The sequence below is a fragment of the Flavobacterium ajazii genome (assembly GCF_010614725.1).
GTDB classification, from domain to species: Bacteria; Bacteroidota; Bacteroidia; order Flavobacteriales; family Flavobacteriaceae; genus Flavobacterium; species Flavobacterium ajazii.
In genome coordinates, this window is the sequence record NZ_JAAEHL010000004.1 from 57,672 (window position 1) to 115,342 (window position 57,671).

A 57,671-nucleotide genomic window follows, 5' to 3' on the forward strand; every position below is an offset into this window, starting at 1 on the left:
TATGTGTTGAGAAATGTGTTTCTCTTTTATATCCTTTTTGAAAAGAAATAAATCTATGTTTCTATGTGTTTAATTTTGTTGAATTATAAATCAATTTAGTTTTTATGATTTACTGAAAATCTCTTTCAGTTTAGACTGAAGTTCAGCTTCTCTAAGGTTTTTAGCCACAATTTTTCCGTCTGGGCCAATCAGATAGTTTGTCGGTACTAATTTTACGCCGTACAAAACAGCAGCTTCGTTTTTCCAGCCTTTAAGATCTGAAACGTGCGTCCAGGTTAAACCGTCTTTTTCGATTGCTTTTTCCCAAAGATTCTTTTTATCATCTAATGAAACCCCCAAAACATCAAATCCTTTGTCGTGGTATGTTTTGTATGCCAAGACTACATTTGGGTTTTCTTTTCGGCATGGTCCACACCAACTTGCCCAAAAATCAACCAATACATATTTTCCTTTATAATCAGATAATTTTACCACTTTTCCGTTCACATCAGTTTGAGAAAATTGTGGCGCTGCAACTCCTACAGCTGTTTTATTATTGAGCTCGATTCCTTCTTTTATTTTTTTACCAAAATACGAGCCTTGCACCTCAGGAGTCAAAACCGCAAAATATTCAGTTACCTGTTCCGGAGTTCCGTAAGTTACCAGACGATCATCCAAAACCAAAGCTCCTGCAAGCTGATCTTTGTGTGATTTGATAAATTTAAAAGTCAGGTCGTCTGCCAGCACTTGCAAATCAGCGAAACGTTTGTCAATATCTTTTTGCTGTTCCGGTGATAATTTAACTTTTCCGTTTTGCGATAATGAATCCGAAAGCTTGTAAATAGGACCTGCAATATTCTGTACTTTTTTAAATTCGTTTTTATAGAATGAACCATAAATTGAATCCTGAATTGCTCCTGATAATTTTGCCATATAAACAGAATCTTTATGAGCAGTAAATTCAATAGTTTCATTAGCAAGTATAAAAACTTTACCGTATTCCTGTCCTTTTAGTTTAATACTGTATCGCAAAGGCTCTTCCACTTTTCCTGCAAAGCTAAATTTGCCGTCAACGATTTTTGCAGAATCTTTAACAACGGTTTGGTCACCATCAAGAAATTCTAAATAAATCATTCCGTCCTTTTGTCCCGGAATGTTTCCGTTAATCGTAAAACCTTCCTGTTTCGAGCAGGAGGTAATTGCGGCCGCAAGCGTTAAAGCTGCCAAACCCGATTTTAAGATTGTATTTTTCATGCTGCTATTTTTTTATTTAAAATTTCGATGTTTAAACACATAGAAACATAGATTTGAAGCTTTTAAAAAAGTCATTTCACTAATTTAAAAGACATATAGAATGCTCTAATGTGAGAGAAATAAATTTCTCTTTTTATTCTGACTTTCACATATAAAACTATGTTTCTATGTGGTTAAAAATTAGCTTTAAATTATTATGATTTCAATAATTCTTTTAATTTTTCTTCTAATGCGGCACCTCTCAAATTATCGCTGATAATAACACCTTTACTGTCTACTAAATAAGTTGCCGGAATTGCTTTTACATTAAACGATTTACTTACTTTATCATCGTCGTGCAAGTTTGGCCATTGCATATTTTCCTGTCCTAATGCTTTTTGCCATGCTTTTTCGTCTTTATCAATAGAAATGCTTAAAATTTCAAAACCTTTTGCTGCATATTCTGCATAAGCTGTTTTTAAATTTGGAATTTCTTTACGGCATGGTCCACACCATGAAGCCCAGAAATCAATCAGAATATATTTTTTCCCTTTTACAATGTCTTTTACATTGTATGGTTTTCCGTCTTTGTCTTTTAAATTGAAAGCGGCAACACTTGTCCCAATTAATGATTTTGGATTCAGATCTTTATCTGCAACTTGTCCGTAATAACTTTTTTTAGCAACGTCTGAAAACTGCTCATAAATTGGTTTTTGTTCCGGTGTAAAATAACTGTACTGAGTCATCATAAAAAATGGCCCCCACCAGGAATCTTTATGTTTTGTAATTACATCATTTGTTGTTTTTTCTACTTTAGTAAAAAATGCTTTTTCATCAGCCTCAAATTTTTTCCAAACCGGAAGATTTTGAAGAGAATCTGCTGTTTTTGTGTTTTTATCTTTTCTTGCAGCGCCTATTAATTTGCTCAATTCGTTTGACTCTTTGGTATGATAAGCAGTATAATCTTTCTCAAGTTCATCTCTGAAAGCAGTTTCCTTTTTATAATAATCATGTGATTTAGAACCTGTAACAGAGACGTCTTTAAAGCTTATATATTCTCCCTCCTGAGTTGAAACACTTCCCTGAGCGCTCACGCTTATTTTCGCATTTTCAGTCATTACGGCAATACTTCCTTTGTTTTTACCAAAAATGAGGTAGAAAAAACGTGGCTCATTTAATTTTCCTGTAAACGTAAATTTTCCGTCTTTAAGAATGGTCTTAGCAATTGGAGATTCTGATGAATGTGTTGCGCCCGGAACTAATTCTACTGCTGTTCCGTCTGCAAGACCTGTTATAGTCCCATCAATAGTATAAGACGTTGCGGCAGGGGCTGCTGTTTTTTTCTTTTGTGCCTGAGTATTGTTTGAAAAAACAAACAGACAGATACATAATCCTAATATTTTATATTTAATTGTATTCATTTTTGATTGATATTTTTAGAATAAAGCTCCCCTTTCGGAGATTCCTAATCAGGAAGCTTTGTTAAGTTAATTATTTAGGAACGTTTTGTGTTAATGTTCCATTCCCCGGATTACTGGTAGCTCCAAGTGGGAAAGGCATTGTCCACATATGTGATGTTGAAGACAAATTATAAGTAGTTCCTTCAGAAACTTTAGACAAACTAAACGGATAAGTTCCCTCTGCATTCAAACGACGCGCATCGGCAAATGGAATTAGCGTTAAGATAAGTTCGTTACGCTTTGTTTTGAAAATTGCATTTAAAGCGGTTGTCTTGTCTGCTGTCGAAATATCAGTATAATCAGCAGGAAGAATACGGGTTTTACGAACGGTGTTTAAAACAGTTAATGCATCTGTAATTTTATTATCACGAGCCAAACACTCTGCTTTGATTAAATATACTTCGACAGTTGTAATTCCTCCGAAATTATACATTCCAGACAATGTTGAATAGTAATAAGTATCGGCACCTACTGTTCTTAATTTCCAACGTGATTTAAAACGTACATCCCCCGTTTCAAAACGAGCAGCTCTGTCTACCGGAATACTTAATTCTCTTCCTAAAGAATAAGAAGAACCGTGTCTGAAAGTATAATTTTCGACATAATTATACCCCATCGGTGATGCTACCGTTGTATACGAATTAGGTGTGTCAATTAATGTTTTATTTGTATTATAAAAGGTAACCCAGTCGTACAATTTATTGTTTTCTGCCAAAGCTAAATCAGCATATTTTAAAGCTTCTGTATAATTATTCATTTGTAAATACACACGAGCCGAAAAAGCATAACCAGCTCCTAAATTTGGATGTAAAGCCGTTACGGAAACTTTTGGTAAATACGGAATAGCTTCGTTTACATCTTTTAAAATGAAATCATACATTTCCTGAATCGTTACCTGCTTGCTTGGAGCATTAATACTAGCACTGGTAATCAAGGGAACAGATAATTTAGATGCATTGGCTGTAGTATACGTATCTGCATAAAAATTGGTCAAATTAAAATAAGACATAGCACGCAACATTTTTGCCTGTGCCCAAAGAATTCTTTGATCCGCTTCAGTCGCTTCTGTGGTTGTTAAAGCATTTTCAATAATCAAATTAAAGGTTGAAATTCCAGCATAAGTTCTGTAATAGGTAGTTTCATCCGCCTGATTTAATTCTATACGATTGGCATTTTCATCCCAAAAATAATTAGCATTCGTCAATCTGTAGTAGGCCAGATTCGCAGCTGTTTGAAACCTATCGTTCATCAAGTTTAATGCTTGTTCAACATTCACCTGCTGGTTAGTATATTCATCTCTGATGAAAGCCTCATAATCTGCCAAAGTTGTAGGTGTTTTAGAACCTTTTGGCACATCATCTAAATAATCGTCACAAGAAGCAAAAGTGATTCCTAATGCTAAAACGCAAAGTATATTTTTATATAGATTTTTCATTGTATCTTCTTTTAAAATTAGAAATTAACATTTACACCCATTACAAAACTCGGCGATTGGAAACCGCCCAACATGTATTTAGCGTCTCTGCTTTTTGCCCAGGTGTATACGTTTTCAGCATTCAAATTAAAACGCACATTGTCTAAGTTTACTTTTCTGACTAACTCTTTTGGCATTTGATATCCCAGCGAAACATTACTTAATCTTACATTTGAAGCATCCAAAATATTAATGTCTGCATAACGATAAATATCACGTGAAGCACTGTTAAAATCAGATTCATACTCATAAACCACACGAGGAATATTAGTGAATGCCTCGTCCCCAGGTTGTTGCCAAGCATTTACAATGTCTTTATTTATCACAGTGATGTCTGCCACATAGCCTCCCATTGCACTATTATAATTATTATTTAACATTGGTAAAAAGGTATTTCTAACTTTATGGCCTAACTCATAAATGAATAAGGCAGATAAAGAGAAGTTTTTGTACGCAACTGAAGTATGGAAAGATCCTGTATGTGTAGGCACAGTAGAACCATAATCCTTAATAGCATCTAAATCTGCAGGATTATAAATTACAGTATTTCCAGAAGCATCATAAACCTGTGGTAAACCTGTACTGCTTAATCCCGCCCATTTGTATCCATAAATTGAGGTATAATTTTTACCAATTCTAGGATAAGCTGATGGGTAATCCAACTGTAAATAATATACTGGAGCTTTTACATTTACATAAGTTACTTCATTTTTATTATTCGCATACAAAACGGATGCGTCCCAATTAAATGAAGGTGTTTTTATAATAGATCCTCTTAAACTTACTTCAAAACCTTTGTTGGTCATTTCCCCATTGTTGATTTTGTAGGTAGAATACCCCCAACCTTCTGTTGGAATTCCGGTAGTACTCGCTAATAAATCTTCTCCTTTTTTGTTGTATACATCAAGAGTTCCGCCCAATCTGCTTTTGAATAATTCAAAATCTAAACCAATGTTGGTTGTAGTGGTTTTTTCCCATGATAACTCAGGATTTGGTCTTGAATTTACTCCACCATACATACCTCCAACATTGGTATTCGCATAATAATAAGCTGTTAGATATGGTGCCGAATCTTTGGCTACGTTACCACCAATACCATATGAACCACGAAGTTTTAAGGCATCAACCCAGGAAACTTTAAAAAACGATTCTTTATCAATATTCCATCCTGCACCCGCAGACCAAGTTGGTTTGTTTTGGTATTTATTATCGGTTCCCCAAAGGTTTGAACGATCCCAACGCAAACTTCCTGTAAATGAGTATTTCGCATCATAAACATATCCAGCTGTACTATAAAATGATACATAGCGGTTTTGAAATTCCTTTTCGGCAGAAAAATCATTTTGAGTCATATAACCACTAAATACACTTCCGTAAACTCCCAGCAGACTAGCTTGGTTTACCGGTGTAAAAGACAATGTTTGCTCATCCCAACCATAACGGGTATCGTCTCTGTATTCGGCTTTATTATGACGGATTTCCATACCTGCAATAGCAGATACATCATGTTTATCATTAAAAGTCTGTCCAAAATTTAACTGCTGACGGAAATTGTAAGCATTCGTAAATTGATTGGTTTCTTTTAAAATATCACCATAAGGCAAGTTATAGACTGCTTTATTGCTAGCAATCGTTACCATTCCGTTTACTTGGCTTCTAACGCTGAACGATTCTTTTTCTCTTAAATAATTGGTACGATCTACACCATATTCATATTGAAACATTGCGTTATAGGTAAACGCTTTGCTAAACTTTACATTGAATTTGGCAAACGTTCTGTTCATGAAACTTTTAGTCTCGCTTACATTTCGTCCCAACTCTTCCATTGGTGTGATGTCCATATTATACAAACCATAGTTTTGTATAGATTGCAAAGTAAAATTATTATAACGAGAAGCTGCTGTAGAGGTAAAATAAGAACCATCATTATTAACCAACTGGTTATAAGGCTGAATCTTAAATCCTGGACTTAGTGCATTGTAATTTTGCAGATCTCCTTTACCGAAGTTGATATATGTTCCCAAATCTACAGACAGCCAACTGTTAATTTGTGTTGAGTTTTTTAAGTTAATACCAACTGTTTCGTTTTCAGAATAAATATCTTCTAATTTATTGTTCTTATAAGTTAAGGATGCATTAAAACTATTGCTTTCAGATGCTTTGCCTAAACTCAGGTTGTGCTGTGTAAAGAATTGATCACGTTTAGCATATCTTGCGACATCATCATAATATTTATATCCCAGAGATGCCAATTGGTTCAATTGATTGTTTGCATCTGTCTGCGAAATAGCTCCAGTATAGCCTCTCAAAATAGTATTCATTCCAAGACTTGTAAAAGCAGCATTGTTTAATAATGATTGTGCATAAGTGCCTGCATTTATCCCTTGTAAATTAGGATTTCCGGCAGCCCAGCCTCTTTCTAAAGCTATGATGTCTGCAGAATTCGTTAAATTATCAGTATAATTTCTGTAAGGTGTAATCGTTAAGTTACTTGAAAAAGAAATATTTGTTCTTCCGGCTTTAGCTTTTTTCGTGGTAATTACTACGACTCCATTGGCAGCACGTGCACCATAAATAGATGAAGCTGCTGCATCTTTTAGAACCGTAATGGTTTCAATATCTTCTAAATTCAGATTAGGTAAATTTTCTTCCAATGCAAAATACTGGTTGTATTTTGTGCCTTCTACCGGAAAACCGTCAATTACGTACAAAGGAGTTGTCAAACCGTTCATAGAAGTTGTACCACGAATTTTTCCGTCCTGATACCCTACAATACGTCCTTCTAAAATTGAATTTAAACTGCTTAAACGCTGCTCCTGAAAATCCTTTGCTTTTAAATTTGAATAAGCACCTGTTGCTTTTTCTGCTGTAATATTTTGATATCCTGTAGTCAAAACTACTCCTTCTAATTCCTGAACATCTTCTTTCAATACAACATTGATAACACTTCTTCCTTCAACTTTTATTTCCTGTCTTACATATCCTAAATAAGCAAAAGCTAATGTAGTTTGACTGTTTGTCGCTATAATTTGATATTCTCCGTTAAAATCAGTCATAACACCTCTTCCTGAACCATTATCAGAAACCGCTGCTCCAGCCAAAGGCATTCCTTTTGAATCAGTTACTCTACCTTTTACGATAAAATCCACTTCAGCTTTTGGTTTTTCGACCGGTGCTTTTTTAGGAGTTAAAACAATATGTGAACCGCTCACTTTAAAATCGGTACCTGAATCTTTAAAAATGGTATTCAGGATTGTTTCAATAGATGCATTGGTTAGGTTAACATCTATTTTACGATTTAAATCAACCGATCTTACATTGTACACAAATCTGTAATCACTTGTATATTCAAGCTTTTCAATTGCTTTTCCAACGGTCATGTTGCTCGCACTGAAAGAAAGTCTGGCCTTTTGAGAATAGGTCACACCCGCCTGCATAACAGATAAAGTGGTTAATAATAATAATGTAGTCAATTTCATCTTCAAATCAAATTTCAAAAAAGGCTTGTCGAACCTGATTTTGTTCAATAGTTTTTTCATACTTTTAAAATGTTTTTTAATGTTGGTTGGTTAATTAACTGACCGCATTCCTATACCGGGAAATGTTGGCGCATTTTCCGGTTTTTTACGGCCTCTACTTTTGGACTTTTGTTACATAGGCTTCTTTAGATTTTAAATTTTTGTTTTCAGATTTTAAATTTTATGTTATTGTCATTAATTTTTGAAATTATCACTATTAGCAATTTTTAGCGTTCCCTTTTGATATTGATTTTTGACATTGACATTGTTATTTAATCGTGATCTTATCTCTGTCAATAGTATAATCAATCGCATAACTGTCGCTAAAATATTTCAGTACAACTTCAATCGGCTCATTATCAAAACGGGCATTAAAAATTTCTTTTCCGAGCATTTTATTTCTGTTAATGAAAGTCACATTGTATCGACGTTCCAGTTTTTTGATAATATCCTCAAATGAAGCATTTTTAAACACTAAACCTCCTTTTACCCAGGCCGTGTAATAATCTGTATTGACCTCTTCTGTCGTAATTGTTGATTTCCTTTTTATGTTCGACCCTTTGAAACATGGTTTTAAATACACCTGATTTTCATTTGTTTTCAAACCTTTGTAAAGCGAAACCTTACCTTCAACCAGCACGATATCAGTACTTGCATTATCCATATACGCATCTGCATTAAACCTGGTTCCCAAAACCTCAACGTTTACTTCATTTGTATTTACCGTAAACGGATGCGCCTTGTCTTTGGCAACTTCAAAATAAGCTTCTCCTGTCAAATGAACCCTTCTTCCCTCTTTTTTTAAGAACTGTACCGGATACGTTAACTGAGTTCCGGCATTCAGATGCACAAGGGTTCCGTCTGATAACTGTATTTCGAATTTTTTACCGTATGGAATTTTAATCGTATTGTAAACTAATTTTCCTTCAGCATACGCTTTATTGTACACCAATCTGTTTTTTTCCTGTCTTCCGATGATGTTTCCGTCTTTATCGGTTATATTTCGGGTATCGGCTGTGTCAATTTCCTCTTCCGAATTATTATCTAATTGTAAAACAATTTCATCCTGTCTCGGAATAATAACATTTTGTTTCTCTTTCGAGATATTCGAATTTTTATAAAAATAAAATCCGCCCAATGCGACAACCAGAATCGCTGCATATTTATAATAAGAAGAAAATCTTCTTTTATAAAAAACACTGTTTTCTTTCTGAATTCTTTCTGATAACTGCTTTCTTACTTCAGCAGAATCGAATGTATTCATAGTGGTATCAATTGCGTAATTTGTTTTTACAAATTCCCTGAATTCAATTTGGTTTTCTTCATCCTTTAACCATTCCGTCAGTTGTTCAATTTCATCCTGACTGGCCTGATTTGTGATAAATTTCACCATTAATCGTTCTGACTTTTTTACTGTCATTTTATCCTTTTTTAATATTATTACGAAGCAAAAAAGCAAAACCCTAACAATTTTATAAAGTTTTTTTGATTTTGCTGATTTTTTTATTTTTTACAAGTGTTTTCTTTCAATAAATTCTACTAATTTAATAGAATTAAATACACAAATACCATATCTTTGCATTTTTATGCCTTTTTTATTTGTAATAAAATTCAAATAGAAAACCCAAATAAGAAGCTTTTTTCAGGAAATATCCTTTCTGATTTAAGCCTTAAAATTTTAAATTTATATATTTGTTACTATGAAAACCGATGATTATAACGATAACAATATCCTTATTGAATCTCTTAGAAACGGAGATGAAAAAGCGTATACGTATCTCATCGACTCTTACCATCATAAACTTTGCGTTTATGCCAACAGTCTTGCAAAAAATATCTACAGTGCCGAAGACATCGTTCAGAATGTCTTTATAAAAGTTTGGGAGCAAAGAGAGCGTTTAAAATCAGATCATTCCATTAAAAGTTTTCTCTACAAGTCTGTCTATAATGAATTTATTGATTTATACAGAAAAAACCAATCCTTGTTTTCTTTAGAAAAGACCTATTATGATGCCTTAAACTCAGTTGTTCTTGAAGATGATTCTGAATCTTTTCAACGCATATTAAAGGTAGTAAATAAAGAGATAGAAAGTTTACCCCCTAAATGCAAAGAAGTTTTCATTTTAAGCAAAAAAGAAGGCCTCACCAATATTGAAATTGCGGAACATCTTGATGTCTCTATCAAAACTGTTGAAGCACAGATTACCAAAGCGTTTTCAATTTTGCGCTCTTCACTTGAAGAAAAGGTGAAAAGTGTTTTGTTTATGTTCTTCGGAAAAAAGAAAAAACTTGGTCTAAACTAAATCGAATATCTTTTATTCTAAAGCAATTATTCTCTTTACATTTCTCTTATTTCAAAAAAACTCTTTGCATCATTTTCTCAAAGATATTTTTCTTAAAGTAAATCGCATTCAATTTTATAATTTCCTGCTTATCTTTAATCTTTGGAAATAATAAATTGTCATTTAAAAAACGAAATATGAGCACTCCCAATGTCATTAGAAAAGTAGCTATTGTAGGTTATAACCGAATCCCTTTTGCAAGAGCCAATACAGCTTATGCCGAAGTTGGAAATCAGGAAATGATGACCGCAGCCTTAAACGGGCTTATTGAAAAATACAATTTAAAAGGACAGATATTAGGCGAAGTAGTTGGCGGAGCGGTTATCAAACATACTTATGACAGCAATCTGATTCGGGAATGCGTCATGAAAACTACTCTCGATCCTGCTACACCTGCCTGCGATTTGCAGCAAGCCTGCGATACCGGAATAGAAAGCGCCATTTATATTGCCAATAAAATTGCTCTGGGACAAATAGAATCCGGTATTGCCGGAGGTGTTGATTCCATCAGTGATATGCCGATTGCAGTGAGTGAAAAACTTCGAAAAATTTTACTGAACGCCAGAAAAGCAAAATCATTAGGTGAAAAAATCAAAATATTTTTAAAACTCCGTCCCAAAGATTTAACGCCGCTGGTTCCCCGAAATGAAGAATCACAAACCGGCCTTTCGATGGGCGGGCATACAGAAATAACGGCAAAACATTATAAAATATCGAGAGAAGATCAGGATAATCTTGCCCTTAAAAGTCATTTGAATATGGCAAAAGCCTATGATGAAGGTTTTTTTGATGATATGATTACTCCGTTCAACGGACTTGAGAAAGACAATAACCTGAGAAAAGACAGCACTATTGAAAAATTAGCCAAATTAAATCCTGCTTTTGATAAAGTAAACGGAACATTAACGGCAGGAAACTCAACTCCTCTTACGGACGGAGCTTCGTGCATTCTTTTAGCCAGTGAAGAATGGGCAAAAGAACGCGGACTTCCAATTCTGGCCTATATTACTTTTGCTGAAGTCGCAGCAATTGAATATGTCAAAAATCAGCAAAACCTTTTATTAGCCCCATTATTTGCTGCCAGCAGAATGCTCGAAAAAGCCGGATTAAATCTACAGGATTTTGACTATTATGAAATTCATGAAGCTTTTGCTGCACAAGTTTTAGCCACCCTGAAAATTTGGGAAAGCCCAGAACTAAGTGCAGAAATAGGTGTGAAAAAAGCATTAGGAACTATAGACCGTGAAAAACTAAATGTAAAAGGAAGCAGTCTCGCAGCAGCGCATCCGTTTGCAGCAACCGGAGGCCGAATCATTGGTGTAATGGCGAAATTACTAAACGAAAAAGGATCCGGAAGAGGATTTATCTCAATTTGTGCCGCAGGTGGTCAGGGAATTACAATGATTATTGAAAAATAACTTTAATAACAAAATCCCGGAAAAAACCGGGATTTTTTATGCAAATCTTAAAACGAAAATTCCTCAACAGCAGCTAAAGCCTTTGGCAAAGCACTTTCAGCAAAATCAGGAATGGATGTTCCTTCTACACGAAAAGTCGTAACATCTGTCATACCTAAAAAACCTAATACAGCACGCAGGTAAGGCTCGGCAAAATCATAGCTTTTATAAGGTCCTTCAGAAAATATAGCTCCGGATGCAATAGACAAATACACTTTTTTATTGGCTACTAATCCTTTTGGCGAGCCATCAGCATAACTAAAAGTCACTCCTGCTCTGGAAACCTGATCTACCCAGCCTTTTAATGCTGCCGGAATCCCAAAATTGTAAAGAGGCACGCCAATAACAATAATATCTGCGTCCAACAATTTTTTTACCGCGCGATTCGAACTTTTAATCGCTTCTTTTTGTTCAGGTGTATGCGTCTCCTCGGGTGTAAAAAATGCGCCAATCTGCAATCCATCCAGATAAGGCAACGGTGTTTTAGAAAGATCAAGTGTATCAACTTCGATTTCCGGGTAGGCGATTGTCAGTTTTTCAATAACTGCGTTAGATAATTTATTACTAAAGGAAGCATCTCCTTTGATGCTTGTTACGATATTCAAAATTCTTTTGCTCATATTTTTATAACTTTTGTTTTACAACACAAACTTATTTACATTTACTATCTCTTTTATAGTACTATCCTCAATGATAGCGCTATCGTTGAGGATAGTAACTCAAACAATATCAAAATGACAAGCGAAAACACAAATACATGCGAAGATAACACCTGCTCAAAAGAATCCTGTTTAAGCGCCTTATTACCGGTAAGAGATGCACTGGAAGTACTTAGCGGAAGATGGAAACTCCCTATTTTAATTGCTTTGTCAGATCGTCCAAAACGATTCAAAGAAATTTCAAGGGATATGGACGGAATCACAGATAAGATGTTGTCTAAAGAACTTAAAGACCTAGAGATAAACAAATTGATAATTAGAACCGTTTATGATACTTTTCCACCAACGGTTGAATACAGAAGAACTGAACACAGCAGATCTTTAGGAAATGTAATAATGGCACTGAAAGACTGGGGAAATCTGCACCGCAAAGAAATCATTGGCAAATAATTTTTTCAAAATAAGCTTTCAAAAAGATAAAATGATTTTGTTTTCTTTTACAAATTAAGATTTCTATATTTGCAACTTAGTTGCATTACATCAGCTGAGATTTCCAAAATCAAGAATGAATAAAAAGAAATTTATCATAATTAATCTTTTAATGTCTTTAACAGTATTGTTCGCAATGCTTTTTCAGACAGTTCACTCTTATGAGCATATTTATAAGCAAATTCACGAGAAACATTGCGACCATAAATACGCTCCGGGTCAAAAGCAAATTACACACAGCCATAATGTAGAGAATAATTGTCCTATCTGTCATTTTGCATTTAGCACTTTTATTTCAGAGTCATTTCATACTTTTTCATTTCATAAATTAAATGTTGTTACTTCGGCTGTTTTCTTTTACAGCAAAGCAACCTCAATGTTTTTCAAAGGCAGTCTCTTTGCTTTAAGAGCACCTCCTTCCCTATTTTAGTTTACCGGATTCTTACTATTTAAATGTTGAAAATCATTCTTTTTGTTTTAGACAAGAGGAAATATATGTTATTTCAATTTATTTGATGAAATCTATTTTGGCGAATAGATTCCATCAGCAAATTGGATCAATCTCTTTATTTTCAAGTTTAAATAAAAATTCCCTCAGTAAACTCTATCTCTCACATTTAATAAAATAGCTCTGGGCGTCCCTATGGAACGACCTGAAACAGCTATATCTATTTTAAAAAATAATAATTTCCAACTCTATACATTATGCTCACAGCAGTAAACCTGACTAAAAAATACGGTGACCAAATTGCTTTAACCTCTTTGAATTTAACCATCAACAAAGGAGAAATTTTTGCACTTTTAGGACAAAACGGTGCCGGAAAAACGACTACCATAAACTTGTTTCTCGGCTTTATAAAACCAACAGAGGGCGAAATTAAAATCAATGATATTTCGGTAGTTACCAATGCAGATAAAACAAAAAAAGATATAGCCTACATTCCTGAAACAGTAATGTTATATCCAAACCTTACCGGACTGGAAAACCTGAAATTCTTTTCGTCTCTGGCCGGATTTAAATATTCAACCGGAGAACTGACTTATTTTTTAACCAAAGCCGGCTTGCAAATTACCGCTCACGACCAAAATTTGGGCGTTTACTCAAAAGGAATGCGCCAAAAAGTAGGTATTGCTATCGCTATTGCAAAAAAAGCAAAAGTGTTACTATTAGATGAACCTACAAGCGGTTTAGACCCAAAAGCTTCTAACGAGTTCTCTCAAATCCTGAAAGAACTTTCTGCAGACGGGACAGCTATTCTAATGGCTACACATGATATTTTCAGAGCAAGAGAAGTCGCAACACATATCGGAATCATGAAACAGGGAAATCTTGTTACGATTATCGAAGCCGAAAAAATATCAGCAAACGAACTTGAAAATCTGTATTTACAAACTGTTTAAAAAAGGAAAAAATTCCATCTACATAAAAATGAAACATCTATTTATAGTACTGTTTTTTGTCTTTAGTTCTGCTTACTTAAAAGCTCAGAGTAATACAAAAACAAACGACAGTATCGCTAAAGATTCCATTAAAACGGAAGCTAAATTAAACGAACTCCAAGCCGTAGAAATCATAGGAAGATCTACCAAAAAATACAATAGTGATTATTCTTTCGGAGCAACAAAAACGGCAACACTTAACAAAGACATTCCACAATCCATATCAACGGTTACCAAGGAATTAATAGCAGACAAGGCCGCAATTTATCTGGCCGATGCCGTAAAAATGACAAGCGGTGTAATTCCGGCGAGTTATTACAATCAGTATACCATCAGAGGAATTAGTCAAAACGAAGAAGGACAAATCATCAACGGAATGCGTACCCGCCAATATTATTTCCTCCAGCCACTTACCAGCAATATTGAACGTGTTGAGGTAATTAAAGGCCCGTCGAGTGCTACTTTTTCATCTGTTGATCCGGGAGGAAGCATCAATCTGGTGACAAAAAAACCATTGGCAACTGACCGAAAAGAAGTAAGCCTGAGTGCCGGAAGTTTTAGCACATTCAGAGGAACTCTTGATTTTACCGGTCCTTTAAACGAATCAAAAACATTATTATATCGTGTAAATGCGGCCTATCAGGAAGCAAAATCGTTTCGTGATTTAGTGGGCAATAAATCGTATTTGCTCTCTCCGTCCTTCAGTTATGTTCCGAATGAAAAAACGGCTGTCAATACCGAGTTGATCTTAAGCGACATGACCGGAATTCTGGATCGCGGGCAGCCTATTTTTGGAGCAGTTGCCGGAGTTACAAGTCTGAATAAAACGCCCATAAGCCTGAATTTAGGTGCACCAAGTGATTTTTTTAAATCGAAAGAAATGATTTTCACTACAAATTTCTCTCACAAATTCACTTCAAAAATTGGTTTTAATGCCTCTTACATGAAACAATCCTGGAGAGAAGATTTACAGGAACACAGAACCACAAACGGATTTGCCGTAGACATGAACAACCAGCCAGTCACAAGCCTTGCGATGATGCAGTTTGTACAGCGTCAGCAATATTGGAATGTGGACAATTTAACCGCTTTCTTAAATTTCGATTTTAAAACCGGAAAACTGAATCATAAATTATTAACAGGTTACGATTTAAGCAGCTGGAACAAAACCAAAGGCGGCGGACAAAACGCAGCCAGAGGTTATCTTCTTAAAGACGGAACTGTTGCCAGTACTTTTGTACCAGCAAATGCATCCAATTATCAAACCATTACTGTAGACGGTGTTGTTTTGCCAAAGCCAAATGTGAATTATTTTAATTTAAATAATCCAACTTATACCGTAAGAAGTCCTGATGATTATACGTTGAATGTGAGAACAGCATTGCCTTCAGCTTTAACCACTACGAATGCTATTTATATTCAGGATCAGATTCAATGGAACAAGTTTACGTTTCTTTTGGGATTACGAAATGAATGGTTTGAAGACATCACCAATTATGAAACCAATAACGAATTAACTGTTAAGAAATCGGCTTTATTGCCTCGCGTTGGTGTTACGTATGCCATCAATACTGCTATTAATGTTTACACGACTTATCTCGAAGGTTATCAGCCACAATCAAACACCGTTACTTTGATGCCGCAAACCGGAAGTCTGCCTGCCGGAAGTTTGTTTGATCCTCTCGAAAGCAATTTGAAAGAAGCGGGGTTAAAAGCTACTTTTTTTAATAATTCAATGAGTTTTAACGCAGCGGTTTACGAAATTAACCAGCGCAACATCCTAATGAATGCAAACGATCCTGTGAATCCTGATTTACTGGTAACAAGAGGTTCTGAGCGCAGTCGTGGTTTCGAATGTGATCTGGCTGGATACATTACACCCGACTGGCAAATCAATGCTTCGTACAGTTATATCGATGCCAAAATTACAAATGACCGCAATGCTTCCTTAATTGGTGCCAGAAAACAAAACACGCCAAAAAACAGCGCCAACTTATGGACACGTTACAATTTCAAATCCGATTCTGCTTTGGATAATTTCGGAGTTGGTTTGGGAATGCAGTATCAAAGCAGCAAAATTCCGTGGTTTACAAGAGATTTTACACTTCCTGATTTTACCATTTTTGATGCCGCTATATACTACAAACCTGAAAAAAGTAATATTCAGGTTGCTGTAAATGCAGGAAACATTTTCAACAGAACTTACTGGTTAGGCGCTCAGAATTATTTGAGATTATTTCCCGGAGCTCCAAGAAATGCAACGCTTACCGTAACGTATAAATTTTAATCTGCAGTTATGTCATTACACATAGAAAATTTAATAGCCAGACATTTTAGAAAATCTGTTTTTAAAAATCAGGCTGTTTATATCATCACTCTTTTTATTGGTGTTTTATTGCTGTACGCTGCTTTTTCGGGCTGGGAGAATTACAGTAATCAAAATAAAACCAGCGAAAAATACCAGCACGAATCCAGAGAAGACTGGTTGAAAAACCCGGATAAAAATCCGCACAGAATGGCGCATTACGGAAATTTTGCCTTTCGAAAAAGCACTTCGTTAAGCGTTTTTGAATTTGGAATGGAACCTTTTTTCGGAAATGCAATTTTTCTGGAAGCTCACAAACAAAATACAGCCAATTTTTCTGAGGCAGGATTTTCTAACAGCATGCTTCGTTTTGGAGAAATCAGTATTGCCATGGTTTTACAAATACTATTGCCGTTATTGATTTTCTTCCTTGGATTTAATTCGGTGGCATACGAAAGAGAAAATGGAACCCTAAAACTGCTTTTTAGTCAGGGAATCAGCTGGAAACAGCTTTTACTGGGTAAAACTCTCGGAATTGCCTCTGTTGTTATGATGCTTTTTGTTCCCGCAATTCTCGTTTTGATTTTCATCTGGTTATTACTTCAAAACTTTAGCATTTCATTGGATGAAACCCTTAAAATGATCTTATTCATTGGGTTCCATTTTATATATCTATTATTCTTTTGTGCCATTGCCGTTTTGATTTCTGCTTCATGCAAAACTTCAAAAAAAGCGTTGATTTCGCTGATTGGGATTTGGTTGGTTTTCACAATTATTTTACCGAGAACAACGCAGGCAATTGGCGCATATATCTATGAAGCTCCTTCAAAAATTCAGTTTAATAGTGATATTGAAAAAGATATTCTGAAACAAGGAGACAGCCATAATCCGAATGATCCGCATTACAAAGCGATAAAAGATTCTCTGTTGCGGACTTATAAAGTCGATTCGGTTCAAAAATTGCCTTTCAATTATTCAGGTTTTATTATGACCGAAGGTGAAAAAATAAGTTCGAATATTTACAACAAACATCTTGAAAGCCTGCTCGAAATTTATAAAAAGCAGAATAGTTTTTCTAAAACAGTTTCGTTTATAAACCCGTATATCGCGATGAAAAATTTATCGATGGGATTATCCAATACAGATTACGATTCGTATATCGATTTTCAGAAACAGGCCGAAGCATATCGTTACAACATGGCGCAAAAAATGAATGCTTTACAAATTAAATACATCAGCAACAAAAAGCCCGAACCAAACGACAAACCACTCACAATTGGCAAAGACCACTGGGCTGAAGTACCCGAATTTCATTATGAACCAAAAGGAATTTTGGCTGTTTTGAAAAGTGAAATCATTTCAATTATCTCTATTATTCTATGGATTAGCCTGCTGTTTCTTTTTATAAAAATAGCCGCTAAAAACCTAAAAGCCATTTAATATGTTAGCATTAGTATTTAAAAATTTCATACGATCGAAAGGAACAAAAATCGGATTACTTTTTTTGCTCATAATCGGTTTCATAAGTCTTTTGATTGGGCATCAGTTTCAGGAAAAGCAAAGCCAAAATATAAAAGAAGCTGCAATCTATCAAAAAGAACATATTGCGAGAAATGCTGCTTATCATTCTGACGAAATGGGACTGCTGCTCTATTACATCAAATTCTCTCTGGTCAATAAAACGTTTCCGATAAACAGTCTGGCAATTGGACAGCGCGATATAAATCCGTCGATACAAAGTGTAACGATTCGTGGTCTGGAAGGTCAGAAATACGATTCGGAATTAAATAATCCAAACAATTTGATGTTAGGAAACATCGATTTTAGTTTTGTACTGATTTATCTTTTTCCGCTTCTTATTATTGCTTTTACGTATAATGTGATCTCCGAAGAAAAAGAATCCGGAACCTGGAAAATCGTGGCAACGCAAAGTGATAATACATTTTTGTACATTCTGAAATTGTTTTACATCAGAATTTTAAGTTTGATTGCATTATTGACTATTGTCCTTTTTGCTGCAATTCTCTTTTTACAAATTCCGTTAGACAAATCACTTTTTACATTTTACACAATCAGTATTTTGTACATCCTTTTTTGGTTTTCAGTTTGTTTCTTTATCGTTTCCCTGCAAAAGAATTCCAATTTTAATGCTGTGATTTTATTAACCATCTGGCTGTTTATGATCATTATTCTTCCGGCAGCGATCAATACCTATATCATCAATAAATATCCGATTCCGGAAGCTTTAGAATTGACATTGAAACAGCGAAATGCCTATCACGAAAAATGGGACATGGATAAAAAAATGACAATGGATAAATTCTATCAACATTATCCGCAATTCAAAAATTATTCTTTACCCGATGAAGAATTCAGCTGGCTCTGGTATTATGCCATGCAGCAAATGGGCGACGACGAATCGGCAGTTCAGTCTAAAGAACTGGAAAAAAAATTAAAGCAGCGAAATCAGGCCAGTCAAAACATTGCACAATTTATTCCGACACTGCACACTCAGGTCCAGTTAAACGAAATTGCCAAATCAGACTTAGGAAACCAGCTTTTATTCATGAAAAAAACGAACCAGTTTCATGAAAAACTACGTTTGTATTTCTACCCTAAAATCTTTGATAATGCCGATGTAAAAAAAGAAAACTGGTCGAAATTTAAGGTTGAAACTTTTGAAGATTCTTCCAAAGCCAATTTAACAACAACATTTTTACCGTTGGTATTATTCAATTTACTGTTGATTGGTTTGGGATGGAGGAATTTCAGGAAAGAAAAACAAATCATTTAGATTTTCTTTACTAAAAACCATAAAAAAAGACTGCTTTATATAAGGCAGTCTTTTGCTTTTTAAGATCTAAATCAATTACGCTCTAAACAAAGCGTATTTATTGTAATCGTATAAAACTTTGTCATAAGGCACTAATAAAGTTTCTATTTTTTCTGAAGAAGCTTCAAAAGTGATTCCGTTATGTTTTCTGAACAAATAAATCTCTTTCAGACAATTAGACAGACTCTGATGAATTTCTGATGTAAACAATGGCAATTGTTTATCGCCTACTAATAAATCTATCTGGTAGTTTGAACTGCTTTTTGAAAGATTGTTACCAATTATTCTGATGGTGAATTTCGTATTGTTTCCGTGTTGTTTACCCTGATAATGTATTACCATGACGTTATTATTAAAGATTAAAATTTATTTTAGCTGATTTGAACTCCATTTTGAATTCAATAATTAAAGTTATAAAAAAAAAGCAAAAACGTAAAATTACCAATATTAAATTATCATTTTTTTAGCATAAAAAAGCCGTAACGAATTACGGCTTTTTCACAATTAACTAAATATGTTTTTAATCAACTTTTTCACGAGTAAAATTCATTCATAAGCACGATTAATTTAAGATTACATCAGGAACATTGATGTGCTGCAAAATTAGATGATTTAAAGCTTTGGCACAAGCAATGTCGATAAAGTGTTAATAAGTAAAAACGGCCTTTTTAATAGTTAAAACAAAAACATCATTTACGCTGAATTTTTAATTAAATTTGATTAACTAATTATAAAAACCTCAAAATCATGAAAATTAACTTTATCACCTTTTTAGCTGCAGCAGTTGTTACACTTGTAATCGGATTTATTTGGTACAATCCAAAGGTTTTTGGTAAAATCTGGATGAAAGAAAACAATTTTACCGAAGACGATCTCAAAAAAGGCAATATGCTCAAAATATTTGGATTTACTTATATTTTTTCTGTACTGATTTCTATGGCTTTAATGTCTTTTACAATTCATCAGTCAGGTGCTGTAGGAATGATAGGAGGGCCGCAATTTATCGAAAGTGCAAAACCGTCTTTTCATGCTTTTATGGCTGATTACGGAACTGCTTTCCGTACTTTTAAACACGGTTCACTTCATGGTTTTATGGCTGGTTTATTTTTTGCTTTTCCTGTGATTGGGATCAATGGTTTATTCGAAAGAAAATCATGGAAATACATCTTTGTTCATGCCGGATACTGGATCGTTACACTTACTATTATTGGCGGAATCGTTTGCGCATACGCCTAATAAATCATAACCTTAAAAATCCGTTTGAAATTCAAATTCAAACGGGTTTTCTTAATAATAACTTAAACCAAATAAGTTATTACAAATATTATCTAATTTTGAAGAAATTAGCTCACTCTCTTGAATACAAACTATTCTTTCTGGATTTATAAAAGCGCATCATTATTGCCTTTAGAATGGAATTCACTCGCCTCAGACAACATTTTTTTAACCAAAGAATACCTTGAAGTACTGGAAAATTCTTCTCCGGTAAATATGACCTGTCATTTTATTGGGCTTTTTGAAGAAGAAAAACTGATCGGAATTGTGCTGACACAATTTTTATTTGCAGAGAAACTGGAATCTTTTGGAGAACGCGATAAATGCTTAAAAACCTCTGTCCGGAATTTTGCTCTCAAGAATTTCGCTTCACATGTATTGTTTGTAGGAAACAATATGCTTACCGGACAAAATGCTTTTATCTTTGATAAAAATGTAAAACAATCAAAAGTTATTAAAATACTTCATAAAGCAATTACTCAGCTTAAAAAGGATTTAAAATCAAGCGGAAAAAAAGTACATATAACCAGCATAAAAGATTTTACAGCAGAAGAAATCAAACCGTTACAGGCAGAATTCAAAAACAATTATACGTTTTCAACTCAGCCCAATATGATTTTTGAAATCAATAAAAACTGGAAAACAGAGCAGGATTACATTGATGCTTTATCCAAAAAATATCGGGATCAGTATAAACGCGCCCGAAAAAAATCGGAAGGAATTATAAAACAAAAAATGTCTCTGATCGATATTCGAAAATATGAAGATGTTATTTACGAGTTATATTTTCATGTGGCGAAAAACGCTCCTTTTAATACTTTTTTCTTAGCCCGAAACCATTTTAGCTTTTTCAAGGAAATAATGAAGGAAAACTTTTTGCTTTATGGCTATTTTTTAGACGAAAAACTAATCGGTTTCAACACATTGATAAAAAACGGAGATGTTATGGACACCTATTTTTTAGGATATGATGAAAGTATACAACGTGAAAAAATGCTCTATCTGAATATGCTTTACGACATGATAGCCTATTCTGTCAAAAAAGGTTTTTCAACGATTGTTTTTGCCAGAACCGCTCTTGAAATCAAAAGTTCTGTTGGTGCAAAACCTGTAAAAATGTATGGTCTGATCACACACAGCAATGCACTAATCAATCACAACATTGCCCGATTTTTTAATTATCTGGAACCTAAAACTGAGTGGCAGGAACGAAATCCTTTTAAATAACTATTTTTTTTAAGGAATCGCGATTTTCATTTGTTTGTGTAAAATGTGAATTTCTAAAGAAGTCTGCGCTCCACAATATTCGCCATCGATCTGAAAATTTACCGGATAATCAGTTTCTATAATCGCTTTTTCGGTTGAAATAATAACAACATCTTCAGAATCAATAGGCATATTCCCGGTAACGATTTTCCCAATTAAAAATAAATCAAGACTTTTTAGGATTATCAATTCGAATTTACCATCATTCATTGCACCATTTGGGTTAATGGTCACACCTGTGCCGTATTTTTGAGAATTAGCAATCACGATCATTCTTGCGACGTGTTTAACCGTTTCTTTATTGGCTGTAATTGTAGCTACGAAAGGTTCGTTTACATCGGTCAGGGTTGTAAATGCCTGCAATGCATATCCCCAGAAGCCACGTACATCACTTTCTTCATAATTTTTTACCAGATTGGCATTAAGACCAAGATCACTCAAATGAATACTTTTTTTACCGTTGATACAAATCATATCCATTTCGATATAATGATGTAAAAAAGCAATTTTCAGGTTCTCTTCTATTGTTGAAGGCAAATTTAAATCGACAGAAAGTCCGTTTGCAGAACCAGCAGGTAAAATGCCAATAATCACATCGTGTTCTTCCATTGCTTCAGCTACCATTTTTATGGTTCCATCTCCACCAGCAACCACAATTCGTTCTGGTTGATATTGATTATATACGGATTGTATTTCTTTTAAATCACTTTTTCCGGTAGTTTCATAAACTTCTAAATCAAAATGATTTATAGCTGCAAACTCGCTTACAGCCTCAATCAAATCTGATTTATCCAAATCTCCGGAAATTGGATTCACTACAAACAGAATGTTCTTTTTCAAAATTTTATTCTTAAAACCAATTAAATTAAGTAAATTACAGTTACATAAATATACGTAATTAATGAAACCAATTTTACAATTATATCGTGGTTATGCAAATGAACAAGAGTTAATTGTAATGGGCCATGTTTTAAAAAGAGAACACAATTACGATTTTGAGAAAAAGAAATTAAAAAATGCTACTTCAACTCTCAAATTATTTAGGATAAAAACCATTAAAAATTTTGATGTTTATCTTCACTACAACAATGAAATAATTCATACCAAAACACTTGATGATGGTTATTTCAATTTCTGTATTCCGCTGGAAAAAGAGACTCATTTTGGCTGGATGCCGTATGAGGTAAGTTTAAAGTATAAAAATGAAACTATTCGCTGCGAAGGCAGTTTTATCAGGCCTCATAAAGGAAAACTCGGTATCATATCGGATATTGATGATACTTTTTTAATTTCCCACACGAATAACGTCTTTCGAAAAATTTATGTTTTACTTTTTAAAAATGTTAATGATCGTAAGGTTTTTAAAGATGTTGTAGCACATTATCAGTCTTTAAGTCAGGCCGGGAGAGAAAGCCCCGAAGAAGGAAATGCTTTTTTCTATATCTCAAGCAGCGAATGGAATTTATACCGGTTTATTGCCAAGTTTACGCGAATTAACAAACTTCCAAAAGCGGTTTTTTTATTGAAAGACATCAAAAGAGGAGTCACTGATTTTTTTATGAGCGGAAGAGGAAATCACGACCATAAATTCGAAAAAATCAAACATGTTGTCGAATTTTATCCGACTTTAAAATATGTCTTAATGGGAGACGATTCACAGCACGATCCTATTTTGTATGAAAGAATCTGCAAAATATTCCCTGTTACCGTAATTGCAGTTTACATCAGACAAACCGGAAAGTCACAGAAAAAAGAAGTCAAAAAGATTTTAAAGAATTTAGAAAGTCTTGACGTTTCGGTTTGTTATTTTAAAGAAAGTAGTAAAGCGATTGAACATTCAAGATCTATTGGGATAATAAAGTAGTTCAGGTTTCAGGTTTTCACACGTAACTTGAAACCCTGAAACCTGAACTAAAAAACTATGAGTTAAAATTATCAATTTCTTCCTGAACAACTTCCCAGTCAATTAACAATTGATCCAGATCTGCTTTCTTTTTATTGTAAGCAGTAAAAAAAGATGCGTCTTCGATGTGTTTATCATAATTGGTTTCCAACATTTTATCATCATGCTGAATTTGTTTTTCTAACTGCTGAATCTGACTTTCGATTTTACTTAATCTGTTTTGAAGCGCTTTTGTTTTCTTTTGATCTTCATAAGATACTTTGCTAACTTCTTTCTCTTTTGGAGCTGCAGCTTTTACAACATCTTTTTTCTCGACTTCGCGCATATTTTCAAGATTGCGTTGTTCTAAGAAGAAGTTGATATCTCCTAAATATTCTTTAATTTTTTGATCTTTAAATTCATAAACGATATTCGACATTCCCTGAAGAAAATCCCTGTCGTGAGAAACTAACAATAAAGTTCCTCCGAATTTTTGAAGCGCTGCTTTTAATACGTTTTTAGATTTAATATCCAGATGGTTAGTCGGCTCATCCATCAGCAACACATTTATTGGCTGCAATAACAATTTACAAAGCGCCAAACGGTTACGCTCACCTCCGGAAAGTACTTTTACTTTTTTCTCTACATCATCTCCGCGAAATAAAAACGAACCCAACATATCACGCACTTTCATACGGTTGGTATCTGTTGCAGCATCTTCCATGGTTTGAAGCAAGGTAATCTCACCATCAAGATATTCTGCCTGATTCTGAGCAAAATATCCTAATTGCACATTGTGTCCCAATTTGATATTTCCCTGATATTCAAATTCATTTACAAGCGCTTTGATGAAAGTCGATTTTCCTTGTCCGTTTTGACCAACGAAAGCAATTTTACTTCCTCTTTCAACCAATAAACTAATATCCTTAAGAATCGTTTTATCTCCGTAAGCTTTCGTTACATGTTCAGCCTCAATAACTACTTTTCCCGGTTCTTTTGAAACTGGAAACGAGATATTCATTACTGAATTATCATCTTCATCAACTTCGATTCTTTCTACTTTATCTAATTTTTTAATCAGCGATTGAGCCATCGAAGCTTTTGAAGCCTTGGCACGGAATTTCTCGATTAATTTTTCAGTTTCCTCAATCTTCTTCTGCTGATTTTTTTGAGTCGCTAATTGCTTCTCACGAATTTCATGACGCAATTCTAAATATTGAGAATAAGGTTTGTTGAAATCGTATGCTTTTCCTAACGAAATTTCGATTGTTCTATTCGTTACATTATCCAGGAACATTTTATCGTGCGATACTATCACGACAACTCCCGGATAACTGCGAAGGAAGTTTTCTAACCAGATAATACTTTCAATATCTAAATGGTTCGTTGGCTCATCCAGAAGCAATACATCATTAGACTGCAATAAAAGTTTTGCAAGCTCAATACGCATTCGCCATCCTCCTGAAAAGGTTTCGGTTTGGTTATTGAAAACTTCTCTTTTGAAACCTAATCCTAAAAGAATTTTCTCTGTGTCTCCAACATAATTGTAACCTCCGAGAAGATCAAAACGATGTGTATAATCAGATAAATCTTCAATGATTTGTCCGTATTCTTCACTTTCATAATCAGTTCTGGTCACCAATTGATGATTGATTTCCTCCAGTTTTTTTTCTACAACTTTAATTTCAGTAAAAGCTTCGTATGCTTCTTCTAAAACAGTTCTTCCTTGTTCAAAATCGATATCCTGGCGAAGGAAGCCCATTTTGATATCTTTCTCTTGCGAGATAACTCCTGAGTCCGGTTTAAAATCCCCAGCCAGCATTTTTAGCATTGTAGATTTACCCGCCCCGTTTTTACCAACAAGACCTACGCGGTCGCCGGCACCCAAACGGAAAGTAACTTCTTCAAATAAATAGGTTCCTCCAAAAGAAACAGAAAGATTGTGTATATTAAGCATAATTTGAGTAAAAACTAAAGGCCGTAAAAAAACTTTATTTTATTAATAAAAAACAAATTGTAAATACACCTTTGGGTTTTACAATTTTGAAAGTGCAAAAGTATAACTTTTAATTGAAGTTTTATACTGAAAAACAATCGCTTTACAATATTCTAAAACCAGAAACGGATTGAAAATTCAATGTGATTTTCAATCCGTTTCCGGTTTATTTAGATTTTAAAAATCTTTTTTAATTAAGCTTCTTCTCCTTTAGGCTCTGGCATTAAAATAGAAGCTATAACTGAAATCACAAGAACACCTCCAATTACCAATAATGAATAAATAGATTCGATATGATAGAATGGAGAAATAATCATTTTTATTCCGATAAACGACAAGATAATTGCCAAACCGTATTGTAATTTACTAAACAAGTGAATAAAGTTATCTAACAAGAAGAACAATGCTCTAAGTCCTAAAATTGCAAAAATGTTAGAAGTATAAAGAATAAACGGATCATTTGAAATTGCAAAAATCGCAGGAATAGAATCTACTGCAAACAATAAATCTGTAAACTCAATTACAGCTACTACTACTAAAAGCGGTGTTGCTAATTTTTTTCCGTTTTCGATTGTAAAAAATTTATCTCCATCGTATTTATCGCTAACATTAAAAAACTTTCTGATTAATCTTGCACCTCTTGTGTTATTGTAATCTTCATCGTCGTCGTCATCTCCAGAAGACCATGATTTAACTCCAGCGTATACTAAGAACAATCCGAAAGCGGTCATGATTAAGTTAATATCATATTTGAATCCTTCTAATCCTGCTAGGCCTAAAAGTTTGTTTAAATAAGTAAGTTCGATTAAGAATGCGCCTGAGAATATAAAAATTGCACGTAAAACCAACGCTCCTATAATACCCCAGAATAAAACTTTGTGCTTGTTTTCGTTTTGTACATCAAAAAACTTAAAAACTAATATAAAGACAAACAGATTGTCTACAGAAAGTGCTTTTTCGATCCAGTATGCAGACTGAAATTCATAGAATTTTGCTGCTCCCGCAAAGTGATATACCAAACCACTAAAAATCATGGCTAAACTGATCCATACTAATGACCATGTTATCGCTTCTTTATTTGTTACTACGTGACTTTTTTTATTGAAAATTCCTAAATCCAGCAAGAGCATAATAAGTACTGCAACTGCAAAAACGATAACTAGACCGGGATGTTCCGAAAAAATTGGGTGTTGATTCATTTTAGATATTAATTAAGTTAAATTTTAAAATTATGTATTAGCCATTGTTACCATTATTACTCTTCCTCCTTCTTCATTAGAAAGGAGTATTTTTTTTCCGTGTGTAAGCTCCACCATGGTACCTATTGGAATTTCCGTGTTCTCTGTTAAATCTTTGAGCGATGTCAGTTTTTGATTGACTAACACCCACTTACCATTAAAAAATGTAAAATAGCCAACCGGAACTTTGTGTTGTGGTGCTAACTTTTCATTTCTGACAATATTACGATTAACATGCCATTGAAACAAATATTGATCATTATAAACCATCAATCTATGATTCTCGGGCTTCCAGGTCGTTTCCTGAAACTGATAATACAGATCCAAAATCGGAAGTGTACCCTGATGTGCAGTACCACAAAAAGGACATTTCGGTGTATTGGTATTATCAAAAACATACCATTTTTGCTCGCATGTAGGATTATGGCATTTCTGCATTAAGTCAGTTGTTTTAAGCAATGCAATTTCCCATTCTTCTGCATTTGGCCGCTGCATCGGACTGTGTAACCCGTCTACAAAAACTTTATCAAAGAGTGTTTTCAAATAAGGACCTGTAATGGTATAAGGCAATTTTGTAATGTCTGCCCAAGGCAAATCCCATTTAGAAACCTGATTAATTTTTGGTCTGTTTGTATCATCTGTTGGATGCTCAATGAACATAGCTTTTTCACCCATTGATAACAAATCGTCTTTTTCCGTATCCAAATCATGGACTTTTCCTCCTTTTAGAGGATGTCTGTGCAATAAAAACATATAAATCAAAACCGGAAGCGCATGCAAATCGGTAAGTCTGTTTGGCAATTTTCGATTCGGATCATTTTTATCTAAATGTTTACTCGAAAGTACTTCAGGAGCAATAAACTCGGCTGTACCAATTACTTCAGCCGGAAACAATCCAGGCACAACTAATCCGTCCAAATCGATCATACAAGCTGATCTTTCTATTGGATCGATCAAAACATTATTGTATGATAAATCAGAATGAGCCAATCCCATGGCATGCATTTTTTTTACACCCCTGGAAAGATTTACACAAACCTGAAAATAACTCAGCCAATCTCCCAGTTCTGAAGTTGCAACGCGTAATGGGAAATGCGGATTTCTGAATTTTGGTCCTGCAAACCACTTTCCGTTTTTTTCTTTTCCCTGAATTAAATCGCTAGTCTGATATCCCTTTCTAAAAAAGAATTTTGGCTTATAAACAGGAACAATAATTCCAGTTAAACCATTATACTCTATAACATCCGTTGGCCATCTGAAAACTTCATTTAAATAATAATCTCCAGCTTCTCCATTCTGGATTTGAGAATAGTATTTATTCGTTATTTTTTGAAGTCTTTCCTTCTGATTAAAATCTAATTTTTCTCTAAAAATAGCGACAACATATTTACGGTCAGGGCTGAAATAGACATCTTTTACACCACCTCGCATTGGTTCTCCGTTATCAACAAATTGATAGGTTTTTGCCGGGTCGTTTATTGATTTTACTGTAACTGTACTCATTTTTAGTAAATTATAGCAAGTGTTCTGTCATCATGGTTTCCCGGACTCCAAAAATCCATCCAGGTCGAAAGCTGTGCTGCAATATCTGCATTTTCATTTTCAAAATCAACTTTAGATCCATCTTCATTATTTCCTTTTAAATCAGACAAAAACTCATTCCACCTTTCTATTTTTTCCAGATTAGCTTCGACAACAAATTTAGGATCGTAAATTCCGTCTGTCATCAGCATTAAATAAGAGAAATCGTTTACCAATTTAAACCCAAAACGCGAAGAAAGTTTATCACTTTGAAAAATTTCTGGCATGGTAATAAAACGTGTTCCGCCACCAAATTCGCTAACATCTATAACATTCATTAGCGTAATTTCGGTTAAATCTTTATTTAGCAAACCAATCGGACAATCGCCAACTCCAAAAGTTAGAATGGCATATCCAAAATCATATTTTTTAACTAAAGCAAAAATTAAAGTCGCATGAAATTTTTTCAGTTCTTCATTATTCTCAGTTGCAAATTCTTCAATCTTCTGATTTACAAAATGAGCTGCTTTTAACAGAGTATTGTAAACAAAATATGATATTTTTTTGGATGAATCCGAATCTGTTTTTTTGTAATGACTGAATAAAATCTCATCAAACTCTTTTAAATTTTCTTTGTCAAGATTCTCTTCGAAGTATTCAATTAATGTATCACAGGCTAATTGAGAGCCTTTTCTTGACAAAGAAGATGAACCTGCACCATCTGAAACAGCCAAAACACTCCAGCCATTTGAACTGAAATTTCTAAATGCAAAATCGTCTTCTCTAAAAGAACCAACATTGGCATGACTTCTTCCTCTTTTAGACGCAACAACAATTTTTTTATCTAAAAATGAACCTGCAGCTGCTGCATTATCTTCTTTACTGAAAGGAGCATTTTTATCACTTTCAATATTTTTCCATAGTGATTTTGGATCCGGATTTATGATTACTGCAAATACTTTTTCATTTAAAGGCGTTTCTTCAGCTTCGCCATCAATTTTAAAAAGCATTTTAATTTTTAAATCACCGCTTATTTTTGGGTTTCCTGAAAGCAATTCTTTTTCGCGATCAAATGAAAGTCCGGTTTCTTCTAAATTTTGAATTTCGTACGAAATAATATCATCCCAACCTAACTGAATAAAATCAATTTTTGCTTCGTATGTTTTATTCACGGTACCGTTTGGCAGAAAAACAGATTGATTCGTAATATCATCAATTCGATTTATTAAGTTCCAATTTCGCATCATCATCTGCTGTTTTTCTTTAATTATTTTTACTGCTGTAATATTGATTTCATCGCTAATAAAATCTTCAAAAAGCGATTGTTTGCTTCTTGGAATATCGATTTTATTTTGGAATAAAAAAGACTGAAGATATCTTTTGATCTCTTCCATACGTATTATCCTTGTGTTCTGTTTACATCAAAACCGCCTTCACCATAACCGTAAGAACCTTGATTATTACACCATGGACATGTACTTATGTCTTCATCCCCTATGCAATGTATTTTTTGGCAGACACATACTGCAAAAGCAATCTGATTGCCGCAACAAGGACAAGTAGGTCCCCCAATCAATTCCTCAGTATTCACTTTAGTATTAAAATTTGTATTATCAGCCAATTCAAAATAAGTATTATCAACCTGATAAGCACCAACCAATTTGTAATTTTTAGACGATAATTCAATACCTGCATAAATCGATTCTGCAATCGTTTTACGGTATTTCATCAAATAAGGTCTTTTTGTGTTTTGACATTTACCGTTTAAAACCACATAATTATCATCAACATATTGTTTGATTGGAACCTCTTTAGTCAAATCTATTTTTGAAAGCGTTTCACCGTCTAATTTTGCCAATTCAAAACCTGTAGAATTATTTTCGACACTAATGCTGCTGGTTTTAATAGAATCGGTTACCCATTTAAAAAACTCTTTGTACGACTGTACATTTGTATTTTTAAAGTGCAGTACATTTTCTGTCAGCTCGCCTAATAATTTTGTATCTGTTTCGTTTCCAAAAGAAATTGCAATTAAATTGGCAGTTCGTTGCCAGTTTTGTTTCCATTCATTAATTGCTGCATGACTGTCATCAGTAGGAACTCCATCGGTAAACAAGAAAACTATTGGTTTCCAGTCTCCTTTTACTTCGTAAGTCGTTTTAACAATATTGCTTCTTAATTCATGCATTAAATGACCTAAACCTTTACTGAGAGATGTACCGCTTCCAATTGGAAATTTAGGCGGATAGAAACTCACTATTTCCTGTAAAGGCACTAATGTTTTCGGCTGTCCTGCAAATACAATTATAGAAACATAAACGGTTTCTAAAGCATGAGGATCTGTCTTTAATGCCTGAATAATAGTCGCCAAACCTTCTTCAACTTGCTGGATTGGTTCGCCAACCATTGATTCAGAAATATCAATTAAAAAATATATTGGTAATCTTCTCATTTTAAAGGAATTTAGTAACATTAGAAAAATAACTAAAAGTACAATCCGCGTCATATATACAGATAAACCAACTCCAGTCGAAAAAGGTTTTTATCATTGGCTTCAAAAAATTAAATATAGACGAAAAAATACTATTGAAAAAAATCAAAAATGGTTTTTTACTGTGGGTTTAACTTGTCTTTGTATGGTAATAATTTTGGACCCAAAAACAGACCTGGAATATTCATGAATATTTTGATAAAAACCATTTAAAAAATAGCTAATAATTCTTGCGCAATATTTTTAAACACTTCTTTTTCTGAAGTATTTCTGGTATCATAACCGTAAACAGAAATGCTATTATTAGCATCCATATAATTCACAGAAAAAGTTGTTCCAAAACATTTATTAGCATCTCTGAAAGGTATAGCATGAGTTACTTTTATATAAATACAATTTTTTCGGGTGATAACTTCGTCTATTACAAAATGACTATTTGGAAAATAGTTTCTTAAGGCTTGATGTACTTTTTCTGCTGAATAACGATCTACTTTTATTGACGATTGATAACATACTATCAAATTATCAATATTCATAACTTGCAATTTTTCGTCATCGCTTAGAACAATAGAATCTACACCATCTTGAGATTCATAATAAGCTTCCCCTGCATATGTCGCAACTTTAATTAGTCCTTTTGAAAATGTAAATAGCATATCAAGCATTTTAAATTAAATCACAACAGTTATTTCACTCGGTGGAGGCGGCAAAGTTACGCTTTCACCAGTTCCCTGGCTTTTATTTCCTTGTTCGATCGTTTCAGAAACCCATTTAAAAAATTGTTTTAAAGTCGAACTATCGGCAGAATCTAAATGAACAACATTATCGGTAAGTTCTTTCAAAATACTATCGTTTGCCATATGGCCAGCTGCGCAGCCAACAACGGCACCAAAGTCCAAAGCTTTAACTTCCTGTATTTTTTCTCTGTAGAATTGAATATCCGAAGGTTTTCCATCTGTAAAAACAAAAAGCAGTGGTTTCCAATCGCCTTTCTGAGTGGCAGATCCTCTGATAACTTCTGCTTTTACTTTCTGAATTACATAATCTAATCCTGCACCAGTATTGGTTGGACCACTCTGCGGACAGGTTATTTCAGGAAGCTGAAAATGAACCAGTTCTGTTAACGGCACAATTTCTTTTACTTCTCTGTCATAAGTTATAATACTAATCCAAAGAGAATCTAACGCCTGAGCATCTGAACGAAGCGTATTAATCATACCGCTTAAAGCATTATTCAAAGCCTGAATGGGTTCTCCATACATAGAACCTGAAGTATCCAGCAAAAAATATACGGGTAGTCTTCTCATATTAATTTTAAAAACTAGTAAAACAATGAATTCCTAAACTATTAATTAAGCGAAAAAACTCCGCCTTCTCTAAATTTAAACCACAATATTCAATTCAGATGGTGGCGGAGGTAATTCTTTAAAGTTTGTAAGTTCTTTTCCTGAATCTTCAATTCTCGTTGAAGTTACACCAATTGAAGCTGTTACCCATTGAAAAAACTTACCAATACTTGAACTGTCTGTATTCTCCAGACTTACAACTGTATCTGTAATTTGTTTTAAAACATTGGTATCTGCCCCTGCTCCTGCTGCACAAGCAACAGTAAAAGCAGTTTTTACTTTTTTGAACTCTGCAAGACCAATCTCCCAATTATCTGTCGGAATTCCGTCGGTCATAATAAAAACTAATGGTTTCCAATCACCTTTTTGTTCAGTTGTTGTTTTTGCAACTTCTGTTTCTATTTTCTGAGCAGTCAATTTTAAAGCATCTCCCAAAGCGGTTACTCCAGTTGCTTTTAAATCTACCATTTGAAAAGAAGCCAAATCGGTTAAAGGTATAATTTGCTGTGCTATACTATCAAAAGTAATCACACTTAAAAAAGCAGTTTCAATTGCCTGCGGATTCTGGCGCAGTGAACTGATCATCATCTGAACGCCATTTTTAACAGCTTCGATAGGTTCTCCAGTCATTGAACCAGATGTATCTAAAAGTAAATATACAGGCAGTCTTCTCATAAGGCAATTATTTATACAGGAATATTATAAGTTGGAGTTTCAGCAGCTCTATTTCCTTCGTTAGAGCTTTCAATTCCGTCAATATTGTAAGTACTTGTATTAGCTTCCGGATCGTGTTGTCCTAAATGATTCATTACTTCAAAAGTCAAATCTTTACCTCCACAAATGTGATGGTATAGTGACCCAATAGTATAAATTGGTCCCCAGGGAAATCCCCACCACCCAATGAAAAAGTTTAATAAAACATACCCGTAAGAATATTTAAAAGTGTTTTCATCTGGCCTAATAAAATAAATATCTGAACTTCTTTTTAGAGTCATTAATACAAAAGAAATTGTATAAGGAAAAATAACAAATTTTCCACCCTGCCCAACTATGTCTCTTATCTGAGAAACTTTTAGTCCTTCTATATTTTTAATTTGCATTACAGATAAGACTTAACGATTTTGTGAATAGTCTGTCCTAAGAAAGTATCATCTGTAGGGTCACCAATTGCGCTGAATTTCCATTCACCATTACGTTTATATAATTTACCCATAATAATCGAACGTTTGTTTACATACTGCGCTTCAGCAGAAACATTATAAGATGCAAATTCTGAAGCTACTCTTGTTGGAGTTCCTTCATACATTCTGATTTTTGCATACGGAATTTGAGAAAAGTCTTCTTTTCCTGCATTATTTAAAAAGAAAAATATCTGACTTACTTTAGCATCAACTTTAGAAAGGTCTACGGTAATAATTTCATTATCCAAACCATCATCACCGCCTGTATCTCCGGCAAGATCATCACCGGTATGCCTTAGAGCTCCGTCAACACTCACTAATTTACCTTTTGGCAAACCAAACTGCTGCAATACTTCTACTCTGTACAATGGCGAATACAAATGATCACAAAGTTTGTTTTGGTCATCAATAAGTACACAGCTTAAATCTAAGTCTACTTCTGTTACATTTTTTGATAATCCTAAAAATCCTTTTGTTTCAATTGCCCCCCAGTTTACTCCGACGCAAAAATTTGTTAATGTTTCACCGCTTGATTTTCGCAAATCAATTTTTTGTCCTTTGGTTAAGTTAATTGCCATGCTTTTAAATTGGTTTTAAATTAGTTATATTTATTCAAATAATCCTGTAAGCCACCTTTCATTCCTATGCCAACTGCTTCAAATTTCCACTCGTTGTTTCTTTTATAAATTCTTCCAAATTCTACTGCAGTTTCAATAGAAAAATCTTCATCAAGTTCATATTTAACCAATTCAGTTTTTGACTCATCCAGAATTCTGATAAATGAATTTCTAATCTGTCCAAAATTCTGTCTTTTTGTATCTGCCTGATGAATCGTTACCACAAAAGAAATTTCTTGTACATCCGGGGAGATTACAGATAAATCAATCTGGATTTTTTCGTCATCTCCATCGCCATCGCCGGTTAAATTATCTCCTGCGTGAATTACTGCTCCATCAGGTGATTTTAAATTATTGTAATAAACAAAATGGTTGTCATTTGGAATTTTTCCGTTTGCACCAACTAAAAATACTGAAGCATCCACATCAAAACTTGATCCTGTGTTGCTTGAATTACTATCCCATCCAAGTCCTACAGTAAATTTAGGAGCATCGATACTCTGTCTTTGTCCTTTTTCTAAGTTAATTGCCATTATATTTTTTTAATTAATATTAATATTCAACATTGTTTTTAAAATATTTGTCTGCTCATCAACATTCTGCAATTCATCCAGAAAATCTACTGATGAAATTTTTTCATGATATTCTTTTAATACGTCCAGAACACTTTCAGGCAGTGTCGTTTTTATTGTACTAAGTTCTTTTTTTAATTCGGCATTTTTGTTTTTTAATCCTTTTACAATTGCCTCTTTAGATGAATCATTTTTTGAAAGGTCAACTCCTTTAACAGCCTCTTCATTTAAGAAATAAAACGATTTTTCATTAGCAACAAAAACAAATTTATCATTAGAATCCCTAAACTCGTAAATCTCTATTATTTCATTATTGCAGACCAAACCACAGGAAAACTTTATCTTGAAATTTAGAATATTTAACCGTCCTAAAAGTTTTCGCTCAAATCTTGCCTGTTCGTTTTGGTAAACACTTTTGTTAAACTGAGACAACTTTTCATACTGGTCTATTGTTATCTCTCTGTAATATTCAGACTGAACTCTTTGAGAAAAAGTTATTAAATCGTTCCAGTTAAAGAAAACTTCTTTTTTATCTGTAGCGAAGATATGATAGAGTTCTTCTATTTTTCCTGACATATTCTGCGCATGCAGCTGCATTTGTTTGGCAAATTTTGTTTCGCCAATTTCCAGCTTTAATTTTGTCAAAATATCTTCATTAATATAAATCTCATCTGAAATTAAAACATATTGCTGTTCTTTGGACTTTTTCAGTTTTTGAAATAAATCAATAAGACTATTAGTATATTGAATATGGAAAAGTTCCAGTTTATTAATATCTAATATTCTATTATTTTCAAAAAGTTTATGAATGATTTTTGTTCTTACCAAAACTCCAAAAAGATCCTTGTGATTAAAGAAATTGGCCAGCAATTCTAAAATCACAAGTTTTCTGTTGCTCTCTTTTATTATTTCGAGATATCTCTCCTCTTCCTCCTGCATTTATCTACTTTCAAACATTCAAATTTTATTAATCTAGCTCACAACGCCTTTTTTCAATTCCTGCTCAAGACTTTGTAAACCAGCATCAAGCTGTCTTCTGGTTTCTGTACCCTGATCGTGTATTTGTTTTACTTCTGTCAGAGTATCGATCAGAGATTTTGTTGTCATTTTAAGTGTTTCAAGAGAAACGATTGTGTTTTCGTTTTCTTTTGCCACTTCAATACTGTTTTGTTTCAGCATTTCAGCATTTTTCTGCAAAATAGTATTTGTGGTTTCTGATACTCTTCTTTGTACTTCGATATTTTGCTTTTGTCTTTGCAAAGCAACCGCCAGTGTCAATTGATTTTTCCAAACTGGCATTGTTGTGGTCAGGATTGACTGGGCTTTTTCTGCAATAGAAGTATTATTGTTCTGAACTACTCTAATCTGAGCCAGAGATTGTAACATGATAAAACGAACAATTTTCATATCGGCAAGACGCTTATCTAAACGATTGATAAAAGTTCTTTTATCAGAAATCTGATAGTCCTGATATTGTGCACTATTTCCTTCCATTACAGCAAGCTCTTCATTTAATTCCTTAAATCGAATCTGCCCTGCAATAATGTGTTTTTCCATTTCCTTGATAAGATTCACATTCCCGTCAAACATAGTCTGAAGCGCACTGTTATCTTTCACAGAATTAATCATTCCGGCTTTTACTTTATTACTGATTTTTTCAATATTTACAGTAATTCTGTCATATTCCTGGAATAATTTTTTAACATCTGTAATTAACTTATTCAGTAAAGGAATTTTAGAGATAAATCTTTTGAACGGTCCCTGGTCTAACTGATCAACATCGACATAATTTAATTCTGTCAATAAATCATTAATCAAAGTTCCTACCTCGCCTGAGTTGTAAGTTCTAACATTTGTTAAGAAAGTATCACTCTGTTTGGCAATAGAGTTTTGAATTTCGGCACCATAATTCAGAATTGAATTGGCATCATTCTCATTTAACTGATTTGAAATGGATTTGTAATTATTTACATCAGCTTCTGTAATTGAAGCTAAATTAACATTTCCATCCTTATCAATCAAAGCATTATTCTCCTGAGTAACTAATTGATTTTCCATGACTTTTATAAATAATTCTGTTGAATTGTAACAATTGTCTGTTCTAATTTTTTATCATTTGTCGGTACACCTACTGCATTAAATTTCCATTCGTCGTTTCTTTTATAAAAAACTCCCAAAACCATAGAAACATTCCCTGCAAAAGAAGCATCATTTGCAACATCATAACGAGCAAACTCCTGACTAACTCTTGTTGGAGTCCCTTCATATATTCTGATAGATGCAAAAGGAATATCTTTAAAATCCTGGCCTCTGAAACTATTTATAAAAAATGCAACATAATTTGCAGAAGGTGTTAACTGAGAAAAATCTAAAGTAATAACTTCATTATCTAATCCGTCATCGCCATTTAAATCTCCAGTCAAATCGTCACCACTATGTTTAATAGCACGATCATTCGAAATTAATTTTCTAAAGTTTACCGAATCGATGTGGTTCTTTTTGTCATCATAAACAGCACAGCTGCCGTCTAAATCTACAGCCTCTTTTTTTGTTCCAAAAAAACCTTTTTTTTCAATTGCTCCCCAGTTTACTCCCACACAAACGTTTACCAGTTTTGAACCGTTACTTTTTTCAAGATTAATACGTTGTCCTTTTTCTAAATTAATTGCCATATCTTAGTTATATTTATTTAAATAATCCTCTAATCCGCCTTTCATTCCAACTCCTACTGCTTCAAATTTCCACTGCCCATCTTTATTGTAAATTCTTCCGAATTCAACAGCTGTCTCTATTGAAAAATCTTCTTCTAATTCATATTTAACCATTTCTGTATTATTAGAATCATCTACAATACGAATGAATGAATTACGTACCTGTCCAAAATTTTGTCTTCTGCTTTCAGCATCATGAATTGTAACAACTACACAAATTTCTTTTACAGCACCGTTAATTTTAGCCAAATCGATTTTTATTTGTTCATCATCTCCATCTCCGTCTCCAGTTAAGTTGTCTCCTGTATGAATGACAGAATCATCAGGTGCTTTCAAATTATTATAAAAAATGAAATGAGAATCAGATAATATTTTTCCATTAGTTCCCAAAATAAAAACTGAAGCATCAAGATCAAAACTCGAACCTGTACTGCTGCTGTTGGTATCCCATCCTAAACCAATAGTAAATTTTGGGGCATTAATATTTTCTCTTTGCCCTTTCTGCAAATTAATAGCCATAATCTAATCTATTTTTATTATGTTAATATTATTTTTGTATTCTAAAATCTGATGATAATTATTACTGATTGCAAGATGAAATAATTCGTTGCTTTTCTTTCTGGAAATATTTGAAATCAAATAAGCAAACTGTTTATCATCGAGACTTAATATAAATTTCACAATTCTGGTATTGTATTGAAAATCTTCGCTGTTTACAATAGAGACAATATCTTCTACTCCTTTTACAGCAAAATAATTGTAGTGATTTTCTATTTTAGGGTGAATCTCTTTATTTGCTAATTCTGCGTAGTAAACGAATAGAAAATCTCCATCAACATTATATTGATCTAAGATTTTGTTCACTGTGTGCTCATGACTTCCGGTTATTTTGATATCATCTACAAAAATGCATAGTTTACCTTCAATGAAATTACGATCTATATAGTACGTATCATTTGATATCAATTTTACTCTTTGCTCAAAATCCAAATTTCCGTAATCTGTTACGTAAGTTTGATTTCTATAAATTTTAGATTCGATACAGGCTTTTTTACCATTTTTAAATAAATAACTGTTAAGCTCTTTTTTAAAATAATAGCACAAAAAGTTTGATGCCGTAGGAATAGACAAATAAGGACTTGGTAAAATAACGATATCTTTATCTGATAATATTAAATCTCTATGCTGAACAACAAATCCATCAAAGAGTTCTTCTGCAAATTTCTCTGCATAAAGCTTATCTCCAAATTTAAACCTGCTGTATTCTGCTTCCTTAAAAGGGCAGTTTTTTTCTTCAACAATTTTATGTAAACTATAGCTTATATTCACTTTTATATTTTTAATAGATGTGCATCAAAACCAAATTTCAATGCCCCATTGTAATCAGCAATACTATTATCACCAATATGCAAAACATCCTTTTTTTCTATTTTTTTATATTTATTAACTTCATCAAATACTAATTTAAAAATTTTAGTATTTGGTTTAGAAAACCCAACTTCATCAGAATAGATCTGAAATTTTAAGTATTCTGCCAGCTCGTAATGCTCTAATATTTTTCTTAAAACCCTTCCTTTAATAAATGCCGTATTACTTAAAATATTAATCGATTTGCCCTGATTAGTTACGTCTTTAAACATTTTCTCTATATCCGAATAAATTAAAACTGGCTTATATTCTAAAAAAAGTTCTTCTGTATGACTGTAAAACTCCTTTAAACGATCAGTTTCATTTTTATCAAAATCTACATCTAACGCGCCTAAAATTAGGTAATAAATTTCGTATGTATCAATATTTAATCCTGTTTTTTCGTTAATATTATTACACAAAACATCATAATACCGTACAACTTCGTTTACCTTTTCAATTCCATGTTCTATTTCAAAAAAATCTTTAAATAATAAATTCCTTTTTTGTTTAAACTCTGGATTTGACTTTATCAATGTCAGCCACAAATCAAAAGAAAGATGGCTGTAATTTTCATGATTTATTTTCAAAACTCTCTTTTTAATATATTCTCCGTAATTTCTTTTTCTAAAAAGAATAATTTAGAAAAAAGAATTTACCATTATTTAATTATTTCTCCAGAATAATATTTTTCCAGAAAGAACCCTAAATCAGCTCTGTAACCAATTCCTGAAGCTTCAAATCTCCAGTTATCATTTCTCTTGTATAATCTTCCGAATTCCACTCCTGTTTCAATCGAAAAATCTTCGCCTAATTCATACTTCGCAATTTCCTGTCCATTTGAATCGTCAACTATTCTAATATAAGAATTTCTAACCTGTCCAAAGTTTTGTTTTCTGCGCTCAAAATCTTCAATTGTAACTACAAAAAGAATCTCTTCTACTGCAGAATCGATTTTAGCTAAATCAACCTTTATTGCTTCGTCATCATCACCGTCACTATTTCCTCCTGTTGGATCATCACCTGTATGTAATAGAGCGCCATCTGGAGATGATAAATTATTGTAAAATATAAAATAGTTTTCTCCCAAAAGTTTTCTATCTGAATTAATCATAATTGCTGATGCATCTAAATCAAAATCATGGCCAGTTCCTTCATTTGGATCCCATCCTAAACCAACAGTAATATTAGACAATCCAATGTCTATTTTTTGTCCTTTTTGTAAATTTATTGCCATTATATTATTTTAATTTAAAAAATTAACCTGTACAATAATACAAAAAAGAAGACTATTAAGTAATTAGTAAAAGTGTAAAAGACGAAAATTATCAACAAATTCAACAGCGTTTTATTAAAATCACTGCAATTTTAATTTTGACGAAAAAATTATTCACCTAAAATCTTATCGAAACTAATGATAAGACAGTGTCAAAGAAAAGACAAACATTATCACTATATTTACATTTTATTCTTAAAATTTAAAATTGCCATGTAAATAGTTTATTTCGTTTGCAATTTTTAAAAATAATATCATCGAAAAAATGTTTAAAAGAGGCTCTAAACTAAATAGCATTGCAACAGGAAGTTGTCCAAAATGCCAAAAAGAAAGCATGTATCAAGACAAAAACCCACTTCATTTAAGTAAAGTTCTAAAAATGAATGATCATTGCAGCCACTGCGGATTCAAATACCAAATCGAGCCTTCTTTTTTTTATGGTGCAATGTATGTCAGTTATGGATTAAACGTAGCTTTAGGAATTGCAGCTTTTATTGTTTCGTTCATAATTATCGGAGTCACTATAGAACAATCTTTTTTAGCAATTGTCATTACTTTGATTGTTTTATTTCCTTTCATTTTAAGACTTTCAAGAAATTTATATATTAATATGTTTATTTCTTATGATCCTGAGGCCGGGAATAAATAAGAGCCTTTAAATACCTTTTATGGAATCGTTTAATATCAGCTTCCTGATCAATTGGATCTCCTTTTTCGATATGATTAAATAATATCAGTGCTAAAGCAGGCCCTAGCATTACTCCGCGTGTTCCTAATCCGTTTAAAATATGAAGTGATTTGTATGCTTCATGAGTACCAATGATAGGTCTTCTATCTGCAACCGTAGGACGAACTCCTCCGAAATGTTTCACAATCTCAAAATCGCATGTAATAATCTCTCTAATGCGTTCTAAAAGTTCTTTTTTACCTTCTTCAGTAGGTTCTGCTGTTTTGTCATACCAATTGTAAGTAGCGCCAACTTTAAAAAGATCATTTCCAAGAGGCAGTATAAAAACACTAGTATTTACAATAACATCAAGATCTAAATTTGGAGCTTTTATTATAAACAACTCTCCTTTTGTACCATCCAGCGGAAGGTAATTAAAAAAAGGGTTTTTATGCAACCCGAAACCTTCTGCAAAAACAATATGCCTTGCCTGAATATTTTTATATTTAATTCCAGGATCTAAAAATTCAATATCATTACTCTCAAAAGTCTCATTAAGCAATAAACTATTTTCTATTAAATATTGTTTATACTTCTCTAATAGCAAAGCTGTATTAACATATCCCGTATGCAAAACCTCTCCGTAATCGTATGGAGAATCAATACCATTAAACTTTTTAGATATTAATTTAGTTGACAAAAAGGGCTCCAGATTAATTTTATCAGAAGCAGCAAACCAATTATTCTGTTCTTCAATAGAGAAAAACTTTCTTAAAATTGGCATTTGAAAATTAAATTTTGTTTTTAATTTATTCTCAACCTGACTATAAAAATCATTCATTAAAACTAATTGTTGTTTAGCATTCCAAACTTCACTAAAACGCTTCAAAATTACAGGATTGTATAATCCGCCTGCAACTTTGGAAGAGTTCTGTGATTCATCATCAATAAGCAAAATAGTTTTATTGTTTTTAAGGGCAACTTCCGCAAAAGAAATTCCTGCCAATCCAGATCCGACGATTAAATAATCAAGCATTAGAAAATAGTATATAAATAAAAAACTCTTACTACAAAGGTAGTAAGAGTTTTGGTATAATGTAATATAAAACTTAGTAGTTCCACATATCTTGTTCGAAATTACGAATCTTTTCTTTTACTCTTTCAGATTCTAATAACTGGTTTTGTGCATTGTCTTTCATGTATTCCTTAATCTCACGATCTCCATACATGTTTTCTTCTTTATACACAACAGCGTTAAAACGACGAGAATTAAGAATCTGATCAAATGAGATTGGAAGAGCTGAGTTACTATCATTAAAAGCCTTTGCTTCATGCAAAACTTCTCTTGAATTTGGATAAAAAATCCAAAATAACTCAATATAATCCTTTTCATCACTGTTCATAGTATAAACGTCAGGCGTTACAGGACAAATTCCTAGTAAACGATATTTTAATTCACTTTGACGTTTGTCAAAATACCAATATCCTTTTATTTTATACTGTGTTACATCTGCAGCTGTAAGATCTTGTTTTAAGATATATTCTGCAGGAACAGTTCTAGTTGGCCCAACTGTTTCATCAACATAAGTCACAACTTTCTTTTTACCGGTTCCTGTAACTACTTTTTTCTTAACAACACGAGTCTTGTAATCATCCGGATACTGGTTGATTAATTCTCTACCTGCGTCAGTTGTATCAATACGTGATAATGATCCCTCGATGTCTTTCAAAGATTTTTTAGTATTGAAATAACTATCAGCATATACTTCTGTAATTTTTCCCTTTTTCATGGCTTTAGTCAAAACATCATAAAGAGAACGTCTATCTGCACCGATATTAGCTGTATCTACAGGAAAATATAATGGAAAGTTTATTTTTTCATTTAAATCAATAATCTCCCAGGTAGTTTTCCCCATTAATACATCTCTATCATCCACATAACCATAAGCCAAAGGCTTGTCATTGTCTGAAATTAGCTGTGCAGGAGTTTTAAGTCCAATTTGTGCAGGCGTCTTAGCATTAAGCAAATTGGATTGCGCATTAGAAGTAAAACCTCCAGCGATAGAAACAATAGCTATTAAAAAATTTCTTACTTTCATCATGATATCATTATAAGATATTGAACGTAGGATATACCTACTTTATTATTGTATTTCGTAAATTACCGGAGCAGTTCTTGGCAATAAATAACTTCCAGCTCCAACAAGTTTTGTTTTAATTTCAGAAATAGTAACCTGATCTCCTTTACCAGCTTTTGAAAGAACTGATTTACATTGTGCATTTAATCTATTACCAGAAACTACAACTGTAGGCTGCCCTGTAATTTTTAAATTAAATCCTACAACATCTAAAGCAACTTCAAAATCAAAATCAAGTAACTTAGCACCAATAGTAGCAATTTCTAAGTTAGATTTAGGACCTTTAACAACTCCCATCTCACCTCTAATTGTACCAGTTGGACCAGGAATACCTTTAATTCTGAAAGTTTTCTTATCAGCTACTTTGTCTCCGTTTGGCAATGTTCCTGTAACAGAAATAGTTGCTTCAGTACCCTGACCAGGACTCATATTATATTTACCTGGTTTTCCTGCAGAAACTAATCCTGGAGCACTAGCAACAATTTTGTTAGCATCAACACCAGCAAAAGATACAGAGATTGGATTAACAACTCCTCTATATACCACATTCATTTTATCAGCAGAAATTGTAGCAGAATTTGGTCTTGGTACTACAACGTATTTTCCTGAAAATTTAAGCGGGATATTTTTACCATCTTCTAAGAAAGTAAATTGTCCGTTAATATCTTGTTCTCCAACTCCACCAGCAGTTAAAGAGATAACAGCTTGTCCGTTAACAATCTGTCCAGGTCCTTGGAACGAAGTAGGTTTTGTATTCTCGTCATAACGTCCTAAAACTACTTTACCAGTAACTTTCTCCCCTTGAAAATAAGCATTTTTATCTAAAACTACAATTGCCTGATAATTGCTGTAAGAAGCAGCAGCAACAGCAGCTTTACCTAAAGCACTGTTATAAACATCAGCTTCAACTTTCTTAACATCATTTTGCCAAGCAGAAAGTTTTGCAGCTGTAGCGATCGCAGGAAATCCTTTGAAGTGGTAAGCTAAGTATTTCTCTTTGATACCTTCTTTGTTTTTCACCTCAGATACATCAAATTTCTTCTCAACCTCTGAAATAATTCCAGCGTATTTTTTATCTGTTCCTAAAGTAGCTTTGATATCAGCTTTGTATTTTTCGATTTTAGAAATAATTTCGTTTCCTTTTTTAGTATACCCGTCTCCGGTAAACCAGTCATCAATATTATCTCCTCTATCCATAGACTCATAAGGCATTTTACCAGTTTCTTTATCAACTTCAAAACCTTTTACTGCCTGAGCTTTTAGAGTAGCTATATAATCATAAAATTCTTTTGTAATAGTTTCAACTTTGTGAGCTGTTTCTGCTGCAATAGCAAATTCTCCTTTTGCTTCAGCTGCCTTTTGATCTAAAGACATTAATAAGCTAGCGTTTGTCTCTGTTGAAGTAGTATTCGCACCTTCAAATTTCTCATTCATCAAACCAAAAGCAGAAATTACTTCTTTTGATACGTTCATTGCTAACATTGCGATGAAAACCAGATACATCAGGTTAATCATCTTCTGTCTAGGGGTTAATTTTCCTCCTGCCATTTTTTTCTAATTAGTTTCTATTAATAAATTTTAATATTTAGTTAAAAACTAATTATCCTTTGTTACTCATTGCAGAAAGCATACCACCATAAACATTGTTTAAAGAAGCAATATTAGCAGTCATAGATTGCATTTGCTCTTTTAACTTAGAAGCATTTTCAGCGATTTCTTTATTAGCTTCAGCGTTTCTTGAAGCACTTTCTAATTGCACTTTATATAAACTGTTTAATGATTCCATTTGAGCAGCAGCAAGAGATAATTCTTCTCCATATTTTTTAGTAGAAGCAATTGAATCTACGGTTGGAGCAATTCCTTTAGCAGCTGATTCGAAATTTTTAATGCTGTTTCCTAAACTTGACATTAATTCTCCATCAATTTTAGCTTCTTTTAATAATGAATCAAGTTTTTGAGATAATAATCCTTGGGCATCAGTTGGAGTTTCAGCTTTAGCCTTTTTTTCTTTAGCTTGTCCGTTAGCTAATTCCGGGTAAACTAAAGTCCAGTCTAATTCGTCTTCAACTGGTTCGAAAGCAGATAGTGCAAAAATTAACGCCTCTGTAACTAATCCAACAGAAAGCATAACCGTTCCTGTTAATGGCCCAATTTCAAAGTGAGTAATTTTGAACAAAGCTCCAACGATTACTACTGCCGCTCCCATACCATAAGCGAAATTCATTGCTTTTTTACTTAATAATGCCATAATAATTCTTTTTTTTAGGTGTTTTAAATAGATTTGGTTATTGAATTAAATTTAAATTATTTTTTACTTCCAGTTGCCTGAGTTCCCATATAATCCTGTACAGTTCTGAAACCGATATAACTTCTTGCAGAGTCTGCATATTCATGATCACGTGTTCCTACCTGTAAGAAATAAGCAACATCTTTCCATGAGCCTCCACGAACAACTTTTCTTTGATTGTTTCCATCAATCACATTTGGATTCATTGTAGAAACATACTCATACGCATTTGGATTATAAGCAGAATCTGTCCATTCTGAAACGTTTCCTGCCATATTATATAGTCCGTATCCGTTCATTTCATAAGATTTAGCTTCTACTGTATACAAAGCTTCGTCAGCAGCATAATCTCCTCTGCTTGGTTTAAAGTTAGCCATAAAACAACCTCTATCGCTCTTAGTATAAGGACCTCCCCAAGGATATGTAGCTGACTCAAGACCACCTCTCGCAGCATACTCCCATTCTGCCTCAGTTGGCAATCTGAAAGCGTTTATTAAATCACGTCCTTTTTTCTTAGATTTAATGTAGCTATTTTTATTTAAAGTTCTCCAAGCGCAAAATGCTTTAGCTTGTTTCCAAGTTACACCAACAACAGGATAATCTCCATATGCTTTGTGCCAAAAATAATCGTTATGCATTGGCTCATTATAAGAATAAGCAAAATCTTTAATCCATACAGCAGTATCAGGATAAATTGGCACCTCTTCTGTTTTCACAAAATCTTTTCTTTTTCCAACTTTTGCTTTCGCAGCTGCCTGAATATCCATCCAAGAATAACGGAATTTCAATTTATTCACATCAATCGTTCTCAAACCATTATATGATTCTTCAATTGGCAAATACATAGAGTCCATTACTTCAGCATAATACTCATCAGGATATGCTTTTGTATCTCTAATTAACTTAACTTTTTTATTTAATTTTCTTCCTGCATAAGGATCATCTTTTGTGCCTACACTGTAATAATTATCATACATGTATTTATCATAAGCTGTCATTTTATCAGGCTCTGAATCATTAAAAGCATAATCTGCAATACTTCCTGCTTTTTTACCTTTACCAGCATCAGCACTAGCCTTTTGCCCAGTCTCATCAGCTAAAATAGCTAAACGAACTCTCATTGTAGAATCTTTTACCCACTCCACAAACTGACGATATTCTGAGTTAGTAATCTCAGTTTCATCCATATAAAACGAACGAACAGTTACTGTTTTAGTAGGAGCGTCTTCTACAGCAGCTAAATCACCATCGGATTTACCCATGATAAAAGATCCACCAGGAACCAAAGTCATTCCATAAGGCTTTTCAGGATGCCATTTTCCTCCTTGCACACCTACTAACTCGCCTTTATCGCCTGATTTTCCACAGCCAATTACTAGTGTTAACATTGTCGCAAATGCAATAAACTTCTTCATATAAATTTGGGATTTCTATTCATTATTTTAAATCGTAAACGTATTTATTATTTTTTAAAAAAACAATACTATATCTATATTTATTTCAGCGTTCAAAATTAATGTTAAAAAAAATAAAAAAAAAATATTTTGTTAGTAAAGTACCAGAAATTATCGGCATAAAACGTTAAATTTTATGTTTTAAAAACTGTATTCTTACTAATATCTTCAAGAAATCAAAAAACAACGTGATTATCAACAAACTACAACCTACAAAGCATTTTTACGTTGCGCTTTCCACCATCTTTCTGGCAGTTCCTGATTGCAGGCACATAAATATTCTTCATAAGAACAAGGTAACAACGTATTTCTTTTTAATTTATTGTTTCCATTAGACAAAAAAGGAATTTCAATCCACCAACGGTCCGTTTTATCACTTTTATAAAATACTAGTTCCTCATCTTCTAACGGAACAATATATTTCAAATAATTAGTTCTGCTCCCAAACGGATACTCTTTAGAACGGTAATGATAACCTTCTACAAAATACCAAATTATCTGCGCTATCATAGCAGCTTCTGAAACAGTACTATTATGATTAAATATTCCAAAAGAAGAAACCTTATCACTAATTCCTGCATATCTGGACAAAGCACAAATTTCTTTTCCGTTAAAGCCATTTGGTTCAAACGAAACTATATTTCCCGAAGCAGAAGATTTAACTGCATTCAAATCAACAGTAACCAGATCAGCATCCCTAAAAACAGGCTCCGCCAAAGCTATATTATTTGAAATTTCACCTAAACGATAAGCATCAAAAAACAACTTTTCAATTAGATCAATTTCTTCTTGCGAATTATAATAGGTCTGATATCCTATATTACAGTAATTAAAAAGATTATTTGGCTCATCAATAATTATTTTTGTCAAATAAGAACTAGCTGAAACAGATTCATTTTCTTTACCAAAATCAAATCGGTTATCTACAGAAACCATATTTACCATCTGCTCTAAATCGTCATAAGCTCGATACAAAGCATAAGTCAAATCCTGTGAACCTCCCAAAACTATCGGAATCACTTTATTTTTTATCAGTTCTGATGTTATTTTTTTTAAAGCAAAGTACGTATCTTCTACAGACTCTCCTGCTAAAACATCACCTAAATCAGCAATTGAAGCATCCCAATTACCCGGAAACATACTGTATAGCTTTTTTCGAATTGCAGTCAGATTAACTTCATTCACCATATTAATGTTTCGTCTGTCTTCCAAAACACCAACAATGGCAATATTTATTTTACTTATATCAGGAAATTGATCATGGGTATGCAATACTATTTTATTACCCAACTCTTGAGATGACAACGAATTGACAAAATTCACAATTCCGTCATTAACTGGTTCTAGAAAATCAAATCCCATTTATTGTGCTTAAATTATTTCTTTTTGGCAGCTGTTTTTTTAGCTGGAGTTTTCTTTGCGGCTGTTGTTTTTTTAGCAGCTGTTTTTTTAGCCGGTGCTTTTGCTTCAATCATTTCCTGAACCTGAGCCAGTGTTAATTTTGAAGCATCAACATCTTTACTTAATTCGATTTTAATTTTCCCTTTCAGAATTACAGAACGTCCCCAACGTGCTTTTTCAACAACAATACCCTCTTCTTCCCAATTATGAAGTACTTTATCTATATTTTTCTGTAATTTATCTTCAATCAACTCTTCAACATCTGCCTGAGATAAATTATCAAAATTATATTTTTTACTCACGTTAACAAAAAGCCCATTCCACTTGATAAATGGACCAAAACGCCCCACTCCTTTTTGAACCGCTTCTCCTTTATAAGTAGCAATAGGCGCATCAGCAAGTGCTTTTTCATCGATTAATTCCTGAGCTCGTTCTTTAGAAACTCCAAGCGGATCTTCTCCTCTTGGCAATGAAATAAAAACACTTCCGTGACGTACATATGGACCATAACGCCCATTATTTACTTCCACTTCTTCTCCTTTATAATCACCTAAACTTTTAGGAAGCAAAAATAAATTCAAAGCTTCTTCAAGTGTAATGTTTCCAATATTTTGATCTGCCATTAAGCTGGCAAACTTTTTATCCTCATCATCTGCCTCTCCAATTTGAGCCATTGGACCAAATTTCCCTAAACGAACAGAAACTTGTCTCCCATCAGCATCTTTTCCTAAAATTCTTTCTCCGCTTTCACGCTCGGCATTTGCTTCAACTTCTTTTACATTTGGATGAAAATGACTATAAAAATCCTGCATCATGTTTGCCCAATCAATATTTCCTTCGGCAATTTCGTCAAAATCCTGCTCTACTTTTGCAGTAAAATTGTAATCCAAAATGTTTTCGAAATTCTTCACTAAGAAATCCGTAACAATTGTTCCTATATCAGTCGGAACTAATTTTCCTTTATCAGAACCTGTATTTTCTTTCAGGACTTTTTCCCCTACTTTGCTATTTTGCAGTGTAAGCTGCGTATAATTTCTTTCTACACCTTCTAAAGTTCCTTTTTCAACATAATTTCTATTAATAATTGTTGAAATAGTTGGCGCGTAAGTAGAAGGACGGCCAATTCCAAGTTCCTCTAGTTTTTTAACCAAAGAAGCTTCTGTATAACGTGCCGGCGGTCTTGAATATCGCTCTGTAGCTGTAATATAATTGTTAGCTAATTTTTCGTTCACTTTTAAAGCAGGCAGCATTCCCTCTTGCTCTTCTTCATCATCATCGTGCCCTTCTAAGTACACTTTTAAGAAACCTTCAAAAAGCAAAACTTCACCAGAAGCTGTGAAAATTTCGTTGTGATTATCTGCTTCGATTTTTACGTTTGTTCTTTCCAACTGCGCATCGCTCATTTGAGATGCTAAAGTTCTTTTCCAGATCAAATCGTATAAACGAGCCTGGTCACGATCTATATTGACAGAGTGACGAGACATATCTGTTGGACGAATAGCTTCGTGCGCCTCTTGTGCTCCTTTGTTTTTATTAGCAAAAATACGAGGTTTCGAATATTCTTTTCCGTAAGATTTAATAATTTCTGCCTCAGCCGCATCCATTGCTTCTTTCGAGAGATTCACAGAATCCGTTCTCATATAAGTAATAAGTCCGGCTTCGTAAAGACGCTGTGCTAACTGCATAGTAATTCCAACTGGCAAGTATAATTTTCTTGCTGCTTCTTGTTGTAACGTAGATGTTGTAAAAGGAGCTGTTGGCGATTTTTTGGTAGGTTTAGTTTCTAAGTCTGCTACCTTATATTGTGAACCGATATTTTGTTTTAAAAAATCTTCGGCTTCTTTTTTTGTATTGAAATTTTTTGGAAGTTTTGCTTTAAAAGCTTTCCCTGCTTCGTTTATAAACTCTGCTACTACAGAATAAGTCGCTATTGCATTAAAGCTCTGTATTTCGCGTTCTCTTTCTACAATCAAACGTACAGAAACAGATTGCACACGTCCGGCAGAAAGTCCTCCTTTGATTTTTCTCCATAAAACCGGAGATAATTCATAACCTACTAAACGATCCAAAACACGACGTGCTTGCTGTGCATTTACTAAATTATAGTCAATTTCTCTTGGATTGTCAATTGCTTTAAGAATCGCAGATTTTGTAATCTCATGAAAAACAATTCTTTTGGTCTTTTTTGTATCCAGTTTTAATTCTTCCGCCAAGTGCCATGAAATAGCCTCTCCCTCGCGGTCCTCATCGGATGCTAACCAAACCGTTTCGGCATTCTTAGAAAGTGATTTTAGTTTCGTAACCAAGGCTTTTTTATCCGGAGAAACTTCATATTTAGGTTTAAAACCATTTTCTACATCTACTCCTATTTCCTTTGATGGTAAGTCTGCTATGTGACCATAACTTGACTCCACCTGAAAATCGCTTCCGAGGAATTTCTCGATCGTTTTCGCCTTTGCAGGTGACTCCACTATTACTAAATTCTTTGCCATTGCTCTTATTTTCTGGAACAAAAGTATCTATTTTTTTTAAATATTAACCTTAAGAATGCATTTTTGAAGTATTTTGATATTATGAAACTTAAAATTGCATATTTATCTGTAATCTTCTCTATTATATATATAGGTACAACTTTTAATGATTTCAGACCGAGAAATGTGCTTTTTGAAACCTTTTCTTGATAGCCCAGATTGCAATGGAATGCTGGAAATAGCTCCTAAAAGCTACCCAATGATATTTCTCAAAACATTGTTAATTCTTTATCTGACATCTTGTCATATTAAGCGTAATTACTCTATCTTTGCACTTTGAATTTTTATAATGGAAAAGATTATTGAAGAAAGCAAACAAGGTGAAAGTCTTGTTTTGGAAAATAAACCTGAGAATACTAAAAAACTCTTTATAGAAAGTTACGGCTGTGCGATGAATTTTTCGGACAGTGAAGTCGTAGCTTCCATTTTGTCTGAAGGAGGATATAATACAACTTCAGTTTTAGAAGAAGCTGATTTGGTTTTGGTTAATACTTGTTCTATTCGTGACAAAGCCGAACAAACTATTCGTAAACGTTTAGAAAAATACAATGCTGTAAAACGTACAAATCCGAAAATGAAAGTGGGGGTTTTGGGCTGTATGGCTGAACGTTTGAAAAGCCAATTTTTGGAAGAAGAAAAAATCGTTGATCTTGTTGTTGGTCCTGATGCTTATAAAGATCTGCCTAATTTATTAGCAGAAGTTGAAGAAGGGCGTGACGCTATTAATGTAATCTTATCAAAAGAAGAAACTTACGGAGATATTTCTCCTGTTCGTTTAATGAGCAACGGAATCACAGCTTTGGTTTCGATCACTCGCGGATGCGATAATATGTGTACATTTTGTGTGGTTCCTTTTACACGTGGTCGCGAAAGAAGTCGTGAACCGCAAAGTATTATGGCTGAAATTCAGGATTTATGGAGCAAAGGTTTTAAAGAAATTACACTTCTTGGACAAAACGTTGATAGTTACCTTTGGTATGGAGGTGGTTTGAAAAAGGATTTTGTAAACGCTTCTGAAATGCAAAAAGCAACTGCTGTTGATTTTGATCAATTGCTTGAAATGGTTGCTGTTGGTTTTCCTAAAATGCGTATTCGTTTTTCAACTTCTAATCCGCAGGATATGCACGAAAGTATTTTGCACGTTATGGCAAAATATCCAAATATCTGTAAACATATTCACTTACCTGTTCAATCTGGAAGTAATAGAATTTTAAAAGAAATGAATCGTCTGCATTCTCGCGAAGAATATATGGCTTTGATTGATAAAATTAGAGCGATTGTTCCTGATGCTTCGATTTCGCAAGATATGATAGCCGGTTTCCCAACAGAAACAGAGCAAGATCACCAAGACACAATGAGCTTAATGGAATATGTAAAATATAATTTTGGTTATATGTATTCGTATTCTGAAAGACCAGGAACTCTTGCCGGAAGAAAAATGAAGGACGATGTTGAAGAAGAAACCAAGGCCAGAAGATTACAGGAAATCGTAGATTTACAACAAAAACATGCTTGGTTTAGAAGTGAAGAATTTGTTGGAAAAACAGTTGAAGTTTTAGTAGAGAAAGTTTCTAAAAAATCGAAAGAGGAATTCTCAGGAAGAAACTCACAAAGTATAACGGTAGTTTTTCCAAAAGAAAATTACAAAATTGGAGATTTTGTAAACGTGAAAATTACAAGCTGTACTAGTGGAACTTTAAAAGGTGAAGCTGTGGGGTATTCTGAAATGAATTAATTTTTAACCGCAAATTACACAAATTTCCACAAATTCTTTTTTTATGATTGATACCAATGAATATTACTACAAGAAAGATCAAAACTATGAAATTGTAGGCTTATGCATGGAAGTACATAGATTATTAGGGCCTGGATTACTTGAAATTGTGTATAAAGATGCATTAGAAATTGAATTTAAAAATAATAATATTCCTTATCATCGAGAAAAGGAATTTTCAATAGAATACAAAGGAGTTATCTTACCCCATAAATTTTATGCCGATTTTATTGTTTATGAAGACATAATATTAGAAGTAAAATCAGTGAAAGAAATTAGCAATGATCACCTTGCTCAAACTTTAAATTACATGAAGCTTGCAGATACTCCTGTTGGAATAATTGCAAACTTTCAAAACAAATCACTAGTTCATAAAAGATTGATAAATTCATAAATTGAATTTGCGCTAATTTGTGTAATTTGTGGTTAATTAAAAAAATGGCGTCATACTAAAAAGAAATATTCATTTCAAAATAAAAAATGATAATCCTTATTAATCTGTGGCAAAAGAAAAAATATAAGCCAAAGTTTTAAGTTTTAGAGAAAACCTGAAACCTGAAACAAATAAAAACTTGAAACAAAAATCTACATGGAAACAGTTCAAGCAATAAAACAGCGATTCGAGATTATTGGTAATGATCCGAAATTAAATCGTGCTATCGAAAAAGCCATTCAGGTTGCTCCAACTGATATTTCGGTTATGGTAACTGGGGAAAGCGGTGTTGGTAAAGAAAACATTCCAAGAATTATACATTCGCTTTCACACAGAAAGCATGGTAAATATATTGCTGTAAACTGTGGAGCAATTCCCGAAGGAACAATTGATAGTGAACTTTTCGGACATGAAAAAGGAGCTTTTACAGGTGCAACAAGTACACGTGAAGGTTATTTTGAAGTGGCTGACGGCGGAACTATCTTTCTTGATGAAGTTGGAGAATTACCATTGACAACTCAGGTAAGATTACTTCGTGTTTTGGAAAATGGTGAATTTATAAAAGTTGGTTCTTCTCATGTTCAAAAAACAAATGTCAGAATCGTAGCCGCAACCAATGTAAATTTGTTTAATGCTATCGAAAAGGGAAAATTCCGTGAAGATTTGTATTATCGTTTAAGTACAGTTGAAATCACATTACCTCCTTTACGTGAGCGAAATGACGATATTCATTTATTGTTCAGAAAATTTGTGGCCGATTTTGCTCACAAATACAAAATGCCACCTTTAAGACTGGATGATGATGCAGTTCAGCTTTTACAAAAGTTCAGATGGAGCGGTAATATCCGTCAGCTTCGAAATGTGGCAGAACAGATTTCTGTTTTAGAAACCAATCGCGATATTAGTTTGGCTACTTTACAATCTTATTTGCCAGCAGAAGGAAGCAATTTACCTTCTGTTATTAGCGATAGCAAAAAAGAAAGCGATTTCAGCACTGAAAGAGACATCTTGTACAAAGTTCTTTTTGATATGAGAAGCGATTTAAACGATTTGAAAAAACTGACTCTCGAATTAATGAAAAACGGTTCGTCAAAAGTACAGGATATCAATCCAAATTTGATTCAGAAGATTTACGGAAATCAGCAAAACGACAGCGAAATTGATTTCGAGGAAGAACCAAGAACGGCTGTTATGAAACCTGCAGTACGTGAAGACAATTATCAGATTCCTGACGACAATTATTTATTTGCCGAAACTATTGAAGAGGAAGAAATTTTACGTTTAGAACAGAAAGAAATCGAAATGATCAAAAAATCATTAGAGAAAAACAAAGGAAAACGCAAGGCTGCCGCTGATGAATTAGGTATTTCTGAAAGAACTTTATACCGCAAAATCAAGCAATTCGATTTATAAAAAATAATTAAATTACAATTTCAAAATTCCAAAATCCAATTACCTATATTTGGACACAATTGGAATTTGGAATTTAAAACATTGTACTTTTCTAATAATATTATGAAAAAAATATATTCTCTTTTCGCACTTATCAGTCTTTTAACACTGAGCGGTTGTACTGTAAAATATAACTTCACGGGTGCTTCTCCTATTGAAGGCAAAACATTTCAGGTGAACTTTTTTCAGAATAATGCCGATTTGATTGAACCTGGTATTGACAGAGAGTTTACGTTGGCATTACAGGATTTAATTATGAACCAGACCAATTTAAATCTGGTTAGCTCTAATGGTGATTTGCTTTATGAAGGCGAAATCATAGATTACAGAATTTCTCCGATGACAGCAACAGCCGTCACAACAAATGGTGATGCGGGAGCTTCGCAAAACCGTTTGACGATTCGTGTAAATGTTCGTTTTTCAAACAGAAAGAAAGAAACTGATGATTTTGAAAAAACATTTGAATTTTATTATGATTATCCGGCACAGTCACAGCTTGTTGGAAGCGTGTTAAATGAGGCAATAAAAACTATTTTTGAAAGAATTACACAAGACATCTTTAATGAGTCTTTGGCCAAATGGTAATTTTTTTGTTTTGTAAATCAAACAAACTATTTTTGGTCAATTATAATAAAAGCAAAGAATTAAATGAACGTAACTAATTATATATACCTTATAAACAATCCTGATACAATCACAGAAAAGCAGACAGAAGCACTGTCAAGTGTCCTGAATGAATTTCCGTATTTTCAAAGTGCCAGAGCATTGCGTTTAAAAGGGCTTTATATTCAAAATAGTTTTAAGTACAATTATGCTTTAAAAGTTACTGGTGCCCATACAACAGACCGTTCTGTTTTGTTTGATTTTATCAATTCAGAAACATTCACTTCTATTCAGGGCGAATTTTATGATCAAAAACTCAATGCTTTACTAAATATGACTGTTTTTGACAGTGAAATTGTTTTAGCCGAAGAAAAGAAAAAGACTGCAGAAATCCGTATCGACCCTATTGAACGTTCCATTTTGGATTCTATAAAAGAAGCCACATCAGTAATTTTTGAAGAACCTGAAAAAATTGAAGAAAAACCAACGGAACCTGTTATTGAGCAAACAGTATTTTTACCTGTGGAAGAATTAATCCCAGTTGAAACAGCTTCAATTATTGAAGAAACTCCAACTATTGAAACAGCCCCAATTACCGAAACAGCTCCAGTTCCTAAGCCCATTATAACTTTTTTTGATGAAATTGTAGAAGACGAAGATGAAATAGAGTTCCAGCCTGTAGTTTCTCAATTATCTGAAAAAGCAATATCTGTAGTTCTGAAAGAGCCACAAAATACAGAAGAACCAAAAGAAACAGAAATTACTGAACCGGTTCTGGAAGCAACGGAAGAAAATCCCGAAATTCAAACCCTCCCGGATTTTTCAATGAACGAGAAACACTCTTTTCAGGAGTGGCTCAAACTATCAAAAACGGAGCCTATTGACAGATCTCCGGAACATATAGCAGAGATTCAAAAAGTCGAAGAAGAAAAAAAGAAAAAAGCAGATATAATTGATAAATTCATAGAAAACAACCCAAAAATTTCTCCTATAAAGCAGACCGTAATAAACGCGGCAGTACAACTGGACACAAACAAAGAAGATAATTCATATTTAATGACCGAGACTTTAGCAAGGGTTTATCTGGATCAAAAAAAATACACAAAGGCGATACAAGCATATGAAATATTAATTTTGAAATATCCAGAAAAAATTACTTTCTTTGCAGACCGCATATCGGATATAAAGATTTTACAACAAAATAACAATAACAATAATTAAGTAATGAGCACATTTTCAATTTTTTTAGTTTTAATCACAATAGTTTGTTTTCTATTGATCGTAGTTATTATGGTACAAAACCCTAAAGGAGGTGGATTGTCTTCTACTATCAGCGGAACACAGATGTTGGGCGGGGTACAAAAAACAACTGACTTTTTAGATAAAAGTACCTGGACACTAGCTACTATTTTGATTGTATTAATCATGCTTTCAAGTTTAAGTTTTACAGGATCATTAAGTGATACCGAATCTAAAATTATTGAAAAAACTGAAGCAGCACCAGTTAACACCCCTGCGCCAGCTGCTCCGGCACAACAAACACCTGCTCCGGCAACACCTGCAGCGAAATAATAATTTTGATATAAATCAAAATGCCAGCCTGTCAAAGCTGGCATTTTTTTTAGGAAATAATGTCAGTTTTTCTAGCATGGCACAGTTTCTGAAAGTTTATAGAACATAAAAAAAACGTATAACTTATAATAATATAAAATCATGGCTTTAAACATTAAACCGCTTTCAGACCGCGTACTTATTGAGCCTGTTGCAGCTGAAACCAAAACTGCCTCAGGTATTTTTATTCCAGATACTGCCAAAGAGAAACCACAAAAAGGAACTGTAGTTGCAGTAGGAAACGGAACTAAAGATCACACTATGACTGTAAAAGTTGGAGACACTGTTCTTTATGGTAAATATGCAGGAACCGAGCTAAAACTGGAAGGCACTGATTATCTAATCATGCGTGAGGACGACATCTTAGCGATTATCTAAAAAATATTGTATTAAGTACGAAGTATTAAGAACTTCATTTAACTTGAAACAAATCAAACTTTAAACAAAAAATTAAAATGGCAAAAGATATAAAATTTGATATTGAAGCACGTGACGGTTTAAAACGTGGTGTTGATGCATTAGCAAATGCTGTAAAAGTAACACTTGGACCAAAAGGTCGTAACGTAATTATCGGAAAATCATTTGGTGGACCAACTGTTACTAAAGATGGTGTTTCTGTTGCAAAAGAAATCGAATTAAAAGACGCACTAGAAAATATGGGTGCGCAAATGGTGAAAGAAGTAGCTTCTAAAACTAATGACTTAGCTGGTGACGGAACTACAACTGCTACCGTTTTAGCTCAAGCAATCGTAAAAGAAGGTTTGAAAAACGTTGCGGCAGGTGCAAACCCAATGGACTTGAAGCGTGGTATTGACAAAGCTGTTGAAACTATCGTAGCTGACTTAGCAAAACAAGCTAAAGTAGTTGGAAGCGATTCTGATAAAATTCAGCAAATTGCTTCTATCTCTGCTAACAATGACGAAGTTATTGGTGAATTAATCGCTACTGCTTTCGCAAAAGTTGGAAAAGAAGGTGTTATTACTGTTGAAGAAGCTAAAGGAACTGACACTTTCGTTGACGTTGTTGAAGGAATGCAGTTTGACAGAGGATATCTTTCTCCTTACTTTGTAACAAATCCAGAGAAAATGGAAGTTGAATTAGACTCTCCATACATCTTATTATACGACAAAAAAGTTTCTTCTTTAAAAGAATTACTTCCAGTTTTAGAGCCAGTTGCACAATCAGGAAAACCATTATTGATTATTGCTGAAGATGTTGACGGAGAAGCTCTTTCTACATTAGTAGTAAACAAATTAAGAGGTGCGCTTAAAATTGCTGCTGTAAAAGCTCCAGGTTTTGGAGACAGAAGAAAAGCAATGTTAGAAGATATTGCAATCTTAACTGGCGGAACT

General features: G+C 33.5%; 53 protein-coding genes (1 of these 53 only partly in view). 20 read left to right on the forward strand and 33 right to left on the reverse strand.

Annotation, left to right across the window (positions count from 1 at the left end; all coding sequences use genetic code 11):
* Window positions 1-102: 102 nt before the first annotated feature.
* The 5 genes from GWR14_RS08135 to GWR14_RS08155 form a co-directional block, all read right to left on the reverse strand.
* Entirely contained in the window at window positions 103-1,233 is a 1,131-nt protein-coding gene (locus GWR14_RS08135; RefSeq protein WP_163408537.1) for a TlpA disulfide reductase family protein, read from the reverse strand.
* 194 nt (window positions 1,234-1,427) lie between these two features.
* Window positions 1,428-2,633 carry a TlpA disulfide reductase family protein gene (locus GWR14_RS08140; RefSeq protein WP_163408538.1) on the reverse strand — a complete coding sequence of 402 codons (1,206 nt, stop codon included), beginning with the start codon at window positions 2,631-2,633 and terminating at the stop codon, window positions 1,428-1,430.
* Between the two features lie 70 nt (window positions 2,634-2,703).
* The gene (locus GWR14_RS08145) at window positions 2,704-4,107 is read right to left on the reverse strand and encodes a RagB/SusD family nutrient uptake outer membrane protein (RefSeq protein ID WP_163408539.1); all 1,404 of its coding nucleotides are present in this window, start codon (window positions 4,105-4,107) and stop codon (window positions 2,704-2,706) included.
* A gap of 17 nt (window positions 4,108-4,124) precedes the next feature.
* Window positions 4,125-7,685 carry a SusC/RagA family TonB-linked outer membrane protein gene (locus tag GWR14_RS08150; protein ID WP_163408540.1) on the reverse strand — a complete coding sequence of 1,187 codons (3,561 nt, stop codon included), beginning with the start codon at window positions 7,683-7,685 and terminating at the stop codon, window positions 4,125-4,127.
* A gap of 247 nt (window positions 7,686-7,932) precedes the next feature.
* Window positions 7,933-9,084, reverse strand: a complete 1,152-nt coding sequence (locus tag GWR14_RS08155; RefSeq protein WP_163408541.1) for a FecR family protein — start codon at window positions 9,082-9,084, stop codon at window positions 7,933-7,935.
* Window positions 9,085-9,364: 280 nt separating this feature from the next.
* Here GWR14_RS08155 and GWR14_RS08160 point away from each other — a divergent pair, with 280 nt between their 5' ends.
* Window positions 9,365-9,967 carry an RNA polymerase sigma factor gene (locus GWR14_RS08160; RefSeq protein ID WP_163408542.1) on the forward strand — a complete coding sequence of 201 codons (603 nt, stop codon included), beginning with the start codon at window positions 9,365-9,367 and terminating at the stop codon, window positions 9,965-9,967.
* Between the two features lie 176 nt (window positions 9,968-10,143).
* The gene (locus tag GWR14_RS08165) at window positions 10,144-11,424 is read left to right on the forward strand and encodes an acetyl-CoA C-acetyltransferase (RefSeq protein ID WP_163408543.1); all 1,281 of its coding nucleotides are present in this window, start codon (window positions 10,144-10,146) and stop codon (window positions 11,422-11,424) included.
* Between the two features lie 47 nt (window positions 11,425-11,471).
* On the opposite strand, the gene GWR14_RS08170 is transcribed toward GWR14_RS08165, so the two are convergent.
* A complete protein-coding gene (locus tag GWR14_RS08170; protein WP_163408544.1) occupies window positions 11,472-12,083 on the reverse strand; it encodes an FMN-dependent NADH-azoreductase in 612 nt (203 codons plus the stop codon).
* 114 nt (window positions 12,084-12,197) lie between these two features.
* On the opposite strand from GWR14_RS08170, the gene GWR14_RS08175 reads away from it, so the two are divergent.
* The 6 genes from GWR14_RS08175 (at window position 12,198) to GWR14_RS08200 (ending at window position 19,150) form a co-directional block, all read left to right on the forward strand.
* Window positions 12,198-12,572, forward strand: coding sequence for a winged helix-turn-helix transcriptional regulator (locus tag GWR14_RS08175; RefSeq protein WP_163408545.1), 375 nt, complete (start codon window positions 12,198-12,200; stop codon window positions 12,570-12,572).
* A 151-nt stretch (window positions 12,573-12,723) separates the two neighbouring features.
* The gene (locus tag GWR14_RS08180) at window positions 12,724-13,041 is read left to right on the forward strand and encodes a hypothetical protein (RefSeq protein ID WP_163408546.1); all 318 of its coding nucleotides are present in this window, start codon (window positions 12,724-12,726) and stop codon (window positions 13,039-13,041) included.
* A gap of 275 nt (window positions 13,042-13,316) precedes the next feature.
* Window positions 13,317-14,012 (forward strand): ABC transporter ATP-binding protein, encoded by a 696-nt coding sequence (locus GWR14_RS08185; RefSeq protein WP_163408547.1) that lies wholly within the window; start codon window positions 13,317-13,319, stop codon window positions 14,010-14,012.
* A 28-nt stretch (window positions 14,013-14,040) separates the two neighbouring features.
* Window positions 14,041-16,338 (forward strand): TonB-dependent siderophore receptor, encoded by a 2,298-nt coding sequence (locus GWR14_RS08190; RefSeq protein ID WP_163408548.1) that lies wholly within the window; start codon window positions 14,041-14,043, stop codon window positions 16,336-16,338.
* A gap of 9 nt (window positions 16,339-16,347) precedes the next feature.
* On the forward strand, window positions 16,348-17,796 hold the full coding sequence (locus GWR14_RS08195; RefSeq protein ID WP_163408549.1) for an ABC transporter permease: 1,449 nt from the start codon (window positions 16,348-16,350) through the stop codon (window positions 17,794-17,796).
* A gap of 1 nt (window position 17,797) precedes the next feature.
* Window positions 17,798-19,150, forward strand: a complete 1,353-nt coding sequence (locus GWR14_RS08200; protein WP_163408550.1) for a DUF3526 domain-containing protein — start codon at window positions 17,798-17,800, stop codon at window positions 19,148-19,150.
* 75 nt (window positions 19,151-19,225) lie between these two features.
* Here GWR14_RS08200 and GWR14_RS08205 read toward each other — a convergent pair whose 3' ends face one another.
* Entirely contained in the window at window positions 19,226-19,531 is a 306-nt protein-coding gene (locus GWR14_RS08205) for a hypothetical protein (protein WP_163408551.1), read from the reverse strand.
* Between the two features lie 405 nt (window positions 19,532-19,936).
* Here GWR14_RS08205 and GWR14_RS08210 point away from each other — a divergent pair, with 405 nt between their 5' ends.
* Entirely contained in the window at window positions 19,937-20,425 is a 489-nt protein-coding gene (locus GWR14_RS08210; RefSeq protein WP_163408552.1) for a DUF1761 domain-containing protein, read from the forward strand.
* A gap of 120 nt (window positions 20,426-20,545) precedes the next feature.
* On the forward strand, window positions 20,546-21,691 hold the full coding sequence (locus GWR14_RS08215) for a peptidogalycan biosysnthesis protein (protein WP_163408553.1): 1,146 nt from the start codon (window positions 20,546-20,548) through the stop codon (window positions 21,689-21,691).
* A 9-nt stretch (window positions 21,692-21,700) separates the two neighbouring features.
* Here GWR14_RS08215 and GWR14_RS08220 read toward each other — a convergent pair whose 3' ends face one another.
* Window positions 21,701-22,570 carry a diacylglycerol/lipid kinase family protein gene (locus GWR14_RS08220; RefSeq protein WP_163408554.1) on the reverse strand — a complete coding sequence of 290 codons (870 nt, stop codon included), beginning with the start codon at window positions 22,568-22,570 and terminating at the stop codon, window positions 21,701-21,703.
* A gap of 61 nt (window positions 22,571-22,631) precedes the next feature.
* Here GWR14_RS08220 and GWR14_RS08225 point away from each other — a divergent pair, with 61 nt between their 5' ends.
* Window positions 22,632-23,594, forward strand: coding sequence for an App1 family protein (locus GWR14_RS08225; RefSeq protein WP_163408555.1), 963 nt, complete (start codon window positions 22,632-22,634; stop codon window positions 23,592-23,594).
* 55 nt (window positions 23,595-23,649) lie between these two features.
* On the opposite strand, the gene GWR14_RS08230 is transcribed toward GWR14_RS08225, so the two are convergent.
* The 18 genes from GWR14_RS08230 to GWR14_RS08315 form a co-directional block, all read right to left on the reverse strand.
* A complete protein-coding gene (locus tag GWR14_RS08230; RefSeq protein WP_163408556.1) occupies window positions 23,650-25,569 on the reverse strand; it encodes an ABC-F family ATP-binding cassette domain-containing protein in 1,920 nt (639 codons plus the stop codon).
* Window positions 25,570-25,802: 233 nt separating this feature from the next.
* Window positions 25,803-26,807, reverse strand: coding sequence for a TerC/Alx family metal homeostasis membrane protein (locus tag GWR14_RS08235; RefSeq protein ID WP_163408557.1), 1,005 nt, complete (start codon window positions 26,805-26,807; stop codon window positions 25,803-25,805).
* A 30-nt stretch (window positions 26,808-26,837) separates the two neighbouring features.
* The gene (locus GWR14_RS08240) at window positions 26,838-28,349 is read right to left on the reverse strand and encodes a helix-hairpin-helix domain-containing protein (RefSeq protein ID WP_163408558.1); all 1,512 of its coding nucleotides are present in this window, start codon (window positions 28,347-28,349) and stop codon (window positions 26,838-26,840) included.
* 2 nt (window positions 28,350-28,351) lie between these two features.
* On the reverse strand, window positions 28,352-29,761 hold the full coding sequence (locus GWR14_RS08245; protein ID WP_163408559.1) for a PP2C family serine/threonine-protein phosphatase: 1,410 nt from the start codon (window positions 29,759-29,761) through the stop codon (window positions 28,352-28,354).
* Window positions 29,762-29,766: 5 nt separating this feature from the next.
* Window positions 29,767-30,819, reverse strand: coding sequence for a TerY-C metal binding domain-containing protein (locus GWR14_RS08250; protein ID WP_163408560.1), 1,053 nt, complete (start codon window positions 30,817-30,819; stop codon window positions 29,767-29,769).
* A gap of 248 nt (window positions 30,820-31,067) precedes the next feature.
* Window positions 31,068-31,523: a hypothetical protein gene (locus GWR14_RS08255; protein WP_163408561.1), complete on the reverse strand. Its 456-nt coding sequence runs from the start codon at window positions 31,521-31,523 to the stop codon at window positions 31,068-31,070.
* 6 nt (window positions 31,524-31,529) lie between these two features.
* A complete protein-coding gene (locus GWR14_RS08260) occupies window positions 31,530-32,165 on the reverse strand; it encodes a vWA domain-containing protein (protein ID WP_163408562.1) in 636 nt (211 codons plus the stop codon).
* 75 nt (window positions 32,166-32,240) lie between these two features.
* Window positions 32,241-32,879, reverse strand: a complete 639-nt coding sequence (locus GWR14_RS08265) for a vWA domain-containing protein (protein ID WP_163408563.1) — start codon at window positions 32,877-32,879, stop codon at window positions 32,241-32,243.
* Window positions 32,880-32,890: 11 nt separating this feature from the next.
* A complete protein-coding gene (locus GWR14_RS08270; RefSeq protein WP_163408564.1) occupies window positions 32,891-33,304 on the reverse strand; it encodes a hypothetical protein in 414 nt (137 codons plus the stop codon).
* Window positions 33,304-33,963 (reverse strand): TerD family protein, encoded by a 660-nt coding sequence (locus GWR14_RS08275; protein WP_163408565.1) that lies wholly within the window; start codon window positions 33,961-33,963, stop codon window positions 33,304-33,306. Before GWR14_RS08275 ends, GWR14_RS08270 begins: the two co-directional genes overlap by 1 nt.
* Before the next feature lie 20 nt (window positions 33,964-33,983).
* Window positions 33,984-34,535 carry a TerD family protein gene (locus GWR14_RS08280; protein ID WP_163408566.1) on the reverse strand — a complete coding sequence of 184 codons (552 nt, stop codon included), beginning with the start codon at window positions 34,533-34,535 and terminating at the stop codon, window positions 33,984-33,986.
* A 9-nt stretch (window positions 34,536-34,544) separates the two neighbouring features.
* Window positions 34,545-35,513, reverse strand: a complete 969-nt coding sequence (locus GWR14_RS08285) for a hypothetical protein (protein ID WP_163408567.1) — start codon at window positions 35,511-35,513, stop codon at window positions 34,545-34,547.
* A gap of 33 nt (window positions 35,514-35,546) precedes the next feature.
* Entirely contained in the window at window positions 35,547-36,632 is a 1,086-nt protein-coding gene (locus GWR14_RS08290; protein ID WP_163408568.1) for a toxic anion resistance protein, read from the reverse strand.
* Between the two features lie 5 nt (window positions 36,633-36,637).
* Window positions 36,638-37,246: a TerD family protein gene (locus GWR14_RS08295; RefSeq protein WP_163408569.1), complete on the reverse strand. Its 609-nt coding sequence runs from the start codon at window positions 37,244-37,246 to the stop codon at window positions 36,638-36,640.
* A gap of 3 nt (window positions 37,247-37,249) precedes the next feature.
* The gene (locus GWR14_RS08300; protein ID WP_163408570.1) at window positions 37,250-37,804 is read right to left on the reverse strand and encodes a TerD family protein; all 555 of its coding nucleotides are present in this window, start codon (window positions 37,802-37,804) and stop codon (window positions 37,250-37,252) included.
* 3 nt (window positions 37,805-37,807) lie between these two features.
* Window positions 37,808-38,614 (reverse strand): phosphoribosyltransferase family protein, encoded by an 807-nt coding sequence (locus GWR14_RS08305; RefSeq protein WP_163408571.1) that lies wholly within the window; start codon window positions 38,612-38,614, stop codon window positions 37,808-37,810.
* 2 nt (window positions 38,615-38,616) lie between these two features.
* On the reverse strand, window positions 38,617-39,282 hold the full coding sequence (locus GWR14_RS08310) for an HAD family hydrolase (protein WP_163408572.1): 666 nt from the start codon (window positions 39,280-39,282) through the stop codon (window positions 38,617-38,619).
* Between the two features lie 71 nt (window positions 39,283-39,353).
* On the reverse strand, window positions 39,354-39,929 hold the full coding sequence (locus GWR14_RS08315; RefSeq protein WP_163408573.1) for a TerD family protein: 576 nt from the start codon (window positions 39,927-39,929) through the stop codon (window positions 39,354-39,356).
* A 304-nt stretch (window positions 39,930-40,233) separates the two neighbouring features.
* Between GWR14_RS08315 and GWR14_RS08320 the strand changes: the two genes are divergently transcribed.
* Window positions 40,234-40,617 carry a DUF983 domain-containing protein gene (locus GWR14_RS08320; protein ID WP_163408574.1) on the forward strand — a complete coding sequence of 128 codons (384 nt, stop codon included), beginning with the start codon at window positions 40,234-40,236 and terminating at the stop codon, window positions 40,615-40,617.
* On the opposite strand, the gene GWR14_RS08325 is transcribed toward GWR14_RS08320, so the two are convergent.
* The 7 genes from GWR14_RS08325 to topA all read right to left on the reverse strand — a co-directional run bounded on the left by GWR14_RS08325 (window position 40,583) and on the right by topA (window position 50,407).
* Window positions 40,583-41,671 carry an NAD(P)/FAD-dependent oxidoreductase gene (locus tag GWR14_RS08325; protein ID WP_163408575.1) on the reverse strand — a complete coding sequence of 363 codons (1,089 nt, stop codon included), beginning with the start codon at window positions 41,669-41,671 and terminating at the stop codon, window positions 40,583-40,585. The two genes, GWR14_RS08320 and GWR14_RS08325, sit on opposite strands and share 35 nt — an antisense overlap.
* Window positions 41,672-41,744: 73 nt before the next feature.
* The gene (porN, locus tag GWR14_RS08330) at window positions 41,745-42,734 is read right to left on the reverse strand and encodes a type IX secretion system ring subunit PorN/GldN (protein WP_163408576.1); all 990 of its coding nucleotides are present in this window, start codon (window positions 42,732-42,734) and stop codon (window positions 41,745-41,747) included.
* 45 nt (window positions 42,735-42,779) lie between these two features.
* Complete coding sequence (gene porM, locus GWR14_RS08335; RefSeq protein ID WP_163408577.1) at window positions 42,780-44,321, reverse strand: type IX secretion system motor protein PorM/GldM; 1,542 nt, start codon at window positions 44,319-44,321, stop codon at window positions 42,780-42,782.
* Between the two features lie 52 nt (window positions 44,322-44,373).
* Entirely contained in the window at window positions 44,374-45,021 is a 648-nt protein-coding gene (gene porL / locus GWR14_RS08340) for a type IX secretion system motor protein PorL/GldL (protein WP_163408578.1), read from the reverse strand.
* Window positions 45,022-45,077: 56 nt separating this feature from the next.
* Window positions 45,078-46,475, reverse strand: coding sequence for a T9SS ring complex lipoprotein PorK/GldK (gene porK / locus GWR14_RS08345; RefSeq protein ID WP_163408579.1), 1,398 nt, complete (start codon window positions 46,473-46,475; stop codon window positions 45,078-45,080).
* A 249-nt stretch (window positions 46,476-46,724) separates the two neighbouring features.
* Window positions 46,725-47,876: a formimidoylglutamase gene (locus tag GWR14_RS08350; RefSeq protein WP_163408580.1), complete on the reverse strand. Its 1,152-nt coding sequence runs from the start codon at window positions 47,874-47,876 to the stop codon at window positions 46,725-46,727.
* Between the two features lie 14 nt (window positions 47,877-47,890).
* Window positions 47,891-50,407, reverse strand: coding sequence for a type I DNA topoisomerase (gene topA / locus GWR14_RS08355; RefSeq protein ID WP_163408581.1), 2,517 nt, complete (start codon window positions 50,405-50,407; stop codon window positions 47,891-47,893).
* Between the two features lie 328 nt (window positions 50,408-50,735).
* Here topA and miaB point away from each other — a divergent pair, with 328 nt between their 5' ends.
* From miaB to groL, 8 genes are all read left to right on the forward strand, one after another.
* On the forward strand, window positions 50,736-52,181 hold the full coding sequence (gene miaB / locus GWR14_RS08360; RefSeq protein WP_163408582.1) for a tRNA (N6-isopentenyl adenosine(37)-C2)-methylthiotransferase MiaB: 1,446 nt from the start codon (window positions 50,736-50,738) through the stop codon (window positions 52,179-52,181).
* A gap of 43 nt (window positions 52,182-52,224) precedes the next feature.
* On the forward strand, window positions 52,225-52,614 hold the full coding sequence (locus GWR14_RS08365; protein WP_163408583.1) for a GxxExxY protein: 390 nt from the start codon (window positions 52,225-52,227) through the stop codon (window positions 52,612-52,614).
* A 195-nt stretch (window positions 52,615-52,809) separates the two neighbouring features.
* Complete coding sequence (locus GWR14_RS08370) at window positions 52,810-54,066, forward strand: sigma-54 interaction domain-containing protein (protein WP_163408584.1); 1,257 nt, start codon at window positions 52,810-52,812, stop codon at window positions 54,064-54,066.
* Between the two features lie 102 nt (window positions 54,067-54,168).
* Window positions 54,169-54,690 (forward strand): LptE family protein, encoded by a 522-nt coding sequence (locus tag GWR14_RS08375; protein WP_163408585.1) that lies wholly within the window; start codon window positions 54,169-54,171, stop codon window positions 54,688-54,690.
* Window positions 54,691-54,753: 63 nt separating this feature from the next.
* Window positions 54,754-55,929 (forward strand): tetratricopeptide repeat protein, encoded by a 1,176-nt coding sequence (locus tag GWR14_RS08380; RefSeq protein WP_163408586.1) that lies wholly within the window; start codon window positions 54,754-54,756, stop codon window positions 55,927-55,929.
* A gap of 3 nt (window positions 55,930-55,932) precedes the next feature.
* On the forward strand, window positions 55,933-56,280 hold the full coding sequence (secG, locus tag GWR14_RS08385; protein ID WP_163408587.1) for a preprotein translocase subunit SecG: 348 nt from the start codon (window positions 55,933-55,935) through the stop codon (window positions 56,278-56,280).
* A 141-nt stretch (window positions 56,281-56,421) separates the two neighbouring features.
* The gene (locus GWR14_RS08390; RefSeq protein ID WP_008467105.1) at window positions 56,422-56,697 is read left to right on the forward strand and encodes a co-chaperone GroES; all 276 of its coding nucleotides are present in this window, start codon (window positions 56,422-56,424) and stop codon (window positions 56,695-56,697) included.
* A 77-nt stretch (window positions 56,698-56,774) separates the two neighbouring features.
* Window positions 56,775-57,671: the 5' portion of a chaperonin GroEL gene (gene groL / locus GWR14_RS08395; protein ID WP_111365082.1), read on the forward strand. It continues 735 nt past the right edge of the window; only the first 897 of its 1,632 coding nucleotides appear in the window; the start codon lies at window positions 56,775-56,777; its stop codon lies off the right edge, out of view.

What these genes read in the sequence shown, in the direction of transcription:
- GWR14_RS08135 (WP_163408537.1), bottom strand. Translation starts at nt 1,233, where the DNA reads ATGAAAAATACAATCTTAAAATCGGGTTTGGCAGCTTTAACGCTTGCG.
- GWR14_RS08140 (WP_163408538.1), bottom strand. Translation starts at nt 2,633, where the DNA reads ATGAATACAATTAAATATAAAATATTAGGATTATGTATCTGTCTGTTT.
- GWR14_RS08145 (WP_163408539.1), bottom strand. Translation starts at nt 4,107, where the DNA reads ATGAAAAATCTATATAAAAATATACTTTGCGTTTTAGCATTAGGAATC.
- GWR14_RS08150 (WP_163408540.1), bottom strand. Translation starts at nt 7,685, where the DNA reads ATGAAAAAACTATTGAACAAAATCAGGTTCGACAAGCCTTTTTTGAAA.
- GWR14_RS08155 (WP_163408541.1), bottom strand. Translation starts at nt 9,084, where the DNA reads ATGACAGTAAAAAAGTCAGAACGATTAATGGTGAAATTTATCACAAAT.
- GWR14_RS08160 (WP_163408542.1), top strand. Translation starts at nt 9,365, where the DNA reads ATGAAAACCGATGATTATAACGATAACAATATCCTTATTGAATCTCTT.
- GWR14_RS08165 (WP_163408543.1), top strand. Translation starts at nt 10,144, where the DNA reads ATGAGCACTCCCAATGTCATTAGAAAAGTAGCTATTGTAGGTTATAAC.
- GWR14_RS08170 (WP_163408544.1), bottom strand. Translation starts at nt 12,083, where the DNA reads ATGAGCAAAAGAATTTTGAATATCGTAACAAGCATCAAAGGAGATGCT.
- GWR14_RS08175 (WP_163408545.1), top strand. Translation starts at nt 12,198, where the DNA reads ATGACAAGCGAAAACACAAATACATGCGAAGATAACACCTGCTCAAAA.
- GWR14_RS08180 (WP_163408546.1), top strand. Translation starts at nt 12,724, where the DNA reads ATGTCTTTAACAGTATTGTTCGCAATGCTTTTTCAGACAGTTCACTCT.
- GWR14_RS08185 (WP_163408547.1), top strand. Translation starts at nt 13,317, where the DNA reads ATGCTCACAGCAGTAAACCTGACTAAAAAATACGGTGACCAAATTGCT.
- GWR14_RS08190 (WP_163408548.1), top strand. Translation starts at nt 14,041, where the DNA reads ATGAAACATCTATTTATAGTACTGTTTTTTGTCTTTAGTTCTGCTTAC.
- GWR14_RS08195 (WP_163408549.1), top strand. Translation starts at nt 16,348, where the DNA reads ATGTCATTACACATAGAAAATTTAATAGCCAGACATTTTAGAAAATCT.
- GWR14_RS08200 (WP_163408550.1), top strand. Translation starts at nt 17,798, where the DNA reads ATGTTAGCATTAGTATTTAAAAATTTCATACGATCGAAAGGAACAAAA.
- GWR14_RS08205 (WP_163408551.1), bottom strand. Translation starts at nt 19,531, where the DNA reads ATGGTAATACATTATCAGGGTAAACAACACGGAAACAATACGAAATTC.
- GWR14_RS08210 (WP_163408552.1), top strand. Translation starts at nt 19,937, where the DNA reads ATGAAAATTAACTTTATCACCTTTTTAGCTGCAGCAGTTGTTACACTT.
- GWR14_RS08225 (WP_163408555.1), top strand. Translation starts at nt 22,632, where the DNA reads ATGAAACCAATTTTACAATTATATCGTGGTTATGCAAATGAACAAGAG.
- GWR14_RS08230 (WP_163408556.1), bottom strand. Translation starts at nt 25,569, where the DNA reads ATGCTTAATATACACAATCTTTCTGTTTCTTTTGGAGGAACCTATTTA.
- GWR14_RS08235 (WP_163408557.1), bottom strand. Translation starts at nt 26,807, where the DNA reads ATGAATCAACACCCAATTTTTTCGGAACATCCCGGTCTAGTTATCGTT.
- GWR14_RS08240 (WP_163408558.1), bottom strand. Translation starts at nt 28,349, where the DNA reads ATGAGTACAGTTACAGTAAAATCAATAAACGACCCGGCAAAAACCTAT.
- GWR14_RS08245 (WP_163408559.1), bottom strand. Translation starts at nt 29,761, where the DNA reads ATGGAAGAGATCAAAAGATATCTTCAGTCTTTTTTATTCCAAAATAAA.
- GWR14_RS08250 (WP_163408560.1), bottom strand. Translation starts at nt 30,819, where the DNA reads ATGAGAAGATTACCAATATATTTTTTAATTGATATTTCTGAATCAATG.
- GWR14_RS08255 (WP_163408561.1), bottom strand. Translation starts at nt 31,523, where the DNA reads ATGCTTGATATGCTATTTACATTTTCAAAAGGACTAATTAAAGTTGCG.
- GWR14_RS08260 (WP_163408562.1), bottom strand. Translation starts at nt 32,165, where the DNA reads ATGAGAAGACTACCCGTATATTTTTTGCTGGATACTTCAGGTTCTATG.
- GWR14_RS08265 (WP_163408563.1), bottom strand. Translation starts at nt 32,879, where the DNA reads ATGAGAAGACTGCCTGTATATTTACTTTTAGATACATCTGGTTCAATG.
- GWR14_RS08270 (WP_163408564.1), bottom strand. Translation starts at nt 33,304, where the DNA reads ATGCAAATTAAAAATATAGAAGGACTAAAAGTTTCTCAGATAAGAGAC.
- GWR14_RS08275 (WP_163408565.1), bottom strand. Translation starts at nt 33,963, where the DNA reads ATGGCAATTAACTTAACCAAAGGACAAAAAATTGATTTGCGAAAATCA.
- GWR14_RS08280 (WP_163408566.1), bottom strand. Translation starts at nt 34,535, where the DNA reads ATGGCAATTAACTTAGAAAAAGGACAAAGACAGAGTATCGATGCTCCT.
- GWR14_RS08285 (WP_163408567.1), bottom strand. Translation starts at nt 35,513, where the DNA reads ATGCAGGAGGAAGAGGAGAGATATCTCGAAATAATAAAAGAGAGCAAC.
- GWR14_RS08290 (WP_163408568.1), bottom strand. Translation starts at nt 36,632, where the DNA reads ATGGAAAATCAATTAGTTACTCAGGAGAATAATGCTTTGATTGATAAG.
- GWR14_RS08295 (WP_163408569.1), bottom strand. Translation starts at nt 37,246, where the DNA reads ATGGCAATTAATTTAGAAAAAGGACAACGTATTAATCTTGAAAAAAGT.
- GWR14_RS08300 (WP_163408570.1), bottom strand. Translation starts at nt 37,804, where the DNA reads ATGGCTATTAATTTGCAGAAAGGGCAAAGAGAAAATATTAATGCCCCA.
- GWR14_RS08315 (WP_163408573.1), bottom strand. Translation starts at nt 39,929, where the DNA reads ATGGCAATAAATTTACAAAAAGGACAAAAAATAGACATTGGATTGTCT.
- GWR14_RS08320 (WP_163408574.1), top strand. Translation starts at nt 40,234, where the DNA reads ATGTTTAAAAGAGGCTCTAAACTAAATAGCATTGCAACAGGAAGTTGT.
- GWR14_RS08325 (WP_163408575.1), bottom strand. Translation starts at nt 41,671, where the DNA reads ATGCTTGATTATTTAATCGTCGGATCTGGATTGGCAGGAATTTCTTTT.
- porN (WP_163408576.1), bottom strand. Translation starts at nt 42,734, where the DNA reads ATGAAAGTAAGAAATTTTTTAATAGCTATTGTTTCTATCGCTGGAGGT.
- porM (WP_163408577.1), bottom strand. Translation starts at nt 44,321, where the DNA reads ATGGCAGGAGGAAAATTAACCCCTAGACAGAAGATGATTAACCTGATG.
- porL (WP_163408578.1), bottom strand. Translation starts at nt 45,021, where the DNA reads ATGGCATTATTAAGTAAAAAAGCAATGAATTTCGCTTATGGTATGGGA.
- porK (WP_163408579.1), bottom strand. Translation starts at nt 46,475, where the DNA reads ATGAAGAAGTTTATTGCATTTGCGACAATGTTAACACTAGTAATTGGC.
- GWR14_RS08350 (WP_163408580.1), bottom strand. Translation starts at nt 47,876, where the DNA reads ATGGGATTTGATTTTCTAGAACCAGTTAATGACGGAATTGTGAATTTT.
- topA (WP_163408581.1), bottom strand. Translation starts at nt 50,407, where the DNA reads ATGGCAAAGAATTTAGTAATAGTGGAGTCACCTGCAAAGGCGAAAACG.
- miaB (WP_163408582.1), top strand. Translation starts at nt 50,736, where the DNA reads ATGGAAAAGATTATTGAAGAAAGCAAACAAGGTGAAAGTCTTGTTTTG.
- GWR14_RS08365 (WP_163408583.1), top strand. Translation starts at nt 52,225, where the DNA reads ATGATTGATACCAATGAATATTACTACAAGAAAGATCAAAACTATGAA.
- GWR14_RS08370 (WP_163408584.1), top strand. Translation starts at nt 52,810, where the DNA reads ATGGAAACAGTTCAAGCAATAAAACAGCGATTCGAGATTATTGGTAAT.
- GWR14_RS08375 (WP_163408585.1), top strand. Translation starts at nt 54,169, where the DNA reads ATGAAAAAAATATATTCTCTTTTCGCACTTATCAGTCTTTTAACACTG.
- GWR14_RS08380 (WP_163408586.1), top strand. Translation starts at nt 54,754, where the DNA reads ATGAACGTAACTAATTATATATACCTTATAAACAATCCTGATACAATC.
- secG (WP_163408587.1), top strand. Translation starts at nt 55,933, where the DNA reads ATGAGCACATTTTCAATTTTTTTAGTTTTAATCACAATAGTTTGTTTT.
- GWR14_RS08390 (WP_008467105.1), top strand. Translation starts at nt 56,422, where the DNA reads ATGGCTTTAAACATTAAACCGCTTTCAGACCGCGTACTTATTGAGCCT.